The 52,146-nt window shown below is 46.5% G+C and carries 69 protein-coding genes (2 of these 69 only partly in view); 26 read left to right on the top strand and 43 right to left on the bottom strand.

What is annotated here, in order from left to right:
- Window positions 1-604, bottom strand: partial view of a Type 1 glutamine amidotransferase-like domain-containing protein gene (locus ACHWTJ_RS07820; protein WP_394679378.1) — the 5' portion only. It extends 29 nt beyond the left edge of the window; 604 of the gene's 633 nt are visible here — the first part of the coding sequence; the start codon lies at window positions 602-604; its stop codon lies off the left edge, out of view.
- Window positions 605-646: 42 nt separating this feature from the next.
- The gene (locus ACHWTJ_RS07815; protein WP_294741323.1) at window positions 647-1,072 is read right to left on the bottom strand and encodes an Lrp/AsnC family transcriptional regulator; all 426 of its coding nucleotides are present in this window, start codon (window positions 1,070-1,072) and stop codon (window positions 647-649) included.
- Between the two features lie 136 nt (window positions 1,073-1,208).
- Between ACHWTJ_RS07815 and ACHWTJ_RS07810 the strand changes: the two genes are divergently transcribed.
- On the top strand, window positions 1,209-1,367 hold the full coding sequence (locus tag ACHWTJ_RS07810; protein ID WP_081637378.1) for a DUF1272 domain-containing protein: 159 nt from the start codon (window positions 1,209-1,211) through the stop codon (window positions 1,365-1,367).
- A 35-nt stretch (window positions 1,368-1,402) separates the two neighbouring features.
- Here the strand turns inward: ACHWTJ_RS07810 and ACHWTJ_RS07805 are convergent, their stop codons facing one another.
- A complete protein-coding gene (locus ACHWTJ_RS07805) occupies window positions 1,403-1,867 on the bottom strand; it encodes a DUF4188 domain-containing protein (RefSeq protein ID WP_035397173.1) in 465 nt (154 codons plus the stop codon).
- Between the two features lies 1 nt (window position 1,868).
- Complete coding sequence (locus ACHWTJ_RS07800) at window positions 1,869-2,405, bottom strand: PadR family transcriptional regulator (protein ID WP_055968286.1); 537 nt, start codon at window positions 2,403-2,405, stop codon at window positions 1,869-1,871.
- 148 nt (window positions 2,406-2,553) lie between these two features.
- On the opposite strand from ACHWTJ_RS07800, the gene ACHWTJ_RS07795 reads away from it, so the two are divergent.
- Window positions 2,554-2,826: a hypothetical protein gene (locus tag ACHWTJ_RS07795; protein WP_394679377.1), complete on the top strand. Its 273-nt coding sequence runs from the start codon at window positions 2,554-2,556 to the stop codon at window positions 2,824-2,826.
- A 5-nt stretch (window positions 2,827-2,831) separates the two neighbouring features.
- On the opposite strand, the gene ACHWTJ_RS07790 is transcribed toward ACHWTJ_RS07795, so the two are convergent.
- Together ACHWTJ_RS07790 and ACHWTJ_RS07785 are read right to left on the bottom strand one after the other, a co-directional pair.
- Window positions 2,832-3,395, bottom strand: coding sequence for a histidine phosphatase family protein (locus ACHWTJ_RS07790; protein ID WP_394679376.1), 564 nt, complete (start codon window positions 3,393-3,395; stop codon window positions 2,832-2,834).
- Window positions 3,386-4,048, bottom strand: a complete 663-nt coding sequence (locus ACHWTJ_RS07785) for a Type 1 glutamine amidotransferase-like domain-containing protein (protein ID WP_294741315.1) — start codon at window positions 4,046-4,048, stop codon at window positions 3,386-3,388. Before ACHWTJ_RS07785 ends, ACHWTJ_RS07790 begins: the two co-directional genes overlap by 10 nt.
- 90 nt (window positions 4,049-4,138) lie before the next feature.
- Here ACHWTJ_RS07785 and ACHWTJ_RS07780 point away from each other — a divergent pair, with 90 nt between their 5' ends.
- The 5 genes from ACHWTJ_RS07780 to ACHWTJ_RS07760 all read left to right on the top strand — a co-directional run bounded on the left by ACHWTJ_RS07780 (window position 4,139) and on the right by ACHWTJ_RS07760 (window position 7,013).
- Window positions 4,139-4,858 (top strand): alpha/beta fold hydrolase, encoded by a 720-nt coding sequence (locus tag ACHWTJ_RS07780; protein ID WP_394679375.1) that lies wholly within the window; start codon window positions 4,139-4,141, stop codon window positions 4,856-4,858.
- Window positions 4,859-4,939: 81 nt separating this feature from the next.
- Window positions 4,940-5,647 (top strand): hypothetical protein, encoded by a 708-nt coding sequence (locus tag ACHWTJ_RS07775; RefSeq protein ID WP_394679374.1) that lies wholly within the window; start codon window positions 4,940-4,942, stop codon window positions 5,645-5,647.
- Between the two features lie 10 nt (window positions 5,648-5,657).
- A complete protein-coding gene (locus tag ACHWTJ_RS07770) occupies window positions 5,658-6,362 on the top strand; it encodes an AAA family ATPase (RefSeq protein WP_394679373.1) in 705 nt (234 codons plus the stop codon).
- A 104-nt stretch (window positions 6,363-6,466) separates the two neighbouring features.
- A complete protein-coding gene (locus ACHWTJ_RS07765; RefSeq protein ID WP_394679372.1) occupies window positions 6,467-6,814 on the top strand; it encodes a hypothetical protein in 348 nt (115 codons plus the stop codon).
- The gene (locus tag ACHWTJ_RS07760; protein WP_290786729.1) at window positions 6,795-7,013 is read left to right on the top strand and encodes a helix-turn-helix domain-containing protein; all 219 of its coding nucleotides are present in this window, start codon (window positions 6,795-6,797) and stop codon (window positions 7,011-7,013) included. Before ACHWTJ_RS07765 ends, ACHWTJ_RS07760 begins: the two co-directional genes overlap by 20 nt.
- On the opposite strand, the gene ACHWTJ_RS07755 is transcribed toward ACHWTJ_RS07760, so the two are convergent.
- The 3 genes from ACHWTJ_RS07755 to ACHWTJ_RS07745 all read right to left on the bottom strand — a co-directional run bounded on the left by ACHWTJ_RS07755 (window position 6,988) and on the right by ACHWTJ_RS07745 (window position 8,990).
- On the bottom strand, window positions 6,988-7,398 hold the full coding sequence (locus tag ACHWTJ_RS07755) for an SRPBCC family protein (RefSeq protein ID WP_294741301.1): 411 nt from the start codon (window positions 7,396-7,398) through the stop codon (window positions 6,988-6,990). The genes ACHWTJ_RS07760 and ACHWTJ_RS07755 overlap by 26 nt on opposite strands.
- Window positions 7,399-7,484: 86 nt before the next feature.
- On the bottom strand, window positions 7,485-7,652 hold the full coding sequence (locus ACHWTJ_RS07750; protein ID WP_294746025.1) for a hypothetical protein: 168 nt from the start codon (window positions 7,650-7,652) through the stop codon (window positions 7,485-7,487).
- 57 nt (window positions 7,653-7,709) lie between these two features.
- A complete protein-coding gene (locus ACHWTJ_RS07745) occupies window positions 7,710-8,990 on the bottom strand; it encodes a right-handed parallel beta-helix repeat-containing protein (RefSeq protein WP_394679371.1) in 1,281 nt (426 codons plus the stop codon).
- A gap of 110 nt (window positions 8,991-9,100) precedes the next feature.
- Here ACHWTJ_RS07745 and ACHWTJ_RS07740 point away from each other — a divergent pair, with 110 nt between their 5' ends.
- Complete coding sequence (locus ACHWTJ_RS07740) at window positions 9,101-9,673, top strand: hypothetical protein (protein ID WP_294741297.1); 573 nt, start codon at window positions 9,101-9,103, stop codon at window positions 9,671-9,673.
- A 41-nt stretch (window positions 9,674-9,714) separates the two neighbouring features.
- Here ACHWTJ_RS07740 and ACHWTJ_RS07735 read toward each other — a convergent pair whose 3' ends face one another.
- A complete protein-coding gene (locus ACHWTJ_RS07735; RefSeq protein WP_394679370.1) occupies window positions 9,715-10,329 on the bottom strand; it encodes a histidine phosphatase family protein in 615 nt (204 codons plus the stop codon).
- A gap of 144 nt (window positions 10,330-10,473) precedes the next feature.
- Here ACHWTJ_RS07735 and ACHWTJ_RS07730 point away from each other — a divergent pair, with 144 nt between their 5' ends.
- Complete coding sequence (locus tag ACHWTJ_RS07730) at window positions 10,474-11,361, top strand: alpha/beta hydrolase (protein ID WP_294741293.1); 888 nt, start codon at window positions 10,474-10,476, stop codon at window positions 11,359-11,361.
- Window positions 11,362-11,431: 70 nt separating this feature from the next.
- Here the strand turns inward: ACHWTJ_RS07730 and ACHWTJ_RS07725 are convergent, their stop codons facing one another.
- From ACHWTJ_RS07725 to ACHWTJ_RS07715, 3 genes are all read right to left on the bottom strand, one after another.
- Window positions 11,432-12,832, bottom strand: coding sequence for an MFS transporter (locus tag ACHWTJ_RS07725; RefSeq protein ID WP_294741292.1), 1,401 nt, complete (start codon window positions 12,830-12,832; stop codon window positions 11,432-11,434).
- Between the two features lie 304 nt (window positions 12,833-13,136).
- Window positions 13,137-13,664, bottom strand: a complete 528-nt coding sequence (locus ACHWTJ_RS07720) for a nucleotidyltransferase family protein (protein ID WP_294746013.1) — start codon at window positions 13,662-13,664, stop codon at window positions 13,137-13,139.
- Window positions 13,657-14,640 (bottom strand): zinc-binding dehydrogenase, encoded by a 984-nt coding sequence (locus tag ACHWTJ_RS07715; RefSeq protein ID WP_023468442.1) that lies wholly within the window; start codon window positions 14,638-14,640, stop codon window positions 13,657-13,659. Before ACHWTJ_RS07715 ends, ACHWTJ_RS07720 begins: the two co-directional genes overlap by 8 nt.
- Before the next feature lie 167 nt (window positions 14,641-14,807).
- On the opposite strand from ACHWTJ_RS07715, the gene ACHWTJ_RS07710 reads away from it, so the two are divergent.
- Both ACHWTJ_RS07710 and ACHWTJ_RS07705 read left to right on the top strand, forming a co-directional pair.
- Window positions 14,808-15,395, top strand: coding sequence for a hypothetical protein (locus ACHWTJ_RS07710; protein ID WP_294741288.1), 588 nt, complete (start codon window positions 14,808-14,810; stop codon window positions 15,393-15,395).
- 70 nt (window positions 15,396-15,465) lie between these two features.
- The gene (locus ACHWTJ_RS07705) at window positions 15,466-18,699 is read left to right on the top strand and encodes an FtsX-like permease family protein (protein WP_394679369.1); all 3,234 of its coding nucleotides are present in this window, start codon (window positions 15,466-15,468) and stop codon (window positions 18,697-18,699) included.
- A 53-nt stretch (window positions 18,700-18,752) separates the two neighbouring features.
- On the opposite strand, the gene ACHWTJ_RS07700 is transcribed toward ACHWTJ_RS07705, so the two are convergent.
- The 10 genes from ACHWTJ_RS07700 to ACHWTJ_RS07655 all read right to left on the bottom strand — a co-directional run bounded on the left by ACHWTJ_RS07700 (window position 18,753) and on the right by ACHWTJ_RS07655 (window position 28,010).
- Entirely contained in the window at window positions 18,753-19,676 is a 924-nt protein-coding gene (locus ACHWTJ_RS07700; protein ID WP_394679368.1) for a DMT family transporter, read from the bottom strand.
- 105 nt (window positions 19,677-19,781) lie between these two features.
- Entirely contained in the window at window positions 19,782-20,252 is a 471-nt protein-coding gene (locus tag ACHWTJ_RS07695) for a hypothetical protein (protein ID WP_394679367.1), read from the bottom strand.
- A 31-nt stretch (window positions 20,253-20,283) separates the two neighbouring features.
- Complete coding sequence (locus ACHWTJ_RS07690) at window positions 20,284-20,601, bottom strand: hypothetical protein (protein ID WP_394679366.1); 318 nt, start codon at window positions 20,599-20,601, stop codon at window positions 20,284-20,286.
- A gap of 29 nt (window positions 20,602-20,630) precedes the next feature.
- On the bottom strand, window positions 20,631-23,075 hold the full coding sequence (locus tag ACHWTJ_RS07685; RefSeq protein ID WP_394679365.1) for an ABC transporter permease: 2,445 nt from the start codon (window positions 23,073-23,075) through the stop codon (window positions 20,631-20,633).
- On the bottom strand, window positions 23,072-23,821 hold the full coding sequence (locus tag ACHWTJ_RS07680) for an ABC transporter ATP-binding protein (RefSeq protein ID WP_082487087.1): 750 nt from the start codon (window positions 23,819-23,821) through the stop codon (window positions 23,072-23,074). Before ACHWTJ_RS07680 ends, ACHWTJ_RS07685 begins: the two co-directional genes overlap by 4 nt.
- A 96-nt stretch (window positions 23,822-23,917) precedes the next feature.
- Window positions 23,918-24,340, bottom strand: a complete 423-nt coding sequence (locus tag ACHWTJ_RS07675) for a cytidine deaminase (protein ID WP_294745999.1) — start codon at window positions 24,338-24,340, stop codon at window positions 23,918-23,920.
- Between the two features lie 10 nt (window positions 24,341-24,350).
- The gene (locus ACHWTJ_RS07670; RefSeq protein ID WP_035397128.1) at window positions 24,351-25,121 is read right to left on the bottom strand and encodes an ABC transporter permease; all 771 of its coding nucleotides are present in this window, start codon (window positions 25,119-25,121) and stop codon (window positions 24,351-24,353) included.
- Window positions 25,118-25,819: an ATP-binding cassette domain-containing protein gene (locus tag ACHWTJ_RS07665; RefSeq protein ID WP_058713151.1), complete on the bottom strand. Its 702-nt coding sequence runs from the start codon at window positions 25,817-25,819 to the stop codon at window positions 25,118-25,120. Before ACHWTJ_RS07665 ends, ACHWTJ_RS07670 begins: the two co-directional genes overlap by 4 nt.
- A 96-nt stretch (window positions 25,820-25,915) precedes the next feature.
- Window positions 25,916-26,356, bottom strand: coding sequence for an NUDIX domain-containing protein (locus tag ACHWTJ_RS07660; RefSeq protein WP_195864941.1), 441 nt, complete (start codon window positions 26,354-26,356; stop codon window positions 25,916-25,918).
- 58 nt (window positions 26,357-26,414) lie between these two features.
- A complete protein-coding gene (locus ACHWTJ_RS07655; RefSeq protein WP_394679364.1) occupies window positions 26,415-28,010 on the bottom strand; it encodes a M3 family metallopeptidase in 1,596 nt (531 codons plus the stop codon).
- A 159-nt stretch (window positions 28,011-28,169) separates the two neighbouring features.
- On the opposite strand from ACHWTJ_RS07655, the gene ACHWTJ_RS07650 reads away from it, so the two are divergent.
- A complete protein-coding gene (locus ACHWTJ_RS07650; RefSeq protein WP_023468455.1) occupies window positions 28,170-28,376 on the top strand; it encodes a helix-turn-helix transcriptional regulator in 207 nt (68 codons plus the stop codon).
- Window positions 28,373-29,071: a DUF3169 family protein gene (locus tag ACHWTJ_RS07645; protein WP_394679363.1), complete on the top strand. Its 699-nt coding sequence runs from the start codon at window positions 28,373-28,375 to the stop codon at window positions 29,069-29,071. The genes ACHWTJ_RS07650 and ACHWTJ_RS07645 overlap by 4 nt, the downstream gene beginning before the upstream one ends.
- Window positions 29,072-29,115: 44 nt before the next feature.
- On the opposite strand, the gene ACHWTJ_RS07640 is transcribed toward ACHWTJ_RS07645, so the two are convergent.
- A complete protein-coding gene (locus ACHWTJ_RS07640; RefSeq protein ID WP_158581853.1) occupies window positions 29,116-29,265 on the bottom strand; it encodes a hypothetical protein in 150 nt (49 codons plus the stop codon).
- A gap of 100 nt (window positions 29,266-29,365) precedes the next feature.
- Between ACHWTJ_RS07640 and ACHWTJ_RS07635 the strand changes: the two genes are divergently transcribed.
- Window positions 29,366-29,548 carry a hypothetical protein gene (locus tag ACHWTJ_RS07635; RefSeq protein ID WP_035397121.1) on the top strand — a complete coding sequence of 61 codons (183 nt, stop codon included), beginning with the start codon at window positions 29,366-29,368 and terminating at the stop codon, window positions 29,546-29,548.
- 6 nt (window positions 29,549-29,554) lie between these two features.
- Window positions 29,555-30,418 carry an NAD-dependent epimerase/dehydratase family protein gene (locus tag ACHWTJ_RS07630; RefSeq protein WP_394679362.1) on the top strand — a complete coding sequence of 288 codons (864 nt, stop codon included), beginning with the start codon at window positions 29,555-29,557 and terminating at the stop codon, window positions 30,416-30,418.
- A 46-nt stretch (window positions 30,419-30,464) separates the two neighbouring features.
- Here ACHWTJ_RS07630 and ACHWTJ_RS07625 read toward each other — a convergent pair whose 3' ends face one another.
- Window positions 30,465-31,451 (bottom strand): phosphotransferase, encoded by a 987-nt coding sequence (locus ACHWTJ_RS07625; RefSeq protein WP_394679361.1) that lies wholly within the window; start codon window positions 31,449-31,451, stop codon window positions 30,465-30,467.
- Between the two features lie 89 nt (window positions 31,452-31,540).
- Here ACHWTJ_RS07625 and ACHWTJ_RS07620 point away from each other — a divergent pair, with 89 nt between their 5' ends.
- Together ACHWTJ_RS07620 and ACHWTJ_RS07615 are read left to right on the top strand one after the other, a co-directional pair.
- Window positions 31,541-31,942 carry a VOC family protein gene (locus ACHWTJ_RS07620; RefSeq protein WP_035397115.1) on the top strand — a complete coding sequence of 134 codons (402 nt, stop codon included), beginning with the start codon at window positions 31,541-31,543 and terminating at the stop codon, window positions 31,940-31,942.
- A gap of 6 nt (window positions 31,943-31,948) precedes the next feature.
- A complete protein-coding gene (locus tag ACHWTJ_RS07615; protein ID WP_081637374.1) occupies window positions 31,949-32,272 on the top strand; it encodes a YnfA family protein in 324 nt (107 codons plus the stop codon).
- 79 nt (window positions 32,273-32,351) lie between these two features.
- Here the strand turns inward: ACHWTJ_RS07615 and ACHWTJ_RS07610 are convergent, their stop codons facing one another.
- From ACHWTJ_RS07610 to ACHWTJ_RS07590, 5 genes are read right to left on the bottom strand one after another with little or no spacing between them, the layout of a single operon-like run.
- Window positions 32,352-32,705: a hypothetical protein gene (locus ACHWTJ_RS07610; RefSeq protein ID WP_058264928.1), complete on the bottom strand. Its 354-nt coding sequence runs from the start codon at window positions 32,703-32,705 to the stop codon at window positions 32,352-32,354.
- A complete protein-coding gene (locus tag ACHWTJ_RS07605) occupies window positions 32,702-32,917 on the bottom strand; it encodes a helix-turn-helix transcriptional regulator (protein ID WP_023468465.1) in 216 nt (71 codons plus the stop codon). Before ACHWTJ_RS07605 ends, ACHWTJ_RS07610 begins: the two co-directional genes overlap by 4 nt.
- A 56-nt stretch (window positions 32,918-32,973) precedes the next feature.
- On the bottom strand, window positions 32,974-33,429 hold the full coding sequence (locus ACHWTJ_RS07600; RefSeq protein ID WP_394679360.1) for a GNAT family N-acetyltransferase: 456 nt from the start codon (window positions 33,427-33,429) through the stop codon (window positions 32,974-32,976).
- A gap of 16 nt (window positions 33,430-33,445) precedes the next feature.
- Window positions 33,446-33,790 carry a DUF3147 family protein gene (locus ACHWTJ_RS07595; RefSeq protein ID WP_058264927.1) on the bottom strand — a complete coding sequence of 115 codons (345 nt, stop codon included), beginning with the start codon at window positions 33,788-33,790 and terminating at the stop codon, window positions 33,446-33,448.
- A complete protein-coding gene (locus tag ACHWTJ_RS07590) occupies window positions 33,771-34,175 on the bottom strand; it encodes a MarR family winged helix-turn-helix transcriptional regulator (RefSeq protein ID WP_394679359.1) in 405 nt (134 codons plus the stop codon). The genes ACHWTJ_RS07595 and ACHWTJ_RS07590 overlap by 20 nt, the downstream gene beginning before the upstream one ends.
- 75 nt (window positions 34,176-34,250) lie before the next feature.
- Here ACHWTJ_RS07590 and ACHWTJ_RS07585 point away from each other — a divergent pair, with 75 nt between their 5' ends.
- On the top strand, window positions 34,251-34,607 hold the full coding sequence (locus ACHWTJ_RS07585) for a hypothetical protein (RefSeq protein WP_294741249.1): 357 nt from the start codon (window positions 34,251-34,253) through the stop codon (window positions 34,605-34,607).
- A 12-nt stretch (window positions 34,608-34,619) separates the two neighbouring features.
- Window positions 34,620-35,387 (top strand): nucleotidyltransferase domain-containing protein, encoded by a 768-nt coding sequence (locus tag ACHWTJ_RS07580; RefSeq protein ID WP_294741247.1) that lies wholly within the window; start codon window positions 34,620-34,622, stop codon window positions 35,385-35,387.
- Here ACHWTJ_RS07580 and ACHWTJ_RS07575 read toward each other — a convergent pair.
- Complete coding sequence (locus ACHWTJ_RS07575) at window positions 35,376-36,086, bottom strand: class I SAM-dependent methyltransferase (protein ID WP_394679358.1); 711 nt, start codon at window positions 36,084-36,086, stop codon at window positions 35,376-35,378. The two genes, ACHWTJ_RS07580 and ACHWTJ_RS07575, sit on opposite strands and share 12 nt — an antisense overlap.
- A gap of 183 nt (window positions 36,087-36,269) precedes the next feature.
- Between ACHWTJ_RS07575 and ACHWTJ_RS07570 the strand changes: the two genes are divergently transcribed.
- Window positions 36,270-36,905 carry a homing endonuclease associated repeat-containing protein gene (locus ACHWTJ_RS07570; protein WP_394679357.1) on the top strand — a complete coding sequence of 212 codons (636 nt, stop codon included), beginning with the start codon at window positions 36,270-36,272 and terminating at the stop codon, window positions 36,903-36,905.
- 49 nt (window positions 36,906-36,954) lie between these two features.
- Here the strand turns inward: ACHWTJ_RS07570 and ACHWTJ_RS07565 are convergent, their stop codons facing one another.
- From ACHWTJ_RS07565 to ACHWTJ_RS07555, 3 genes are read right to left on the bottom strand one after another with little or no spacing between them, the layout of a single operon-like run.
- Window positions 36,955-37,365, bottom strand: coding sequence for a DUF4362 domain-containing protein (locus ACHWTJ_RS07565; RefSeq protein ID WP_394679356.1), 411 nt, complete (start codon window positions 37,363-37,365; stop codon window positions 36,955-36,957).
- Window positions 37,366-37,383: 18 nt separating this feature from the next.
- Window positions 37,384-37,890 (bottom strand): SRPBCC domain-containing protein, encoded by a 507-nt coding sequence (locus ACHWTJ_RS07560; protein ID WP_394679355.1) that lies wholly within the window; start codon window positions 37,888-37,890, stop codon window positions 37,384-37,386.
- Window positions 37,862-38,227: a metalloregulator ArsR/SmtB family transcription factor gene (locus tag ACHWTJ_RS07555; RefSeq protein WP_051656275.1), complete on the bottom strand. Its 366-nt coding sequence runs from the start codon at window positions 38,225-38,227 to the stop codon at window positions 37,862-37,864. Before ACHWTJ_RS07555 ends, ACHWTJ_RS07560 begins: the two co-directional genes overlap by 29 nt.
- A 136-nt stretch (window positions 38,228-38,363) precedes the next feature.
- Between ACHWTJ_RS07555 and ACHWTJ_RS07550 the strand changes: the two genes are divergently transcribed.
- A complete protein-coding gene (locus ACHWTJ_RS07550) occupies window positions 38,364-39,218 on the top strand; it encodes a LysR family transcriptional regulator (RefSeq protein ID WP_394679354.1) in 855 nt (284 codons plus the stop codon).
- On the opposite strand, the gene ACHWTJ_RS07545 is transcribed toward ACHWTJ_RS07550, so the two are convergent.
- Window positions 39,206-39,835 carry a hypothetical protein gene (locus tag ACHWTJ_RS07545; protein WP_394679353.1) on the bottom strand — a complete coding sequence of 210 codons (630 nt, stop codon included), beginning with the start codon at window positions 39,833-39,835 and terminating at the stop codon, window positions 39,206-39,208. The two genes, ACHWTJ_RS07550 and ACHWTJ_RS07545, sit on opposite strands and share 13 nt — an antisense overlap.
- Window positions 39,836-39,953: 118 nt before the next feature.
- On the opposite strand from ACHWTJ_RS07545, the gene ACHWTJ_RS07540 reads away from it, so the two are divergent.
- Window positions 39,954-40,721 (top strand): SDR family NAD(P)-dependent oxidoreductase, encoded by a 768-nt coding sequence (locus tag ACHWTJ_RS07540; protein ID WP_394679352.1) that lies wholly within the window; start codon window positions 39,954-39,956, stop codon window positions 40,719-40,721.
- Between the two features lie 62 nt (window positions 40,722-40,783).
- Window positions 40,784-41,599: an SDR family NAD(P)-dependent oxidoreductase gene (locus ACHWTJ_RS07535; RefSeq protein WP_394679351.1), complete on the top strand. Its 816-nt coding sequence runs from the start codon at window positions 40,784-40,786 to the stop codon at window positions 41,597-41,599.
- Window positions 41,600-41,636: 37 nt separating this feature from the next.
- On the opposite strand, the gene ACHWTJ_RS07530 is transcribed toward ACHWTJ_RS07535, so the two are convergent.
- Window positions 41,637-42,884, bottom strand: a complete 1,248-nt coding sequence (locus tag ACHWTJ_RS07530) for a polysaccharide deacetylase family protein (RefSeq protein ID WP_394679350.1) — start codon at window positions 42,882-42,884, stop codon at window positions 41,637-41,639.
- Window positions 42,885-43,077: 193 nt separating this feature from the next.
- Here ACHWTJ_RS07530 and ACHWTJ_RS07525 point away from each other — a divergent pair, with 193 nt between their 5' ends.
- Entirely contained in the window at window positions 43,078-44,493 is a 1,416-nt protein-coding gene (locus ACHWTJ_RS07525; protein WP_294741228.1) for an NAD-dependent succinate-semialdehyde dehydrogenase, read from the top strand.
- 157 nt (window positions 44,494-44,650) lie between these two features.
- On the top strand, window positions 44,651-45,094 hold the full coding sequence (locus tag ACHWTJ_RS07520; protein WP_394679349.1) for an NUDIX hydrolase: 444 nt from the start codon (window positions 44,651-44,653) through the stop codon (window positions 45,092-45,094).
- A 90-nt stretch (window positions 45,095-45,184) separates the two neighbouring features.
- Here the strand turns inward: ACHWTJ_RS07520 and ACHWTJ_RS07515 are convergent, their stop codons facing one another.
- Together ACHWTJ_RS07515 and ACHWTJ_RS07510 are read right to left on the bottom strand one after the other, a co-directional pair.
- The gene (locus tag ACHWTJ_RS07515; RefSeq protein ID WP_294745941.1) at window positions 45,185-47,200 is read right to left on the bottom strand and encodes a Na+/H+ antiporter; all 2,016 of its coding nucleotides are present in this window, start codon (window positions 47,198-47,200) and stop codon (window positions 45,185-45,187) included.
- Window positions 47,201-47,256: 56 nt separating this feature from the next.
- Window positions 47,257-48,165, bottom strand: coding sequence for a helix-turn-helix transcriptional regulator (locus ACHWTJ_RS07510; protein WP_394679348.1), 909 nt, complete (start codon window positions 48,163-48,165; stop codon window positions 47,257-47,259).
- 82 nt (window positions 48,166-48,247) lie between these two features.
- On the opposite strand from ACHWTJ_RS07510, the gene ACHWTJ_RS07505 reads away from it, so the two are divergent.
- Window positions 48,248-48,772, top strand: a complete 525-nt coding sequence (locus ACHWTJ_RS07505) for a dihydrofolate reductase family protein (RefSeq protein ID WP_394679347.1) — start codon at window positions 48,248-48,250, stop codon at window positions 48,770-48,772.
- A 50-nt stretch (window positions 48,773-48,822) separates the two neighbouring features.
- Here ACHWTJ_RS07505 and ACHWTJ_RS07500 read toward each other — a convergent pair whose 3' ends face one another.
- The 5 genes from ACHWTJ_RS07500 to ACHWTJ_RS07480 all read right to left on the bottom strand — a co-directional run.
- Window positions 48,823-50,043, bottom strand: coding sequence for a cation:proton antiporter (locus ACHWTJ_RS07500; RefSeq protein WP_394679346.1), 1,221 nt, complete (start codon window positions 50,041-50,043; stop codon window positions 48,823-48,825).
- Window positions 50,044-50,046: 3 nt separating this feature from the next.
- The gene (locus ACHWTJ_RS07495; protein ID WP_294741216.1) at window positions 50,047-50,547 is read right to left on the bottom strand and encodes a cation:proton antiporter regulatory subunit; all 501 of its coding nucleotides are present in this window, start codon (window positions 50,545-50,547) and stop codon (window positions 50,047-50,049) included.
- 25 nt (window positions 50,548-50,572) lie between these two features.
- Window positions 50,573-50,791, bottom strand: coding sequence for an AbrB/MazE/SpoVT family DNA-binding domain-containing protein (locus ACHWTJ_RS07490; protein ID WP_023468485.1), 219 nt, complete (start codon window positions 50,789-50,791; stop codon window positions 50,573-50,575).
- Window positions 50,792-50,946: 155 nt separating this feature from the next.
- Window positions 50,947-52,053, bottom strand: a complete 1,107-nt coding sequence (locus ACHWTJ_RS07485; RefSeq protein WP_294741212.1) for a type I restriction endonuclease — start codon at window positions 52,051-52,053, stop codon at window positions 50,947-50,949.
- An 81-nt stretch (window positions 52,054-52,134) separates the two neighbouring features.
- Window positions 52,135-52,146: the 3' portion of a GNAT family N-acetyltransferase gene (locus tag ACHWTJ_RS07480; RefSeq protein WP_394679345.1), read on the bottom strand. 561 nt of this gene lie beyond the right edge of the window; 12 of the gene's 573 nt are visible here — the last part of the coding sequence; the start codon falls outside the window, past its right edge; its stop codon occupies window positions 52,135-52,137.

The following is a 52,146-nucleotide window of genomic DNA, read 5'->3' as shown; positions in this document are numbered from 1 at the left end:
GTCCTTCTCCTAATCGATAGTAATCGGTCCCAGAAAGAATATACGCCGTATCGTCAGGTAATCCGATCGCGTGATCCATTTGAGGCAGGTGTTCCTGAAAACGGGTTGCCCGTTTTTCCTGGTTCAAGTGCGGACAGAGACAACCGCTCAGCCAGCCTTGGCCCGTATCCAGACAATAGTCCGTTCTGTCTTCACTCGTACGGATCCCGTATTCCATCGCATAAATCGCTCCAGCGCTGACACCGACGTACCATGTTCCGCGCTTGACAACTTGCTTGAGCAATACATCCATGCCTTTTAGAGCAAGCGTCTGAACGAGTAATGGATAATTGCCACCACCGACATAAAGAATGTCGGCACGTTCGATTAATCGTCGTTGCGTCGCCATGGATTGTACGTCGTCAAACAGCATGACGATCGAGACGGTTGCTCCAAGTGCTTCATATGTATCTCGAAATTGTTGTTGGTATAATGATTCATCCCGACTAGCCGTCGGCAGGAAGACGATATGTGGCACGTGTTTTGTCAGTTGAAAGACATGACAATTGATGAATTGATGAGACGAGGCAACCAGTTGACCGCCTCCGATTAGCATGAGATTCATCTTTTTTCTCCTACGGAACGACATTTAAGAAAACAGGTTTTTTCATATCGTATATCCCATAAACGGCACTGGCGTCGACAGTCGAATCCAGGTCGACGGTTTGCCGTAGACCGATGCGTCATCGAGAAAACGTTCTAGTGTTGTAACGGACGCCGTTTGCAACTTGACCATGAAGTTATAGCTACCGGTCAGCCGGTGACACTCGACGACTTCAGGATGTCCTTTACAAAATTCAATCAAGCCTGCGCAGCGTGTCTCTTCGAACATGACGATCGCGAGTAACCCTTGCGCGAGTGCTTCCGGATTTATGACAGCGCGGAATCCTTCGATGATTCCCGCGTCCTCCATTTTTCGGACCCGTTCGATGACGGCAGGTGCCGATAATCCGATCTGACGTCCGAGTTCCGACCATGGAATCCGGGCATCGTCTTGCAGAATCCGGACAATCTGTTGATCAATTTGGTCCATTTTTCATCTTCCCTTCGAATTAAAACCACTTTCTTCAAATTAACATGGAATCAAAGGAAAATATAGCCTTTTTCTATGTTCTCCTACTGTGCTCATCAAAATGCTTTTCTTATACTAGTAACAGGAGGTGATACTTATGGAACCAACCTGTGTCCGGTGCCAAGAAACGATTGAAACGACGGTCTATCAGTGCTCGCACGCTTGTACATTTTGCGAACCGTGTACGAAAACGCTCGATCATATTTGCCAAAACTGCGGGGAGATGCTCGAACCCGTCACACCAGTCGCGACTTAAAAAGACGGATGCCTCGGCACCCGTCTTTTGTCTATTTAGATCGTCTCTTGTGATTGCCGCTCGGCTAAGCGCCCTTTTGCTTGTTCTTGATACGGCTTGATCGCCGACTCCCCGAGTGCCTTCGCTAGACCTCGTGTTGGAAGATTGACATACATCGACTCATAATTGCTAACTTCAAACGTCTCATGGAAGATCCCGACCGCTTCTGATGTCCGTGCCTTCTGATTGAATCGTTTCCACGCCGTCAAATGACGGGAACCATGGGCATATGCCATCAATTCTTCCGTCGAACGCCAATACTGAATCAACGTCACGGAACGCCAACCGACAAGTGACTCATGCGAAATCAGACCGACATCGTTTGCATAACACTCTTGTAGCATCGGTCCCATCGCCTGGACCGTCGGCAACCATTGCCGGACGGAACGCAAGCGATTGATTCGTAAACCGATGATGAACACGACGACGTCTTTGTTCGGAGTTGCAATGATCCGTTTCATGTCAATTTCCTCCTTCAAGGGTCTCAAGGGAAGCGTCACACCAATCGAGTAACGCACGTGTCTTCCGAATGCCATAATCAAGCGTCAATAACCAATAGACGGCATCATTCGAGTCCGGATAAGAACGAATCATCGCATCGATCGCTTGATACGTCTCAAGCCGTTCTTCGAGCAATCGTGCATGCTCTTGAATTTTCTGCAAGGTGACCTCTTTTGAAGCATGTCGAGCGAAGTATAGCTTCAACAATAGGTCATTCCGTTGCACCGGCAATTCGACGGACGGTTCAGCGACCCACCGCGCGAGCTCCGCATGTCCGTTTTCCGTCAGGGCAAATTGTTTCCGTTCCCCATCCGTGACCTCTTCAACGATCAACCCTTCCGCCTCTAACCGTTTCAGCGTTGGATAGACTTGTCCGAAGCTGATTTTCCAAAAGTGATTCAAGCTCGTATCGATCGTATGTTTCATCTCGTAACCAGACGTACATCCGCTTGCAAGAAGTCCGAGAATCGCATAACGGGTCATGTTTTCTTTTGGCATCGGTCCCTCCTATATCTAAAAGATACTATCTTTTAGATATAGTTCCCGTTCATTCAAATGCCAAACAGGAAATTTACTGGATGAAGCAGGAATTTACGTTTTAAGTCCGAATTCTTGTTTACATACTTAATTAAAAAGGAGTTTACATATGACATTCGCTAAAGCCTCGATTTTCCTCAGCCTAATCGGTCTATTTATCGCCTCTATGATTTTCCCACCGCTCAACTGGTCGTTCGGACCGAACTCGATGCTTACGATCCCAATCGGACTTGCTATTTATCTGTTCGGGATTGGATTCGGAATCGTCGCCATCAAACGACGCGAATCGGGAATCCTCAAATATGTCAGTCTCGCCTGTGCCGTTCCGCTTGGTGTGTTATTACTGCTCTTTCTCGGTTTCATCTTCAGCGGGCAGATTTAATCATTTTACAATAGTTGTTCATGAGACGTTTTCCAGCCTGCATCGAATGTCAGCTGATGGATTGCTGGACTCCCCATCGTCTTGAGCCACTCATTTGCCGGTCGTTCAGTGTAGTGTTCGAGCACTAACGCCAACACGAGACCATGCGTCGCGACGACCACTCGGTGGTGCGGGTGGGTTTTACGTAGCTGATCGATGGCTACTAGAGCACGATTACGTGCTATTTGATTCGACTCTCCGCCACTTTGCGCGTAATCGTTATTTTGAAATGATCGCTTCAACAGTTTTTCTAGCCGCTCAGGCGATAAACGTTCGTCTGTTTCCTGAAAACGCCGTTCCTGAAACGCTGCCTCGTAGATTCGCAAACCTCGTTGTTCAGCAAGTGGGCGAACGGAGTCTATCGCCCGTCGCATCGGACTCGAATAAATGGCGTCAATCGGTATCGCTTCAAAGAACGCTACGAGTTCCTGCGCTTGTTCTTGACCTGCATCCGTTAATCCTCGCCCTCGATCACTGCCTGTTTTAATCGATTCGCAATGGCGAATGAAATAGAGCATCGTCATCGCCATTTCATCCACTTTCCTTCAGAAATCACGTCCACATTCGCACCGATGACACGGATCGCTGTCGCGTCGTCGATTGCGTAAGCTGGATTCGTCAATGTCTCAGCCCATGATTCGGCAGCTTGTAAGTGATTGTCTGGTAACTGCGGATGATCGAGGTGCGGGAAAATCGAAAAATCAACGAGACCTAATGTTGCGTCCGATTGCTCCGGCGTCTTTTTCCACCCAACGAAATCCGTTCCGATTCGTGGCGTAAGCACCATGCTACCGGCGCTCATCCCGACATAAACACCGGTCAGTTGCGGTAATAGTCGATCGAAGCCCGATTCGACGAACCAGTGATGTAGAAAGAGTGGATCACCACCATTAACGAGAATGACATCCGCTTGTTCGACCGCTGGTTGCCAAATTGCTGGATCAATTACCGAGACCGCTGATAATTCCAACAGACCGACTGACTTCCATCCTAAATCGACCATCGGTGCCTCATCTTTTCCTTTAATGAAGTTGACAGCGAGGTCCGTTCCTCTGCCTAATGCGTAGGAAGCTGTCGTGATCGCGATGGCATTGCATTCCTCAATTGGTTTTCTGAGCATCTCACGTAACGCGTTGTGAATCGATGGATTTTGTATCCCACCAGACGTTAATAAATAGTCCATCATGTTACCTCCTTTCCTTTGCTTCAGTTTACAATATTTGTTTCTTTCTGGTATCCTTACTTTTATTCCCACCAGAATAGGAGGAATCATATGTCTTTCGATTCAATGACGTTATCTGAAACGACGTTACACTATCGTCTGATTCTCGGAACTTCCGATCAACCAACGTTTATCTTTGAAAATGGATATGGACAAGATCTTTCAACCTGGCAACCAATCATGGATCAAGTTGAAGGACTTGGAACGATCTTGATGTATGACCGTACGAACATCGGTGGTAGTATGCAGCATGATTCCGAGACTAGTCGCCAGAGCGTGAATCGCCTTCGCCGTTTGATCGATACCTTATCTCTCAAACCACCCTTTATTCTTGTGGGTCATTCCTATGGCGGCACGTTAGTTCGACAATTTGCATCGCAATATCCAAGTGAAATAAAAGGTCTATTGCTCATCGATGCAACACCAGAATCCTATATTCAACGCTTCTTACCAGTGATGCCAAACACATTCCAATCCATATACAAAAAACAATTCATGCTCGAATGTACATATGAAGATTTTAAAAAGAGTATTGAAGCGACGAACGTCGATGTCCTCTACCCCTTTCCAGTCGTTGTTCTGTCTGCTGGTAAAAAGGATCATTATTCGCGTGAGGCGCAACTATTGTGGCACGAATTGCAACGACAAACTGCTGCACAGTCGATCCAAGGGTTGTTGCTCGAAGTTCCAAACAGCCGGCACTTCATTCAACAGGATGCCCCCCATATTGTTGTCGATGCGTTACATCATTTGACTTCAGGTAATTCTTAAGCTCTTTCCAAAGGAACTATTTCCCATTTCCGAACGTATACTTAATATAAGCTTGATTCGACACACTGACTGGAGGCACATATGTATTCGATTCCTAGCTACTTCATACTCTACTTAAAAATCATGCTGACGGATAAGATTCCGGTCTTTTGGTCGTTGATTTTCCCGTTGATTCTCGCCTTTGTCTTCGGATCACGACTCGACTTCACCGAGAACAGTTTCCTCTCGTTCCTCGCGCTCTTTTGGGGCTATATCTTGCTCTCGATTTACGTGAACAGTATCGGACTCCAACTTGCCCGGATGCGGGAATATGGTTTGATGAAGACGTATATCATGATTTCCGGTAGTAAGATTGGTTGTATTCTCGCACTCGTACTCGTTCAGCTCGTGTTTGCAGCCGTTAGTTTGACGGTCTTTACGACGATCCTGATGCTCGTATTCGGCTACTTCTCACCTTTGACGTTGTTACTCGCTTATCTCGTCTTGTTGCTCAGCATCCCGCTCGCTTTTGCAAGCATTGCCTTGACGATGCTTCCAGCAAAGATTTCGAGCATGTCGACATTAATCAACATCGTCATGTATCCCCTGTTCTTGTTCGCCAGTAGCCAACCGGATCGCTGGTACAGTTACTTGAATCCTTTTTATGTCATGAAAACACTTGGTCTCGCCGTCTCTGAGCACGTTACGGGAGCATCGTTACTTTTCTTGATCGTCGTACTCGTCGTTTATCTGTTACTTGGTCTATTCTCTGTCAAACGCTTTAATCTCATGTCATTACTGACCCGATAGGAGGATTCAGATGCACGTTCAACACGTACGCTTCAACTATCCGAAATCACCTGATCTGTTACACGATGTCTCCTTTTCACTTGTTCCCGGGAAACTGAACGTCTTGATCGGGATGAACGGTGCCGGGAAAACGACACTGTTTGATTGCATGACCGGTGCCTTACCGATCACGTCCGGAGAACTGGACTTACCCGTTATCTCGGACATTCTCTATTTGACGCAATTCATCTATTACTCGGATGAATTAAAGGGCAAGGATGTCGCCGTCTTCGTCGGTCGGCTCGCTCGTTTGAAAGCATATCGCAAGCAAGAGACCTATACGCGTCATCTAAAACAGCCACGAGAGCTCGATTTATTCGCTCATCTGTGGGAGATGAAAATCGGTAAGATGTCCGCTGGCGAAAAGAAATGGTTGTTTGTGACCCTGTTGACGACAGTACCTCGTTCGCTCTATATCTTTGACGAGCCAACAAGTGGGGTCGACCCGGCAACACGGCTTCATATCATGCGACGCTTCGAGCAGATGACAGCAAACGGTCAAACGTGCCTCTTCTCGACCCATCAATTACATGATCTATTGCATACCGATGCCCATGTCATCTTCCTTCATCAAGGTCGTATTTTGTACGAAGGCGACTTCAAGGATTGGTTGAACCGATTTGAGACGACAGATCCGGACGTCGCGTTCGTCCAAATGCTTGAACTAGCAGGGTAACGTTAACCACCTCTCTTTTGGAGGTGGTTTTTTGTAATATTTGAAATATAGGTTTTCGAAAAACATGCACAGGATATACACATTATAAGAAAGGAGGTCGTCCGATGAACTTCATTTCCGGTCAAGCATTTATCACGATGATGGATTCACTTTTCAACGAAGAGGAATGGAATCGACACGTCTTATACATCACTGCGAATTCAGCAGCGATCCACTTACAAAAACGATCTACCACCATGCTCTCGCATCCTATGGAATATCAGATTTCGTTTTTCGTGCATTTACCAACGCTAGAAAAACGACTGATCGTCAAAACGAATCAACAGGAGACGCGTCAATTTTTCTTTGATTCAATGGCTTCCATCGATTGTATGTGCACTAGTTTAATGCCGAGGACGAATCCAGAGCGATTCAATGAGGAGGAAAACGTTCATGTCCACCAACACTCTTGAACAACGCATAAATGCCGTCCTCGATTGTTTGGCGGCCGCAAAGGACTACCAACGCATCGCCGGACGGCATGATGTGTCGTATCAACAATTGTATAACTGGGTCCGGCGATATGAGAGCGGCGGTATTCCTGCCCTAACGGATCGCCGTGGTCGGAAGTTACGAAGCGAACGATTTACTTCGACTCAGCATACGCCTTGAATCGATCGAGGATCGCCTGCCAACCCGCTTGTTGCATCTCAGGCGGGTTGATTGTTTCGGCATCAAATGATTCGACGACTTCAGTTTTTTCCCCGTTCCGAGAGAAGTCGATTGTCACCTGACGACCATCCTCGAGGACATACGCAATACGTTCGTAAGGAACGATTGTCTCGTATGTACCCGTAAAATCAAATCCCATGCTACCGTCTTTTGCTTCCATTCGATTCGTGAATTGACCACCGACCGTCAAATCATTCGTTGACGCCGTCGTATGCCAATCGTCAGACGCTGCGTTCCAGCGTTTGATGTCTTCTGGTGCGTTCCAGATCTCCCACACGGTCTCGACCGGACGGTCAATCACAGCTTGAATCGTTAGTTTTGTCATCTTTATTCCTCCTTACTAATTGAAGTTCCCTCCCTATTTCGAGGACGATTAAATGAATTCCTTGTTATTATCGATTAATTCAGGTATTATTTTGAACGCTTTGTTTTCCATACCATGAACAATAGAATCGCCGGAACGAGACAGATGATTGCGTCAGTAACGGTCGGTAGGCGTAATGCCGGACTGGTTAAAAAACGAACGCCTTCCTCTATCCAAACTGTTAACATCAAGGCAGTCAATGCTCCGACCGCCACCGTCTCGGAATCCAAATCCAGTTAAGTTAGCGAGTAGTCGCTCCGACACCTTCATTTTCATTCCACCTTTCGAAGGGCTTTCAAGAAGCTTTGTTCCGTTTTATAAGAGGCATCGCGCCACATGAATCGTTTCGTATGATGAAACGTATTTTGTTTGAACTGGTTACCTGAACTCTTTTTAAAATAGTGAGCGACACTCAAGGGACCGTCAAATGTGTTACCGATGATCGTGTTATCGTGAACGTCATACTGGACGAGCAATTGACCACCTTCGAGTCCTTTCGTATCATTCCCGATCAGCTGATTTTTCTCGATCCGGACGCGTTTTGTACCGCCTCGCTTCGTATCATACCCACCGATCGAAATCCCGGTGTAGATGTTTTGCCGTATATCATTCTGGCGGACGATGACATTTTCTGCGTACCGCCCAGCATGTTCACTCGTCACCTCGATCCCAATGTCACTCGCTTTGACGAGATTCTTCTCGATCGTCAGATTTTTTCCACCATCGACGTAGATACCGGCTGCGCTGTATTCCTTCCCGTAAGCAGGATTGCCGTAGCTTGACGTCCGGTATACCTGATTTTCCGACACGATTCCTTCACGGACGTAGTCATCTTTCTTCGACCGGGCGATTCCTTCGTATCCGATCAAATCAATGCCAATGTTGTCGTTATCTCGTAAGACGTTCTTCGTCACGTGGAAACGTTTGACATTACCGTTTAAGACGAGGGCTTCGCTAAAACCGAGACGATTCTGCTCGACTCGGTTACCGGTGATCGTCAGATGACGAATCGCTCCCGTTCCGTAGACGGCGATGCCGTGTGCATTCCCATCTTTCGCGAGTGTCTTGATGTGGCGAACCGTATTATCCTTCAACGTGATGTAGGATCCTGATCCCGTGACCAAAACGCCAATCGGTGTTGCGTCCGTTCGTTTCGACTGAACGGCTTCGATCGTCAATCCTTGGATTGTCACGTATTTTTGATCCTTAATCTGGATGATCGGTAAGGTTGCGTCCCGATCTTTAATGTTTTCCCCATTTAAGACGACTCGTTCTTTTTTATAATTCCGAAAGACGATTGGATGTTGTTTCGTTCCGCTCTGTCTAACGTTTAGTGCCTCGTGATATGTTCCCTTTCGCAAGTAGACAGTCGTACCGGCAGTCGCTTGCTGTGTCGCCTGCCGGATCGTTTTAAACGGATGTTTCAACGTGCCGGTATTTTCATCACTGCCGTTCGGTGCGACATATAACGATTTTGCCGTCGATTCAGCCTCTTCACCCGTCGAGGCGCAGCCAACGAGGAGCACGGTCGCTAATAACCATTTGCCTTTCATGATTTCCTCCTTTATTATGCAAGAAGATTTTTGGTATAATATAGGTTATTTTTCTAATATTTTAAATTTTAAATCCGATTCATTATGCCTTTGGAAAAGAGGAATATGTCATGAAATATATGCTTTTATTCATCCTGCCCTTGTTACTTGCTGCTTGCACAACGGAAGCAACCGTTCTTCCAAAAGAGACCGTTCCTGTCAAGAAGTCTTCCTTTTCAATCACACCCTCTACCGAGAACGATGAGTCGCAACAACGGTGGATATTTTTCTTAACTGGTACACTCGATCGCCCACTCCAGCTCAAAACAATCCAATTTGACGATACAGAACCACCTGAAGTGCTGATCGACAAATCAATTCCTGTCGGTACATACGATCGCACGCCGCTTCAGTTGACGTATGATGTGAACCTGCTCAACGATTCGCATGCCTTCACCTATTCGCTTGATGCGAAGAATGGTATTCCTGGGACGAAAACGGTCTATACCTTACCTCAAAATGTCCAGACTGACAGCGGTCAATTCAATGATCAGAAACAGACGAATGCTTCGTTCTACCCCTTACTCCTCAAACGCTATACGACAGGAGAATCGATCATCGGTCGCTCGATCGACACGGTATCCTCTCCTCACCTAAAAGTCAGAAAACAGGAAGGTGCGATATTAATCTATTTGACGAGATAAGGCTACACGAATCGGAGTATCCCTTGTAGATACTCCGTTTTTCACATTGTTTTCACATGTGACATATCTGCTGCAAGTCGAATTACGGTTTCTGTTTCATCATACTCAACGATCGTTAGACTTGTGCCATGGATGAACGGCGGATCCCATAATGAAGCAACAGGTTTTTGTTGCAAATGCGTCAATAAAACCTTCAGAAAAATACCGTGCGTGACGATCAAGATATTTTCGTCGGCATCATGTACGGATAGACGTTCTAAAAACGAAATGATACGCTGGCGAACCTCTTCAAATGACTCTCCTGTCTCAGGGATATATTCATGGGGTGTCTCCCAAAACGCTGTATGCGAAACCGGATAAGAGGCACGAATCTCCGACACTGTCTGCCCTTCCCAAGCGCCCATATGAATTTCACGCAGTCGTTCGTCGACCGTGACTGGAACTGATCCATTGAGTCCGATCAGTTCTAATGTCTCGATGGCGCGCCCCGATGGACTGACGTACTGATGTGACATCTCAATCTGACGCAGCCGTGCGCCAAGTTCACACGCATTTTGCCTTCCCTTTGCCGTTAGCGGTGAATCTCCCCATCCTTGTGTCCGCTGCTCTAAGTTCCACTCTGTCTCACCATGGCGAGTGATATGTAAGATTGGCATCTTTTGACCCTCCTCGTTTCTTGTATATGGAAAGTGTATCAAATCCAGTCTTTTCGTACCATTAGCTGGATAGAAAATATTGCCAAACAAGAAATCAAGAAGATATTTCGTTATGATGAATAAATAATGAAAAGGAGGAATTTGATGAATCGTCAAGAGATGCTTGAAACAGTGAAACAGATTCGATTGGAAGAAGAGCGCCCACTCCTTAAGCCCTCACATCCACCACATGCGGAGACGACGACGCACTTCGTTCCGACCTCGATCGGCGATCTCCGTTTATTACTCCACTCACCTCTCGTCGACTCCCACCCGTTACCTGGCTTCATCAGCTTACATGGGGGCGGTTTCATCACCGGAACGCCAGAGATGGACCAGCCATGGAACCTGTTTCTCGCTGAGACCGCCAATTGTCATGTTCTTAATGTGGAATATCCTCTAGCCCCGGAGCATCCGTTTCCTGTTCCGGTCTACGTCACCTATGAGGTCGTTCAATGGATTTTCCAACATGCTGATACACTACACCTTGATGCGACGCGCATCGCGATCGGAGGGCATAGTGCCGGTGGGAATCTTGCGACTGCCATATCGTTATGGAACGCCGAGCAGACTCATCCGGTTCCGCTCATCGCTCAAATCCTGGATTATCCTCCGCTCGATCTTGCTACGGATCCGGCGGACAAGCCGTTCTTTGAGGAGGCGATTCCCTCTGAACAGGCACGTCAGTTCAATGCGATGTACATCGCACGACAGGAAGATGCGTACCATCATCTCGCTTCACCACTTTATGCTGCTCAACTCGAAACATTACCGCAGACGCTCGTTTTGACAGCTGAACACGACTCGCTTGCGCAGGAAGCGCGGGAGTACGCGAAACGCCTTCAAGCAGCAGGCGTCTACGTCGAGCATGAGGAATTTGCGGGACAACCGCATGCGTTCACACATCATGGTGACGTAGGCATGGCGCTACAGGCGTGGCAACGGATTGCTGATTTTCTTCGGCATGCCTTTCAATCTGCTGAACGTTCGTAACGTTGGCTCACGAATTCATGAACAGCAACAGTCCCTCACTCCATCGAGTAAGGGACTGTTCGGTTTGCCGTCATTCTTTTTTATTGTCTTCTTTCCACCACAGGGCATCTTCCGGATTTTTTGCGACTTCATGGACTTCCTGTTCCGAAGCAACGGTCGGATGTGATCCTTTAAGCGCCTTCCCTGCCGTGTTCTCAAAGAAAAAGAAGAACGTAATAAAGCCGATGACGCTAACAGCTGTAAGATAGTACGCAGGCGCAAGAGGGTCCTGTGTCGTATGCACGAGCCAGGTTGAGACGAGTGGGGTCGTCCCTCCGAAAATCGACACCGCAATGTTAAAGGTAACGGAAAGCGTTCGGTACCGCACATCGGAATAAAAAATACTCGGCAGCAGGCTTGGCATCGTTCCCTCGAAGATTGACAAGAAGAAACCAAGGATGAAGATTCCGATACCAACGTATAACAACCAGTCTTGCCCGATCAAGAAAAACGACAGAATCGATGTAAAGGACAATCCCGTCAATCCAAATAGTACCAGCCGTCGATTGCCGCGTCGATCGCTCAAACGACCGAACGAGAAAGCGAGCGGGATCATGATGATCATGACACCGGTGATCAACATCGTACTCGTTGCACTCGGTAAACCGATGATTTCATCCAGATACGATGGCATATAGGATAACAACATATAGTTCGTGATGTTATAGAAGGCAACGGCGATGAAGCAAACGATAATATCTTTCCGGTGTTCTTGAACGATTGTCCGAAACGTCGCCTGTTCCTGCTCACTCTCATTGATCTCGTTCTCGAAAATCGGTGACTCATCCAGATGTCGCCGAAGGTAAAGACCAAATAATCCGAGTGGTGCACCTAAGATGAAGGGAATCCGCCATCCCCAAGACGCCATTTGGTCGTCAGACAAAGAAACGAACAAAATGGTCGCTAACACGGAGGCAAGAATATAGCCGGCCAATGTTCCGATTTCAAGACCACTGCCGTAAGCACTCCGGTGTTTATCGGGTGAAGATTCGGCGATATAGACCATCGCTCCAGCATATTCACCACCGGTCGAAAAGCCTTGCAACACCCGTGCCAACAGTAAAAGTATTGGTGCCCAGACACCGATTTGATCGTACGTTGGCAGAAGACCAATCAACAAGGTCGAAAATGCCATCATGACAATCGTCGTCGTCAACACGACTTTTCGTCCCAGACGATCGCCCATTCGTCCAAAGATCACTCCGCCGAGTGGTCTCATCAAAAAGGCGATCGCAAATGTCGCGAACGTAAAGACGAGCTTTAACTCATCATTTTCCACACCACTGAAGAAGTTTTGACTGATAATGACGGCGAGGTAGGAGTATAGACCAAAATCAAACCACTCCATCGCATTACCGATTCCGGTCGCATAGACACTCTTTTTCGTTTGTGCCGGATCAACGACGTTGACCTGTTCTCTTCTGAATCGCATGCCGTTCTCACTTCCTTTTCTATGAATGCGTTACGGTTAACAACTCACCCCACCTTCGCGATCATCGCTTATTTTCATTATTTTCAACATATGATTGCATGGGTAAGATTCCCCCTATCCATGAACGATAAACGCGCCTTGACCTCAACCATATACAATTTCTAACTAGGTCTTATATAAAAAAAGACCCACATTGGCGGGTCAAAAAAGTCGTTCACTCGTTCAATGGCGGACGATCAGTAGATCGAATGTAAGGTTGTCCTTGGCTGTGACACTTTTGGTGCTCATTCGTTTTTTAATCCATTTATTCAACGTGAAAAGTTGGATCGGTCAGCCATCCCTTTTCAATGACACGCTGACGGTAGATTTTATATCGATCATCATCATTTTGAAAAGCGGGCGTCGGTCGAATGATGCGATCAGCGAAATCGTTCGCACCATAAGGAAGATACAATTCGAAGTCTGGTCGTTTCGTCACTCCGATCGACGTGACGGTCTCGGGGAACTGTGAAATCGCATCCTTCGCGGACTTATATGGTGGTAATCCATTGATCAGATGCATGCGCGCTTGATTTTTAACGGACCACGGTACATCCGATAAGCGTCTTAGCTGCCCTTCATGACGCTTTTCCGTTACTTCCGAAAGATCGATAGGATCGAAATAAACGATATCGATATCCGGTCGTTCATATCGATTCTCCTCCCATACGATAGAGCGGACATATCCCGCGCACATCCACCAATCAGGTAATTCTAATGTTGCCACTAGCGTTAACATCTCTTGTAACTCAAGATCGTCTCGTAGTCGTTGATTAATCTCTTCTTCACTCAATCTCATCTCCTCCGATTCGTAGGACGATTTTTCCTTGATACTGTCGAGATTCCATCAACCGATGCGCTTTTTGCACTTCCTCTAATGGGAACTCATGAATCATTGGCATCTTCAATTTATTTTCTTCAAATAACGTCAAGACATAGGACGCAGCAGTTCGAATACGTTCTGGATCCAGTTGACGTGTCGTGCCAAGACTAAATCCACGAATCGTCCGGCAACTCGCATGAACGTCTGTCGTCGAGAGTTCACCCGCTTCTCCACTACTATTACCGAATTGTACGAGTGTTCCGTAATACGCGAGACAGTCAAGACTTTTTCGTGTCACGTAACCGGCGACAGAGTCAAAGATAACATCTGCTCCCTTATCGACCGTCAATTCCTTCACTTTTTCAGAAAAATCATTATATGTAAAGACATTCTGAATACCAAGTGCATGAACATAAGGTATTTTATCAGCATGTCCAACAGTAGCAATCAATCGTGTCATTCCTTTTAATCGCGCCAATTGAATCAACATCGATCCGACACCTCCAGCGGCACTGTGGATGACGATTGTATCCTTCAGTTTCACTTGTGCGATCTGCGTCAACAATATCTCGCTTAAAATCGAAGTCAACATTCCTGCAGCAGCATCACGTAATGAAATCGTTTCAGGTAAACTATAAACTAACCGTTCGTCGGCACGGACTACTTCCTTATATGATCCATCTAATACAAATGCCATGACTCGATCCCCTACTTTGATCGCGGAAGATGGATCCGCATCGACGACGATACCTGACACATCCACTCCGAGAACAAATGGAAAGGTTCCAGTCGCCTTGCCACCACGTCGTTGTTTGATATCTGTGAAATTGACTCCGGTCCATACCGCACGAATTAAGACTTCTCCAGATTGTCGAATCGGCATCACGACATCATCCATCTGTAGCACGTTTACATCACCGTATTGTTTTTGAATGACTGCTCTCATAATTCTTCCCCTTTCACTTCACTAAGGTTATTTTACCTTATTTTATCAATCAGGTAATCGTTTCCTTATTTTTATCCTATTTTTGGTTATTTATCTTGTTTCCATTCCTTGTAAATAGTATATTTTATATAAATATTCTGACTATTCCATCAAAAAGGAGTGTTTTTATGTCAAAAGCTCGTAAAACGATTCCTCTACTGATTACTTCTCTTGCCCTGATTGGTGGTGGAGGCTGGTATTGGTCATCCCATCAGGACAAACCAGTCAATGTCACTTCGCAAACAAAATTAGCTGGTGTGAACGAGACGAAGGAGAATCGTATTTTAAACATTGACGAATTGATGAAACAGGGACTCGTCAAAACCTATCCGGGTGATCCTAAACTAAAAGCGAAGACGTTCCGTGCCGAGTCACTTCTTCCTTCACCACCAAAAGAATTGAACCTGAAAGAGAAACCAGGCTATCGTTATGTCACGATTCCGCTCGTTATGCATGACACGTCCGATAATTTCGGAGCTTACAGCGTCTATAAACCAAACTTATTCGTTCTCAATGATGGCAAAGGACACGAGTACGACGTCGTCGATTACGTCAATCATAATCCGAAGGCGTGGAAGAACAGTCATCAATATTACTCTCCACATCGCGCTCAAATCGATTTAGTCTATCAAGTACCAGAAGAAGCGAAGACGTTCGTCTTATTCGCTGCTTCCGATGCATTCCCGAAAACGCATACGATTAAAATCGAACTGTGATCCATTGCGCTTGCATGAATGTGCAAGCGTTTTTTACATAAGAATACGATGAGAAAGGATGTATGGTATCATGCTACGTTTCATCTGGAATTCGTGGTGGCGCAACAAGGAACGATTCATTTTATTACTCGTTGGCGTCCTCGTCGTCAGTACCGGTTTGAGTTATTTGATCGGGACGACACAAGCAAATAACGGAACAGTCGTCGACGAACTGCAAAAACGTTGGAAGTCTTCCTACGATATTGTCGTACGTCCTCCAAATAGCCGAAGTGTGACGGAAGACCTCAAACTACTCGAACCGAACTATATGAGTAGTCTGGATGGCGGAATCACGATGAAGCAATATAAGACGATCCAAGATATCTCGGACGTCGAAGTCGCAGCTCCGATTGCGATGATTGGAAACCACTCTACAAATGCACCTGTTGGTACGCATCGGTTTGACGATTACGGTGTCTATAAGTTGACGATCACCGATAAACAGAATACCGGTCTGAACGTCGAAAAATACTCTACCGTTAATTATCTCGCTGCCGGGTGGACACCGGATGAAAATGCAACACGTTCCGGCGTCTCACCTGCTGTTCTGGGTGAAGATCCGTTATTAGAATTTGGAAGTGCGACGATGATTGCCGGAATTGATCCCGAAGCAGAAGCTCGCTTGATCGGACTAGATAACGCGACGATTAGTGGAAAACATAGTCGTTACTTTGACAAACAAGACAAAGCAAACGTCGTTGATCCTGAACTCGGAACGGTTGAGATGCCCATTTTGATGAACGAGCGGGAATATGTCGATGCGTCCCGGACGTATACGTATGAGAAATTAGATCTCCCGCTTATCAATGACTCGATTCAAGAAACGATTCAAGATGTGACGAAGCGTGGTGGTGAAAAGTTTTTAAATACGCTACAGACAACTGACGCTCCTGCAAAAACATATTCATTCTCAACGCAGGACGTTCAAAAAACGTTAATCCAACAGATTATGACGGACTCGTTCCCTGAGCTACCGTCAGGAAATTCCGAATGGCTAATCCTAAAGCCGTCACCAATTAGTTACCAGTCCATCTCTAGCCCCTTTGCGTCGCGCTGGCCGTTTAGTTATCAAGTTGAACCGAAAAAAGTCGAACCGGATTCATTACTAGCGAAACGAACGATGTACCGGGAAGCACGCATGTTCGGGAAGACGAGTGACGATTGGCCACGGATTCGATTAAACTACATCGGAGTCTTCAATCCGAAAAAACTGAATTTATCGAAGGATCCATTGACGGAACTACCGATGGAGACGTATTTCCCTGCAAAGGCACAATGGGTCATGGATAAGAACGATCGTCCAGTTAATCCCGTCAAGGATGTCAAACCGACGAATGATCCGTATGACTTCCTGACGAAACCCCCTTCGATGTTGACGACGCTTGATGCCGCCTTCAAGATTCGCGGTGAAAAAGCGATCTCTGTCATTCGCGTCAATGTCAAAGGCGTCGATCAGATGAATGCAGCGAGTGAGCAAAAGCTCCAAGACGTCGCGAAAGAAATTGAGGAGAAGACCGGTCTGATCACGGACATCACACTTGGTTCATCTCCGCAGCTCGCTTTGACTTACTTACCAGGACTCGAAAAACAATCGGCCCTCGGATGGGTCCAACAACCGTGGATCAAACTCGGTTCTTCAATGACGATTTTCCAAGAGGCGAAGGTCGGCATGTCTGGCGTCATCGCTAGTGTCATCGCGGTTGCGCTCGTCTATGTCTTTAGTTCAAATATCATTCTACTCTATGCACGCAAAAAGGAATTCGCGATTCTATTGTCTCTCGGCTGGCGTCCACGTCAACTCTCGAAGTTATTGTTCCTTGAAGCGACGCTACTCGGATCTCTCGTAGCGTTAATCGCTTGGTCGATTCTTGGTACGTTTTGGTTAACGACTGATCATCCGATCGCCTTAGGACGAATTCTGTTAATCGGCCTTGCTGGTCTACTCATTTACTGGGGTGGTACGCTCGTTCCAATGGCATTGATCCGCAGAATCAAACCATATGAGAGTATGCGATCCGGTGAAGTCTCTCGTTCGCGCCGATTCGTTCGCTCACAATCGATTTTTGGTATGAGCATGAATCAACTCTTCACGTATTGGCAACGAACAATCCTTTCGATCATTGCGATCGCCTTGCCGACGAGTCTGTTCATCTTCTTCCTCTTCGTGACATTCCGCTTAAAAGGAGTGCTCTATGCGACGTGGCTCGGTGAATATGTTGCCTTGGAAGTCGGTACGATGCATTATGTCGCGATGGGTGTTGCCTTGTTGATCGCCATCTTGACGACGACAGAAATTCTTTGGCAAAACGTCAATGAACGTCGCAGTCAACTCGCTGTCTTAAAAGCAACAGGGTGGCAAGACGGATTGATTCGACGCCTCGTCTTATTAGAAGGTTTGCTGACAGGGTTATTAGCCGGAATCGTCGGTCTTCTGTTTGCCCTAGTAATGATTTGGCAAGTATACCGTCAATTCCCGACAACGGAACTCGGTTTCTTGTCTGCTACGATTCTAATTCCACTTCTGACAGGGATCATCGGTGCAATTTTGCCAGCACAGCGCGCTGTCCGTATCGTTCCAAACGCAGCGATCAGTAACATAAGCGTCAATTCTAAGGAAACAGAACGTCGTTTCAAGCTAGCACTCTCATCCATTGGAGCTGTGTTAATCATCGGCGTCCTCTCTCTTTTCTTGTTCGCGACGAATGAGGATCCGGTTGAACAAACACCTACAGCGAAAGCTCCAAAAGTCGTTACGACGGGAAGTAAGATTTCGGATGGACTAACAGGTTCAAAACGTCAGCTTGAAGCGACGAAAAAAGAAGCTTCCGGGGTGATTGAAGAGACGATGGCAAAAGGAACGATTAAGACGTTCCCAGGAGATCCGGCTGTTAAAGATACAAGTTTCTGGATTGGAAAATTGTTGAAGCAACCGCCTGCTTCCCTGAAACTAAAACAGAAAAAAGGGTATCAGTACATCACGGTTCCGACGTTTTATCAAGATCTCTACTATCGAGAAGCTGGGGAAGAAAGTTACTATTTCCCGAATCGTTTCCGGATGACAGGAGTCAGTGGTGTCTATGAACCAATTGATTATGAAAACAAAAACGAAAAAACATGGAAACAAGGTATAAAATATGTAGCACCTGGACAATCACATGTGAACCTTGTATATCAAGTACCTGAGGATGAGAAAGAATTCGTCATGTTCGTTTCTGGAGAAAACTTCGCAAAAACAATAACCGTTAAAATTGATTTAAAGAAATGATTAAAAACAGCTCGTTCTCAACGTATGCAACCATACGTTTGAACGAGCTGTTTTTAAATGCGTATCAACACAATACCGCCAAGCATGACAAGTAGACTGACGATCTGTACACCTGTCACGGGTTGTTTTTTTGCACCGAACCAGCCGAAACGGTCAATCAATAGACTGCCGGTCAGAAGACCAATCGTCACGATCACGACAGCGAGTCCTGTACCGACGAGCGGAACAATGAAAGCATTACCGGCAACAAACAATGCACCGATCAACCCACCGATCCAAATCCAGGCAGGTAAGGGTTGCGAGCGATCGATGTGCCACTTCGTTCGGAGGATCAGATTCAGCAACAGTAAGGTGATTGTACCGATGACGAATGAAATCAAGGCGCCTTTGACGGCTGACCCGAGAACACTACCGAGATGACCATTGATCGCTGTCTGGGCAGCACTCATCATACCCGTTAGAATCCCGAGCAGACGCCAGATAAGCAACGATTTTTCTGATGATGCTACCTGTTGCTTGCGCCGTCGTGCAAAATAGTCACCAAGTGCTACCGTCCCGACGACACCGAGTAACACAAATACTGCGCCGATGATCCGTGTCAACGAAAGTATCGTGACGTTCGCTTCAAACAATCCAAAATGATCAATCAACAGTCCCATGATGACCTGACCGAAAATCGGCATGATGACCGTTTGGACACCTCCGAGTCGCGGAAACAGTAAGATGTTTCCGGTCAAATAGATGACGCCAAGCAATCCACCAGCCCAAATCCAGAACGGTTCATCGGCAGTAGCTGTAAGACCTGTGAGATTCCCATCAACGAGCAACACGAGAATCAGTAAAAAGAGTGAGCCGATCGAAAAGGAAATCAGCGAAGCGAGAAACGGCGAACCGACGACGCCCCGCAGCCGTGTATTAACACTCGTTTGAACTGGTACGAGCAGACCGATGATAAATCCAATGATGATAGCAAGCATACGAGGACCTCCTTCTTCATGTGCCCCTTCATCATACGGTAGTCGAACACGCGGAAGCGACAGGAATGCTCAAAAAGGAGCCGGTTCATCGACCGGCTCCACGAATTAGATCTTTTTCCACGACTTCGGATACGTTCGCAATTCCTTCTTCGTTGGATGCTCAGCATCGAGACGTTTTCCGTTTCGTTCAAGAAACATATCGGATACGAGCAAAATAATCGCAAGAACGACATAGACAGCAAAACTGAGGAAGAATGGCAAATCGAATACGATGATCAGCGGGAAGAATAATCCCATTAAGATGACGAACAAAAAATCGGTCACATACTGCCATTGAATGATTTTTTTCATCTGAGGTTCTACCGTTAATGCCATATCACGTTCGACTTCTTGCGAGTGAATCCGCGCAATCCACACTAGTGCTACAAGTAAAAAGAACAATGGCCAGTACACGTCCCGATTGGCGACGACTAATAAGATACTGACTCCGTACAGCAACGAGCTGTACAAACGTGGTTTGACGAGTTGACGCTTTTCTTCTTGAATGAACGCGATGCGTTCTGCTTTTGTTTTCATTTAAATCCCCCAACTGATGTGACGTATCTTTTTAATCTGATCGAACCGTCCGTGATCGACCGATGTACTCGACTTTATTTTGAAGTACACGATACATCCGGTATTCTCCCGTCGGTGCAGACTTCAGCTGAACGGCAATCTGATGACGTCGTGATTTCGATGATTCCGACGCTACGAAGTACGGTTTGACCGATGCGATATCATCACGTCCGAACTGCTTCGTCACGTGTCGAGCGACTTGCACTTCAACAATTTGCTCATAGGTCGCATCCCGTTCACCTGCGATCATCCACCAACCGACACCGCTAATTACTACGAGTAATAGAATCGCCCCGATCGTTTTTCGCATTTCGATCCCCCCGGTTCACTTGCCCTTACTTACTGTTTCAATTCGTGAACGAGGTTTTCCTGCTTTCGTCGGGTGACGAACCAAGCGATGCCTATGACAAGCACTATCAAACCGGCACTGGTTCCGGCAATCGTCGGTACATTGAAGTAAAATGATCCCGCATCATCAATCCGTGTCATGAAGAAGGTCGCACCAAGTCCGCTGATCAGTCCAAAGGTGATGCCACTCCCAATGAATAAGAGCATTTGAATGAGTGTCAGCTGCCGGAGCTTGTTCCGTGTCAACGCAATCGTTCGTAGCAAGGCATACTCGCCTCGTTTTCCACTCACGAAACTGAGTAAGGCGTTCGCAAGTCCGAACCAGACGGATCCACTCATGACGACGAGCGCAATCAAGAAGACGAACCAGCGTTCCGTCGTTTGTTGCTCCGCATCACGAAGCGCGTCAGATAGTCGATTCACTTGCAGTGTCGGATAACTTTCTGTGATCTCTGATAATGTTGTGGTCACTTGAGCTTTCTTTAACTCGTACGGGACGTCGATAAAGACATTCAAGATTTGATCGTTTGGTTGCCGCAACTGCTCGTTCCGCCAATCCACGAGGACATCTGGTGATATCTTCTTTTCGATTCCAACGATTCGGAATTGACCGATCGAAACGCTTCGTTCTTGTTCCCCGTCCCATCGCCCGAGCGGCAACATATCGCCTTTTTGAAGACTGTGTTTTTTAGCGAAGGTCCGTGAGACGATGATTCCTTCTGTGTCATTCGTTTGTTCTCCCGCTAAGACGTCAAGACGACGATAGTCCGTTACTTCGTATTCGATCGAGACATCTTCTTGAGGCAATTGATATTCGAGTGAATTTCGAGACGACAGGAAGGTCGCTTTTGCGCCAGGTAGTTCCGTTTCAATTTGTCGAATCAATTGTAGCGGGTTTCCTTGCGATCCTTCATCTAAACGACTCTTTAAGACGACCTCCGTCGGATATTGACTGATGATGTACTTCCGCTCGTTTTGTTGCACCGTCTCAAGGAACGTCGAGCCGATGACGACGATGATCATCAATACTTGAACGATCAGCATCAACCAGGCATTTTTCCGAAGTTGCGGTAACACGCCCCGGAAGGCGACGAAACTCGTCGGTCCCGCTAACCGACGAACGATCGGTTCCGCTCGATGGAGCACCCCCATTAAGAGGAGTGGCGTCGCAAGATACATCGTCAGTAAAAAGGCGACAGTTGCACCGAGCCAGGCGATCGCCCGTGACCCACCCGTACTAGCAATCACTTCAGCGAATAAAACCAAACTGACAGTCAATCCACTACTAAACAGGACGAGACGTTTTCGTCGGGTCGGTCGTGCTGCCGTTTTTAGATTATCTCGTAAGACGTGGAGTGGTAACACATCTCGTTTTCGGTAAGCCGTACTTGCGAGCAACAGCAGAATCAACAAAGCACTACCGAACGTGACGAGCATCAAGAACGCTCCCTGTTCAATCATGAGGGAGACAATCATTTTACCCTCTATCGGCCATACGAGTTGACCAAGTAATGGGAAGCAAATACTGCCTAGAATCGTAAGCGTCATTCCGGCTAAGACAATCAATCCAGATTGAACGAAGAACAGCTGAAACAGTTGGCGTGTCGTCGCCCCAAGCGTCCGCATGATCGCAAATTGGACAGCATGTTTACGTAAATATAAGTCGAAGTTCGCTATCAAGATGAAGCCGGACACGACAAGGATCAGTACTGACAAGATTCCGATGTAGCCGTTCAGCGCCGGTGAGAGCGCTTGCCCTTCCGAAAGTTCAAGTCGGAGCTTCGGATTCGCTTTGACGAGTGTATCGGCATAGTGGACGAGATCCGTCTCTTTTTTTAGATTGAGCAAGACGGCTTTCGTTTCGATCGAATGGTTCTTCTTCAGATCAGCATACGAAAGCAAGACTTGATCGTGCGAGACTTCCGGTGTTTTTGAATTTGGTAAAATCTCACCGATTCGATACGTCGCTTCTCCGACGCGAAGCGTTTGCCCGACACTACGATCCAGCGACGTCGCGAGTCGAGCTGACACGATCGCTTCTCCCTGTTTCAATTCGTTCGTGAAATGATACCGACTTTTCGTCAGGGCATCCGAATGAACTCCTATCGTCTCCACGTCGGCCATCGCTTGACCAGCGACGCGCGCTGTCGTCTGTAAGATCGACTCTGCGCCCAAGACATCGTGATCCTTTTTAAGTTGCTCAAACACGGTCTGATCCGTCCGCTCGTCTTCAGGTGTATATTTGACCGTCAGATCGACTTGACCATATCTTTGTACACGATCTGTCTCGATAGCGGCTTGATTATGTAGTAAAAAAATGACCATCGTTAAGACAAGACCAATCGAAATCATGACGCTTCCGATTGAGGTCACTAAAATCATCGGACTTTTACGGTACAGTCGGTGGGAAAGACGGAAGAGATGTTGTCGTTTCATACAGCCCCCACGAACTGCTCGTATGTCTCTAAGATCGGCGCCACGTCTCCGGTCGACAGCTGATCGGCAACAATCTGTCCGTCATGGAAATACAGCACCCGCTTCGCATGAGCAGCTACGGTCGCATCATGGGTCACGAGCAGGATGCTCGTCTGTTGTTCGCGATTAAGTTCTTGAAGCAACTGCATGATTTCAGCAGATGTCTTGAAATCGAGGTTCCCCGTCGGCTCATCCGCTAAGATGATTGGTGGTCGACTGATCAAGGCACGTGCGATGGCGACACGTTGTTGTTGCCCACCCGACAGCTCTTGCGGTCGATGATTGTTCCACTTCGTCAGTCCGACTCGTTTGAGCCAAGTGTCTACCTCTTGATTGATCGTTTTATCATCCATCCCCTTCAGCATCAATGGTAAGGCGATGTTCTCCTGAACTGTCAAATCATCGAGCAGATGAAACGATTGAAAGATGAATCCGATGTGCTGTTGTCGGTATAACGTCGCAGCAGGTTCAGTGAAGATGTCGCGTTGCCGTTTTTCCTTTAAGGTCAACGTTCCGCCGGTTGGCGCGTCAAGCGCTCCCAGGATATTCAACAGTGTACTTTTCCCAGAGCCACTCGTGCCCATGATGGCAATGAATCCTCCTTCCTCTAACGTAAAGCTGACTTGCTTCAACGCATGGATCGTCTCCGTTCCACGTATGTAGGTTTTTGATAACCGTTCGACTTCTAATAAAGCTGACACGCATATCCCTCCTTAGTTGTTCCGTCTATATCATAACCATAATAAGGATTTTTTAGAAGTAAATGCAAAAAACTCCTCATCTAAACGATGAGGAGTTACTGGTTATTGTCGGACATATTTCAATGGAATCAAATCTGCAATTCGGACTTTCGTCAATTGATCGTCGATCGTTAAGAGGACAAATGCGTCCGGTGCATAGTCGAAAATCAATTCGCGACACATGCCGCACGGACTGACGACGCGAATCGTTCGGTCCGTCTCATCCGAATAGGGATGTCGGACGGCGACGATCGTCTCAAAATCCGTCAATCCATCCGTGATGGCGGAACCGATCGTGATGGCTTCCGCGCACACCGTCACCCGTCCGATATAGGCTTCGACATGAACACCCGTTTTCGTCGCGCCATCTTTCGTCCGCACCGCAGCTGCGACGTGATGTTTATCGTCAGCGTAACGGTTTCGAATCGTTTCGGTTGCTAGTTCGACCAGTTGCAGGTCGGCTTCTGTAATCGGATAGGTCTGCATAATGTGCTCCTTACGTGTCTTTTTTCTTATAGGTCAAACCGATGAATTGTGCTTTTTCATTGAATAGTCGACGGTAGGATAGAAAACCAACGAGGACCGATGCCATCGCCGCCGTCGTCAAGATCAGGAATAGAATCAATAGTTGATAAAGGACCGCTTCCATTGGATCCGCGCCACCGATGATCAACCCACTCATCATCCCTGGCAGTTGGACGAGCCCCATCGTTTTTTGCGCTTCGATCGTTGGAATCATACTTGTCCGGATTGCGCCTTTTAAGCTCGTATCAATCGCTGTCTTCGCATCTCCACCGAGTGAAAGAATCAGTTCGATGATCTCGTCGCTTCGTTCGACCTCGTCCTTGAACTTATTGAGGAACAATAAGGACAAGATCATACAGTTTCCGATGACCATCCCGCTGATTGGAATGACTTGCTGGGCTTCGAACGGAATGATTCGTAACCCGAGCAAAATGCCCATTGTCAATGCTTCGACCGCAATCAGTGTGAACAAGATGATCCACTGGATCCCGGGAATCCCGTCCCCTTTACGGATGACGTTCAGTGTCGCTGCACCGATCATCAACAGAATCATCAGTAACATGAAAATTGGACTGCCGCTTTCAAAGACGAACGTCAAAATATAACCGATGATCAAGAGTTGGACGATCGATCGAACGGTTGCGATGAGGATGTCCTTCTCTAGACCAAGCCGTAACGTCCGCGCTAAGACGAGGGGGATCAAAATGAAGATGAGCGAAGTCGCCAGTTGGAGATAACTCATACCGATTCCCCCTTCAAGAACGCTTGCGTCTCTGCTTGACCACTTGAAACGAGTTCCTTGAATGCACCAGACTCGATCAATCGTCCTTCCTTTAAAAACCAGACTTCGTCGCTGACCCGCTTGGCTTGCTCTAAGTCATGCGTAATCCAAATGATCGTCGTCTGTAACTTCTGCTGTAAATCAAGAATCAGCTTCTCAATCTCCTGTACCATCCGGTAATCGAGACTTGCCGTAATTTCGTCAAGCAACAGGACGTCCGGTCGATTGACAAGTGTCCGCGCGATTCCAAGTCGGCTTCGTTCACCACCCGACAAATCTTTGACCGGTCGCTCAAGTTCGACGGATAGGTCAACTTGTTGTAGCAAGCGTTCCGCCTCTTCGCGCGGTAACGATTCACCAAAGATCGATTTCGGTAAATTGATATTATCGTAGACGGTACCTGGAATCATCGGCGCACTTTGGAACGCCATTCCGATCCTTTTGCGGACATCGAGCAGATTCATCTGCTCAAGTGGTTCGCCTCGAAAACGAATTTCGCCGCGATCGGGAGAAATCAGTCCATTGATGTGTTTCAATGTCGTCGATTTCCCGGCACCACTCGGTCCGACGAGCGTCGTAATGACGCCTTCGCGGAACTCACCTGTTATTTCGTGTAAGATGTGTTGATAGCTGACTTCGTGAAACGTAAGAATCGACATACCGTGTGTTCACCTGACTTTCTACAAGTTTCGGGTAATGCTCCTGTAGTGTTGTACCCGAAAATCCGTCACGTTAGTACGTCAAGCGACACTTCCTTACGCGTGGATGATTTCTCCAGCAAAATCATACGGTACCGTTCGACCAGCAAAGAGCGATTCTTTTGATGCTTCCGGTAAATTGAGGTGTTTGAACGCTTCTTCACGATCCATCCAGACGAGTCCGGAAATTTCTTCTGGAACATTCGTCTTTAATTGACCGGAAGTGATTTCTCCCGCGAAGAAGAAAAAGAGACAATGTTCCCCCGCTTGCGGGAAGAATGCTTCTGCCAGATGGACGATGTCACTTGGTATGATTGTAAATCCTGTCTCTTCCAGAACTTCACGCGTGATTGCCGTATGTAGCGTTTCGTCGCGCTCGACCGTTCCACCGGGCAATGTATAGTAGTCACCATGATCGCCACGATTCTCGACCATCAATAATTGATCACCGGTTTCATTAAATAATGTCGCATAGACGATGTTTTTACGGATATTCATGTTCGTCCTCCTATCGTTTTGTACATCTGCTATTTCTGATCAAAGCGTGTTGTTTTTATTATGTCTTTTCTAGCTCATTTGTCCAAATTTCAATTTGACCCTGTAGGAACGCCATCAACTCTTTCATTTCCGCATCACTTGGTAAGAAGGATACGCCCGCTCTCGCATAGACGGCTTGGATCGAATGGGTTTGACTAAGCGCTAAAGCTGCGATGAAATCTTTCAGCGTTTGGTCAGGGTCTTTCGTGAAACGGTGATAAACCTGGAGAGCGGCGATTTGAGCAATCGCGTACTCGATGTAATAAAAAGGTGTCTCAAAGAGATGGATGACACTCATCCATGCGTGACCTTTCCAATCGGGTGTTTCCGACCAATCAATGACGTCCGTATCGTATGATTCTCGGAGATCGGCATAATAGGCATGTCGTTCTTTTGGATCATGACCCGGGTGAGCATAGAGCCATGATTGAAAACGATCGACGATGATCGTCTCGGGTAAGAACTCGACAATGGAACGAATCTGTTCCAGTTTCGCCCGGGCAACGTCTTTTTTATCCGAAATCACCTGATGCCATTCGTTCATCGTCAACAACTCGAGCGACATGGCAGCGAACTCCCCTACTTCGAGCGGAATCGGTTGTAGTCCGTCGTACGTTTCTTTCATCGCATCATGATGGACGGCATGGCCGATCTCATGCATAAAGATGACGAGATCATCGAAGGTATGGATGCGATTCATGAATAAGAACGATTGTTGTTCGACGGGTAAATACTCACAAAACCCTCCGCCCGCTTTGTTTGACCGGGCATCGATATCGAGATGATTTATCTGTCGCATGTCTTTTAATACTTCAGCAAAATAGGGGTGAACGCTCTTGAGGATGGCTTGAGTCTGATCTAAGAATGAAGTATCGGAATCGGTCACGTGATGATCAATCTGTGTATAGGCCGATTGCCGGACGTCCCACGGATGGAGCGCATGTTTGCCGAGAAACGTTTGTTGTTCGCGCTGAAATTGCCGTTTGACCGGTAGAAAGTCGGATTGAATGATGGTGGCGTAATGATCGACATCTTGACTCGCATAATCAACGCGTCCGAGTTCTGCAAAAGCTAGTTCCTCGAATCCGATCTTACCACTTGCAGTGGCACGCGCTTGTCGTAACTCAACGAGTCGTGAAAACAACGGTTGAATGACGGATTCTTTCATGCGGAATGCTTCCTCAATCGATAAGAGCGCTTGTTTTCGAGTGGATTCATCCGCGTTAAATAAAGCAGCATGCAGATCGGAAACCGCCTCTCCCGATTTTGTCAGCATCGTCGCCTCAATTCGGAGATAGTCTTGAATAAGACAAGCTTCCTCTTCTGTCACACTTGTTGCTCTGAGTGATTGTTCAAAACGTGCTCTCGTTCGAAGTGTGATGTCATCACGCGAGACGAGATCCATTTTTACGGAACGTCTCAACGTATCGAGCTTATCCGATAGCTGCTGACGCCCTTGTTCGTATTCAGAAGTGGTACCGGGGTCTGTGACGTCCTGGAGATACGCAATTTTTTGTTTGAGCAATGTCTCTTCCATTTTTAGAATCGAAGCAATCTGGTGCGTAACATTCTCATCATGATAAATAACGTTATTTACACGTGACTGAGATTTCATCGACGGATTTCACATCTCCTTTCAACTTATTCCAGTATACAGTTTATGCCAACGATATGATCATTTTACGAATAAATGACTATTATATTGTCTTTTTTGACTATTATCGTTGTCAAAAAGACCGTGATAAGTTACATTATATAGGAGGTGAATCCCTATATGAAATCCAGATTAAAAGAATTACGTGCCCGTCACGGATGGAATCAGTCTGAACTGGCACGGCGTGCGAACATTTCGCGCCAGACGATCAGCTTAATCGAACGCGAAGAATTCATGCCGTCGCTATTGATCGCTGTTAAAATTTCTCGTGTGTTTGATACGCCGTTAGAAGACATTTTTTATTTCGATGAGGAGGAATTAACATGAACAAGGAAGCAGTCAAAGTCATCATCGCAGCGTTACTCGGTTTCATCAGCAGTTATTTCGTCATGTTTGTCCTAAAAAATACCCATTTGTCACAGTTTGAACGATCGCTCTATCTTGATTACATATTCACTAGTCTTTTCGTTATCTTGACGATCTTGACTCTCAGTTACATCGTACGCTATTTACAAATTCGTCAATTGACTAAACGCTCTGTTTCTTCCGACGAAGAGGACGCGATTGACGATCAAGTGAATCGCTACTATGCGGACGGCATGATGATCGTGCAGTTCTCCAATCTCCTCAGTATCGGGCTCGCTTCTTTTAGCATCATTGAAAACCAGTTCGGTCTTCATTTGATACTGAGTGGATTCTTTTTCGTCATCAGTTGTATTGCCTCGATTTATTTTCTCAATCTTATGCACCAGATCTATCCCAACCGCTATTTCCCAAAGTATTCAGAAAAGAACTATGCTGAAAAGCTATTCGCTGCCTCAGATGACGGCGAACGTCACGTCATGTTCGAAGGTCTGATCCGGTCACAGTTCCTGTTACAATTTTTATTGATGGGTATCATTGTCGTATTAGTCGTGTATTCGTATGAGACCGGTCAATCTCAGATCTTTGCAATCAGCTTATTGATTATCGCCTTGATCTGGAGCAACGCAAAATATTTTCTCCATGTACGCAATCGCTAAAAAGGAGCATCCAGTCAATCGACTGGATGCTCCTTTACATGCCTTCAAAAATCACGATGATTTTGTTGTTGATGGACATCATGCTGGTTCAGTGTATATTCCTGATCGTCGAGCGAGCGATGTTTCGATTGACTCCGCGCTGAAATGAACCAAACGACTCCACCAACGGCGAGAAAGATAGCAATGAAGACCATAGACACACTCCTTTAGATTCCTTTTTTACTTTATTCTTCCAACAACCTGGTTTTTCCTTTACGATAAGATCGAAGATATTAATTTATAGGGGGCGTTAGGATGTTCGGCAAAGAACCGACATGTATGCATTGCGGCAAAACGATTGAAGGAAACGAAAAAGTCTACATCCAGATGCGCTATCCGAAACATCGTGGGATGACGGAAATCAAAGCATACCTAAAAAGCGAAGGACGTTTCATTTGTGAGCAGTGTTTCGCAGAAAAGACAGAGTCAAAGGGGTAAGCATCCATGAATCTGAATGAGAGTACGATTTTAATTACAGGAATGACCGGGACGCTTGGCTCTCGTGTTGCGCGACGTTTTCTAGAAGAAGCCCATGAAGTACGCGGTTTGTATCGCTCTAAGGAACAAGCGGATCAACACGCCTTCAAAGGTGTCCACGCAGTCATCGGTGAGCTCGGTGATCGGGATTCGCTTCTTGCAGCACTCCAAGGCATCGATTTGTTGATTCACTGTGCTGCCTATCTCGGAGATGACCCCGATTTAGCACAGGAAGCAAATGTTACAGGTGTACAACATCTCGCGGATGCTGCGACAAAAGCTCGTGTCAAGCGCATCGTTCACATCTCGACGACTTCCGTGTACGGCGAAGTCGTGAGTGGACATTTTACGGAAACGTCACCGCTCCTACCGTCCGAACATGTCTACATCCATACAAAACAGGAATCCGAACGCCTGTTACAGGAATATACACCCGATTCCGATTTAATCATCTTACGTCCAGGATCAATTTGTGCCGAGGAGCAGTCCTATTGGGGGGATCGTCAAGTCGAGCGGATGAAGGAGGCGGATGTGATTACCTGGGTGCATCCGGATGATGTCGTCCCGTGGGTCCATACGGATAATCTAGTCGAAATGATCGTCATCGCCGCAAAAAATGCGCAAAATGGTGACACCTTTAATGCGATCGATGCGAATCTACCTGAGACGGATTTTCGGATGAAGTTGATCACAGCAAGTGACAAGCCGTACCAAATACCGAAGCGTGCAGCGGAATGCGCTACTTTCTCAAACGAACGAATCAAACGACTCGGATATGTTCCGATTCGTACTCCTGAATCAACTATTGAACAGTTGGTCAAATCGTTTTAATAACGAAGAAGCATCGAATCGAGTGATTCGGTGCCTCTTTTTATGCTTATCTTACCGACATCCACTTGATCCAGAGATTCCGGTCGTGCGCTCGTAATTCTTTTATTGTTAAAACGACTTGTTCTGTTCCAAGTACTCGTTCCGCCTCAGGGATTCCACTTTTCCCAAGTGAGCGATTGAGATTAAAATTCAGCCAGTCGAGCTTTCCTTGAACACTGCTATCGATGACGTGCGTCCAGTCGACATCAGGCAAACTTTGGTTTGTCGCGTAACCATCAAGAAATGCGTTAAATCGAACGCGGTCAAACGTATCGTTTTCCTGCTTCGACCAATAACAGGCTGTCTCGAACACGTCGACCGCTCGATGAATCAGACCCGCAGACTCCCAATCAATCAAGACTGGACCCGTTGGTGTCCAGAGGACGTTCTTTGGATCGAGATCTCGATGACTGACGATCCAGTCTACTGGCAGTTGTTTCTGTGCTTCCTGTGCTAGTCTTTCTATTCGTTGCAGCTGTTCCTGCTCTTCCATGAATAGTTGCAGCCACTTTGCTTGCTGCCGTTTTCCTTCTTCTACATGACCGTTCCAATTGATTGAAGTAGTAGAGGTATCCGGCTTTGAAAAGCCAGTTGTCACTATCGTAAGTCCATGCAACCGTCCTAATTGAACTCCGATTTGTCGTGCATGTGCCGATCGAAGCTGGTCGGCTGATAGCGTCTTGCCATCAATCCAATCAAACAAAAGGTAATCCGAGCCGTCAATCGTCTGTACCGCTTGGACTTTGATGCGACGTGCTGGTAATGCTGCTAAGTGAAATGATGCTTGCACGGCGACATCTTCTGACATCTTAAAATAATTTCGTGCTTCAGGGCGTCGCATGATGTCCGGATTCAATCGTTTTAAGACGTAAGATCCAGTCGTCGTCTGTAATCGCCATGTCTCATGCATGAGTCCGCCAGTCAATCGTACAGGTTCGCTAATCATTTGCCCTATTGTAAAACGTTCACAAATCAAATTCATCGTTTGTTGCATCATATTCTCCATTTCGTTCGTTCCAACCGATCCATGAAATGCTACACTAGTTTTGCATGATTTCATTGAACACGAAGGAAGGTTTTAGTATGAAACAAATTCATCACATCTGCATTCAGACGACGGACTATGCTGCGTCTAAACATTTTTATGAACAACTTGGATTCTCACTCGTTCAAGAGTCACCTGGTTTTCACGACCGCGCCTTTAACAGCTGGTTACGTCTCGGTGACTTCTATATCGAATTGCAAACACCCAAATCGGGTCAGCCGTTCACTGATTATACGAAACAAGCAGCGGGTCCCGTCCATTTCGCACTTTACGTTGACGACTTGCAAGAAGAAGTAGCACGCTTGGAACGACTCGGGATGCCTTTCCTACCGAAACACGGCGGAAACATCTACTTCGTCGTCGATGGTCATCTCAGCAAATTAAAAGCACCAGAAGGAACAATCATCGAATTACGGGATACGTTTGCGATCGAGGGCTGAACCGTGATGATGTCCGCTTTAATATTTATTGCAGCCGGTATAAGTGAGATAGGTGGAGGTTATTTGATTTGGCTGTGGCTAAGAGAGGGACGCCCATCGTACTTTGGTCTGATTGGTGGATTAACTCTCGTTTTGTACGGTATCATCGCAACATTTCAGCAGTTTCCGACATTCGGTCGTGTCTATGCAGCGTATGGTGGTGTATTCATCGTCATGTCCGTATTTTGGGGTTGGATCGTAGATCGTAAGTCACCAGATTCGTATGACATGATTGGTGCTTTGATCTGTTTAATCGGTGTCAGTGTCATGCTGTTTGCTCCGCGGCACTAATTTTTAAGGACCAAGAGAGGAATGTAGCTTTTTCCTCTCTTTGTTTTATCCAATCATCGAGGAATCTTTAGCCCCTAATTCACATCTTTCGATTCACATACAGCAACGTAATCGGGAAGAGTAAGATTTGTCCTCCTAATGCCAGCAACAGAGCAAATTGAATGTCTTTTATGATCGACAGATTGACGAGAATCAAGATCAAGAAAAGATATCCGATACTTACGAGATAAGCGATATGTCCACTACGGATTTTAATCTCTCCTTGGCGCTCATCATACGGTTCCGTTGGCGAGAACACCGTTCCTGTGATACGTGACGTGACGCCAGCTAAAACGAGAATGATTCCGAGTGTTTTAGCCGCCGGATCTGTCATCGTTAAGTACAGACCTACTCCAATTAAAATGATATCTAACAACACATTAACTCGCTTCATTCTATTCCCTCCTCGTTCGTTCGATTCGGTGTAAAGATGTCTTCGATTCGCCGTTCAAACAGATCAGCTAGTGAAAACGCGAGGTCGAGTGACGGATTATACCGCTCTTTTTCGATGGAAATGACCGTCTGACGCGACACGTTCAATCGTTTTGCCAGTTCGCCTTGCGACCAACCTCGTTCTTCGCGCATCTCCTTGACCTTATTTTTCATGATTTCACCTCGTAGTCCCACTATATGTAAATAACACACTACCTGTCAAGTTTCCTTTACACCTTCTTCATACGCTCCCACATGATATACCGATCGTCTCTCCCGACCTGAATCAATTCTGCTTTTTCGAGTACTCGGATTGATGCTTGATTTGTCGACTCCGTCTTCGCAAGTACCCCTGTCACTTCCGTTTGTTCAAACGCCCATTCAATCAATGCTTGAACTGCTTCCGTCGCAAACCCTTGATTGAGATACGCTGGTAACAGACCATAACCGATTTCGACCGCTTGTCGTATGTCCGGCTTCCCCTTGAATCCGATATCCCCGATTACTTGACCATCCTTTGTCATGACGAGCCAGCTGCCCCAGTATAGTAGCGAGGGATCTGACGCTATTGACATCAAATGATGCTGAACTTCCGGTCCGTTATCGTAGTGCTGTTGTTGTAAACGTTTCACGTCATTCGCTGTACATGGATGAATCGTCAATCGCTTTGTTTGAAGGGTTATCATTACTTTGTCTCCTTTTTTAGGTTTGCCACCACTGTTGTAGGTAACGTTGGATATACCAACAAACGATAAAAAGACTTGTTGCACCGAGTACACTGTAAAAAATAGGAATACCTAAGCGGATCAATCCATATAAGACGACAAGCAATAAGAACGTCGCTGGTAATCCGAGTAACACACTCTTTAAGAATGTACTCAGTTCTGCCCGTTCACTTCCCTGTTTAACGAGCCAGGCAAAGCTAATCAGACTGACGACGGGCAACGCGGACAACACACCACCCAGTGACGGTGAACGCCGGGCGACTTCCGTGACAAGACCGATGACCAGTGCGCTCGAAAGCACCTTAACGAGAAAAGCAGTCATCTGCCGCCTCCCGCAACAATCGAAACGCCTGTTCAATCGCCTGTTGATCTGTTTTTGACATTGTAGCTAAGACTTGATTCAACCGTTCAGGATCGAGTTCCGTATGACGACGAACGATTGTATCTCCCAAGTCTGTCAAACCAATCGTCACTTGGCGTTGGTCTTCTGGATTTCGTTTTTTTTCGATATAGCCTAATCTCTCCAACTTTTTGACGTGCTCGGACGTCGTATTATGTGAGAGGCGAAATGCCTCGGCAATCTGCTTGATCGTCGGATTCGTCGCAAATTGAATGTGTTGCAAAATGCGCACACTTTGGTGAGACAGGTTTTCCTCGAACCGAGGATGTAGTTGATAATAAATTTTTGCAAAATCAGCTAAAATCATATTACTCCTCCTTATATCGTATAATCCGAATATATCGTAAAACACGATATATTAATAGAGAAAGAGGTGTGTTTCATGAAAAAAACGGTAGCTTCTATCGTAATGGTCATTCTTTGTCTCAGTGGATGTCAGACCGAGACGACGATGACAACGACGGACCTCATCGCGGCGGAAGCCGTCGAACAAGATCAAGACGGCATCCGCTTGAACGATCGCGTGTATCGACTAGATCAGGTCGTAACCGTCTCGATTCTCTCTTTGACTCCTGGACCACGTATCCAAAAAATAGCATCCGAAAAGACGCTCGAGGACGGCATGGCAACTCATCTTAAGAGCGGTACGGTCATCTATCAAGAAAAAGATGATACGATGTTTATATATGTGCAGCGAAACAAGAAGTGGTATCGCTATCAATCCATTCCTGAAGGATGAGGAGGAAGACAGATGCAGTATCCAACGACATTGGGCACGAAAAATGGCTACATCCATAATCCAACTTCTGCTGAAGCGATTCCTGTCCGTTATCGTGCCGTGATTCAGGACGTCGTCGCCTATGTACAAACCTTATCCGCGTTTCATGGCGTGTACTTGTATGGCAGCGTCGCCAAAGGAACGGCGCGTCCCTTTGAATCCGATCTCGATTTTACACTGATTTTGACAGAACCGTTGACGGAAAAAGAACACATGCAGTTAGATGAACGGACGGAACACTGGTTGAAGGACTATCCATTCGTCACCAAAATCGATTATGACATCGGTCTGCTTGGCGACGTCGTACGGGATGACGAAGCACTTCGTTGGGGCGTCTGGTTGAAATCCGTCAACTTGTTTTTGGCAGGCGAAAATCTCCAAAGTCGATTTCCATCCCTTCGCCCGACACGCGCTCTTGGCTTCGCGTTAAACAATGGAGTATGTGAGCAGTTGAAAACTGATTTATTTCTCCTAGAAACCGGTCAGGTCGCTTTGCTTTATTCCGATTCGATCGTGAAACGAATTATTCGGAGTGCCTATCACCTCATCTTAGAGGAAGATCAAAGCTTCATGCATGACCTAGAGACACTCCGCCCGATCTTGCTTCATTATTTTCCTGACGAACCGCGCTTTTTGTCACTGTTCGCCGCTTACGATACACACCAAATCGTTTCGCTAGAGGATGTCCACTACTTTGTAGACTGGTTCGCGTCTCGAATGCCGGACGAATCAATCCTTTAATCGAAACAGACCGGTCCACAGTCCAGCATGACCAAATAATGCCTCCGGATTGTCAACGGGTTTCATTTCCGTTAGTTCGATGACGTCGAATGCATCGAATATGGAGAGTAATCGCTCTTTCGTGTATCCGAGTCCACCTTGGAGACTATTTTCTTGATAGACCTCCCAGTCCGTCAACGTCGCCCCGCCAAGCGGACCGCCCGCAACAAAACACGTCAATCCGAAATATCCTCCTGGGCGCAACATCTCCTTCAGTCGCGTCACATAAGTCACACGTCGATGTGGCGCCATATGATGAAAACAGCCGGAATCGTAAATGAAATCATATGTATTCTGTTCGGTCGTCTCTAGAAAATCTTGCTTTCGAAACGCAACATGTGCCCCAGTCTGTTGCGCTTGTTCCGTTTCCCAGTCTAACGCGGTTGCTGAAAGATCCAGTCCCGTCACCGAGAAACCGTGTGTTGCGAGATAAATCGCATTTCGACCCGGTCCTGTTCCGAGATCTAATGCGTCACCAGGCGAGAGCCAGCCCTCTTCGACGTAGCGAACTAAGTTCTCGTCCGGAATGTTCTTAAAAAACGGGACCGGTTTCGTCCGATCTTCATAGAACTTGTCCCAAAACGGTTCTGGTTCACGTAATCGTGCGTCGAGCATCTTTAAAATATCCTCCATCGTATCAATCGTCTGTGTTTCTGTCATTGATCAGTTCCCCCTCTTTTCCTCTATAGTATTGTATTCGTGTTTCAGCTCTGATTTTCCTGTATTTCTTGGATAAAAATGCGCTATTTTTCTTACCTTACGATATTGTTAGTATGTTCTCGCAATCCCTCATGCTACACTAGCCTGTAATTGAAACAACCATTCAAAAGGGAGATATCTTGCATGCGTCAACATCCGACTTCCACTTCCACCTTAGCAACGGATGAGAAGATCATCCGCTTGATTCAAGGTCTTCATCAAATGCACCATTCACCTATGAAAGCTACCCATTTTCAAAAGTTAGCAGCTCAACTTCCTTACCCTTCGCTTGAAGAGATCAACGCCCGATTCGGTTCGTGGGCACACCTGTTAGAACGAGCTGGAATCGTCAATGCTTCCCATTTATCGACGAAAGAACGCATGACGCTGAACCGTCCCGCTGCGGTCAAGCGAACGAAGCGGTGGTCGATCGAAGAGAGCGTCGCCTTTTATGTCGCACAAAAAGGAACGAACATGACGATTCGCTCCTACACGGAATTGCGGGATCTACACCCCGAGATGCTGAGTGCGAATACGATCATTCGTCGGTTCGGCACCTGGAAAAATGCCTTGGCACACTTCGACCTCACCTCGAACGGCTTCTTCACCGATCAAGACTGCTTAGACGCTCTTCAACAAGCTGCTGCCACACATGGACCGCTTCTGACGAGTCAACAATATGCCAAGTGGGCGCGTGCGCACCAAGCACCCTCACTGACGTTGTTGATTGAACGCTTCTCCAGTTGGCGCGAAGCCTTGCGTCGTCTCGACATCGAATAAAAAAGGATCGTGCCCGCTGATTAATTCGACGGGACACGATCCTTTTTGATTATTGTTTTGGCAATCGTAAGAGCTCATGATCCGCGCCTTCAGCGCATTGGCGTAACGAATAGACCGACTGTTCCTTCTCGCTTGTCTTGACGAGTCTTTTACAGACTTCGTTTTTACGATCATCGTTAGTCGTGCCGAACTGATCACGCGATGAATCGGACGTGTATTGATACGACTTACCATCATATTTGACGTCATACAACACCGGATCACCTTCAGTCGTAAATGCCGTGATGCGAATCTGATCCGATTGCCCTTTCGTTGATTTCTTCAAAAAGGACTCGAATCGGCCGCTGTTCGTAACATCCTTCTGGACGATGATGTCACCGTTATTCTTCGCCTCTTCCATCGTATACTTTCCGCAACCAGCTAAACAAAGCAGACATACTACAAGACAGAGCTTTCGCATCCCTTTACCGACTCCTTCTCACTGTTTTGCTAATAGACGATCGAGGCGATACAGTTGCGATGTAAAGCCTTCCTTCATCCCCATACCAAGTACTTCTTGCACGGCTGCTTCTGTCTCATAGGTCGACTCAAAGACAATCAACGTCGTCTTCCCGTGGTCGAGAAATGTCGTGACATTCTCGCTTCCTGGTAAATGTTCAGAGATTGCCCCTGACGCATCCGAGAAATAATCGGCATGACTATACATGTTTGGAGCATCGATGTTTCTAAAAATCGCTTTTCCCCACGACTCCATGCCGTAAAAGTCACCTTGCGCCGGGTCAACACAGCGCATGCAATAATGCCATACACCACCCGGTTGAAATTCGAAAGTCTTGATCGTTGTCTCCCAGCCTTCCGGTCCCCACCACGCTTCAAGCTGTTCTTTTTCCGTAAATGCGGCAAAGACGCTATCTCGCGGCGCCTCGCACGTCCATTCCATTCGTAGCGTCTTCCCATCAATCGAAGTCTTCAATTCCTTTTTCATTCGTCCCATCTCCCTTCACGTTCGACTGAATCTGCTTCAAATGTGCGTCTAGACGATGCATGCGGGCTTCCATTTGTGCAAGCGAGTTGCTCCATATGACGAGTTCTCGAAACGCTTCTGGACGAAGACTGTACAAGCGACGATTCGCCTGCCGTTCGACAGTGATCAGTTCCGCGTCAAGCAACAGCTTCAAATGCTTTGAGGTTTGCGGTTGGCGTAACTGTAGTTGTTCAGCTAACTCATTGACGGAGCGAGGACCGTTTCGTAACGCTTCGATCAGTTGGAGCCGTGTCGCGTCTCCGAGTGCTGAGAATCGTATTGGTATCCGATCGTTCATATCCGTTCACCTCTTTACTTTATATATTCCCAATTTAGAATATTCCAAACTAAGAATATAAAAAATGCAAAATGATTGTCAGATGCGTTCAAATGGCGTACGTTCTAAACAACCTGTATGAAAAGAGCGTGAACCAATGAAGACCGAATGGATGGAAGCATTCCTCGTCACCGCGGAGACCGGCAGCCTGACGAAAGCAAGCGAAGTATTGCATATGACGCAACCGGCGTTAAGTAAACAAATCAAAAGTCTTGAGAGTGCACTCGAAGTCTCCTTGTTACACCGCTCGGCACATGGTGTCACGTTGACGCCTGCTGGCGAAATCGTCTTTGAAGAGAGTCGTGAACTGCTTGATCGGATTGATCAGATGAAACGACGGATTGGTACAATCGACGAACGGACGACCTTGACGCTCGGATCATGGCCAAGCGTCGCGATGACGTATCTCCCCCGTCACGTCTCACGTCAAGCGACAGCTCCGGATCTCAAATTAAAGACGGCCCATACGACGATCGATTTGATGCAAGGTCTTGAAGAACGGCGATACGATGCCGTCTTACTCGACGATCGACATCATGTTCATCCGTATCATACGACACATTTGTATACGGAGATTTTTTTACTTTACGTGCATCAAGACGATGAACGATTCACGAACTGTACGTCTGTAGCGTTTGATCAAATTCGTAACTCCTCTTTCTTATCGCTTCCGATTGATTGCGATTCGACAAACATCCTAAAAGACGCGTTCATCGAGCGAGGTGCTGTCTATCAATCAGAAAACGAGATGGAATTCGGATCAAGCGTCCTCGGTTTCATCCGTGCAGGACTTGGTATCGCTCTATTGCCAGAGATTTTCCAAGACGGACTATCCCCTGAAATCAAGACGTTACCGGTCGACGGGTTTGATGTCGTCCGCGAATTGTCACTCGTCTCACGAGATGCCTCCCATCATGCGATCCTGCTTGATTTACTTGGTCAGTCGCGCTGAAGGTGCACTTGTAGTTCATGTCTCAGATGTTCGACCTGATCTTGTGAAATTGCTGAGTCCGGTGTCTCACCGTACCGGACGAGATGATAGATCGATGGATCGAGCGTGACATCAATCCGTTGTAACCATTCGCCGACCGTCTCTTCGGAGCGGCGGCGTTTTTGTCGTGTCAGTTGTCGATCGAACGTTTGCAACAGGCGGCGAATCTCTGACTCTGATTCTTCACCGATGAGCGTTTGTCTTATTGAATGATTCGGTGTAAACAGCGGCGGCGGATCCATTAAATCGTCGTCTGCCTTCTCTCGTTTGCGTCGTTTTCGCAAACGCTTCAAGAAGTAACGTACACTGAAAAGGACGATCAGTAGTATGACAAGACTGATGACGCCGTAAAAGGTAGCAACACCTAATGCATCCTTATCTGCAAATCCTCCGCTTCGCATCTCGATCTTTTGTTTAGTCGGTTTTCCTTTCTCTTCTCCTTCTCCATCAGTTATAAATCGTGCTTGATAGGTTGCCGGTTCGTAAAAGAAATAACGGTAAACTTCCGTACCGACCAATTGAATAGCAGCAAGACTCACAAGCGCTATACATAACGTTATAACTAAACCACGCTTCATCCCATCCCTCCTTTTCAATATTTTACCATCTAAACTGTACCACGAAATGATTTTTCTTTCTTTTCAGTCAATTTTTCATTAGAGTAAGTGGTGACTCTTATTTAAAGGACGTGACATCATGTATCTTCCAAGTTTTTCGTTAACTGATCAGACGTTTCTCATCACAGGAGCTGGGCGAGGCATTGGACGCGCGCTCGCCATCGGGATGGCAGAAGCCGGTGCGAACATCATTCTCGTCGCCCGGACGGAACGAGATTTGAAGGAGACGGCACAAGAAATCGAACGACTCGGTCGAACGGCTTACATCTTCCCGTGCGACATCACTGATCGGAAACAAGTCGTCGAGACGGTAGCTCGTGCCTACGAACAAGTACCGCAGATTGATGGGCTCGTCAACAACGCTGGAATGAACATTCGCTCGAAGGCACTCAATGTAACAGAAGACGAGTGGGAAACGATCCAACAGACTAATCTGAAATCCGCCTTCTTTTTCGCTCAAGAAATTGGGAAACGAATGCAGGAAACAGGTGGAAGCATTCTGAACATCGCCTCGGTTGCTGGTCACGTCGCCTTACGGACCGGCGTCGTGTATGCGACGACGAAAGCGGCAATGATTCAGATGACAAAAGTACTGGCGCTTGAATGGGGACCACGCAACATTCGTGTCAATGCGATCGGACCGTGGTATTTTAAGACGCCGTTAACGGAACCATTGCTGAAAGATCCTACATATCTGCAAGAGATCGTTGACGTGACACCGCTCGGTCGGGTCGGTGAATTAGAAGAACTGGTTGGACCAGCTGTCTTCTTATCGTCTGCTGCTGCCCGTTACGTGACTGGGCAAACGCTTTACGTCGATGGTGGGATGACGATTAAAGGATTTTAAGACAGAAGAAAACGGATGCGCATCTGCCCATCCGTTTTCTCGTATCTGAAAGGAGTTTCATCATGCCTACTACATTAACACGTATCTCACTCGTCGCTGGTGCCTCGCGTGGCGCCGGACGTGGCATCGCTTATGCCTTAGGTGACGCTGGAACGATCGTCTACGTCACAGGACGGAGTACGAATGAACAGACAACGGACAACCGTAGCGAGACGATCGAAGAGACAGCTGCTGGTGTCACAGCACGCGGCGGACTTGGTATCCCGATCGTTTGTGACCATACGAATCAAATGGACATCGATCGTCTGATTCAGCAGATTCAGCAGATTCAGCACCAACATGGTCGAATCGATCTCCTCGTCAACTGCGTGTTCGGTGGTTCAGAAAGCCACTTGCCGTCTGGAACCGGACGACGGTTTTGGGAGCGACCACCGGAACATTGGGACGCGATGATGTCTGCCGGACCAAAAGCGTACTTATGGACGATTCGGGCTGCGATGCCATTGCTACAACAAAGTCCAGCTGCGCTCGTCATCAATTTGACATCATTCGCTCCAGATCAGGTGGCCGGAAACCTCTATTATGATTTGGCGATGCAAACGATTAATCGGATGACACACGTCATGGCGCAAGAGCTGACTCAAACGAATATCTCTGTCATCGCGCTCTGCCCCGGTTTCATGCGAACGGAACGAGTCGTTGATGCCGGTTTCGCGAGTGCTGCGACTGAATCGACAAACTATATCGGACGAGCTGTCGCAGCATTGATGGCAGATGACGACGTTAGCCATTATTCCGGACAAGCCGTCTTCGTCGCTGATCTTGCGAAGACGTATCACTTTACGGATCAGGACGGAACGCAGCCACTGCCGTTTTAATTGCTTTACTCGATAGATTAAACTAGTTTTCAATCACTCACTTCCGTTTAGGTCGTGATGAATCAAAGACCTCTTTCGCATCAAAAAATGGATCGAGGACGCTCGTCTGTCCAGCAACGGCTTGACGTAAACGAATCCCATCAACGTTGATTCGAGCTTGGCGGAAGTAGTCGGGTCCAACTTGTTTCCACGCATGTTGACTCGCATCGACATTGAAGAAATAACGGAAACCGCTATCGATGAGCAAACGATATTTCTCACCCGAATACTCATGCCAATCCCCGACATCACTGCCGTATGGATAAATCAATTGTGGCGTTTTTCCGATCAGCGGGGCAACATCCTGTTTGTAGCGTTTAAGATCCGCGCGGATCGTCGCGACTGATTCTTTCCCGACCCAAATATGTCCATACGTATGACTCGCGAACTGCCAGCCGTCCTCTTTTAATGCGACGGCGGTCTGTTTCGCTTGTTTTCGAGCCGTTTCAACCTGTTTATTATGTCCGTATTGGTTGTAGGAGGAACGATACCCGAGCACCCCGTTGTATCCTGTGATACCAAGCAACCCTTTTGCTCCTTTATAGGAAAAGTCAGGATGCGACTGGACGAACGCATCGACGATTGGTACGAGATCATAGGCACCATCCGGTTTTCCGATCATCGTGTTGACGATTTTACCATCCTTGACTTTTAAATTCTTCGCAAATCCATCGCCTTTCATGTATTCGTAATAATTGACGTCATCTTGCGAGAGCACGAGCGGGTGTTTTCCTTTTGGTAAACGGACGGTTGTCTCGACGATCTTTCCGTTCACCTCTTTTGCTAGGTCTGTTGGTCGGACGAGTACGTAATCGTTTTTATACAACGCATCTAACATCCGTTCGAATTCCTGTTGCGTCACCATGTAATCATCGTACCCTGCTTCCTTCCGGTCGCCATCAAATGCTTGTTTTGGATCAGCAATCAATGAATGGAAAAAGAGATGCGGTACAGGTTTTTCCACAGGCAGCAGTTCCTGCTTTTTCTGTTCGTATTCTTCTGTTTTCAGATTTGTCTCTTGTGTGCGCACGGGTTTTAACACTTTGATCGCTCGGTCATAATTATACTGGGCAGCGTAACGATCAGCACGCTGCAGCGTCTTTTCTATGTAAGCTTGTTGTGAAGCTTGTCTTTTTTGCTGTGTCTCGCGTGGTTTATCCGGCTTTTTCTCGACGACTTCGCTTTCTCCACATCCACTTAGTAATAGACTCAACGCCACACTGCTAATGATCCAGTTTCGTTTCATGACTGTCGACCCCTTCATCAATTTTGATATTTTCATTCTCCATTATTTTAACTATTCCCGATTGTTCAGTCGATTAACTATTTTTTTAAGTCATTCCGTTTCGTTATGACGGTCCATCCAAAGCGGAACTTCCGCTCTTTCGTCTTAAGGTGTTTAATGGAGGACGTAATGAAATTCACGGAGGTGCAACAAGATGATTGAAAAGAACTTAATTAATGGTGAATGGTACGACACAACAGAAACGATCCCGGTCTACGACCCTGCAACGAAAACGTTGCTCGGACATGTTCCGGCAAGTTCAGCGGAAGACGCACAACGTTCCGTTGATGCAGCGAGCGAAGCATTCGTGAAGTGGTCAAACGAAACTGCAGACACACGCGCGAATTTAGTCGATGCCTGGTATCGCTTGATTAACGAACACCGCGAGGAACTTGCTCGGATCATGACGACAGAGCAAGGGAAACCATACGTCGAAGCGCTTGGCGAAGTCGATTACGGCAATCAATATGTCCGTTGGTACGCTGAAGAAGCACGCCGGATTTACGGTGAAACGATTCCGGCTTCTGTTCCAGGAAAACGACTCTTCGTCGAAAAAGAACCAGTCGGTGTCGTCGCAGCGATCACTCCATGGAACTTCCCGGCAGCGATGATCACACGCAAACTTGCTCCTGCTCTTGCAGCGGGTTGTACGATTGTCCTTAAACCATCGGAAGAAACACCGTTTACGGCACTTCGCCTCGTTGAATTAGCAGAAGAAGCTGGTATCCCTAAAGGAGTCATCAACGTCCTAACAGGTGATGCAGCAACAATCAGTGGCGTCTGGCAAGCCGATTCCCGTGTCCGGAAGATCACGTTCACAGGTTCAACAGCCGTCGGGAAACTGATCATGCGTCAAGCAGCCGATACGATGAAAAAATTGTCACTTGAACTCGGTGGTCACGCACCCTTCATCGTCACGGAAAATGCGGATCTCGATAAAGCCGTTGAAGGCGCGATGCGCTCGAAATTCCGAAACGGTGGACAAGCGTGTGTTGCAACGAACCGCTTCTATGTGCAAGCATCTGTCCTTGATGCATTTACGGAAAAATTCACAGCAGCCGTCAAACAATTACAAGTCGGAAACGGGATGGACGCTAACTCGACAGTTGGTCCATTAATCAATGCGAAAGCCGTCGCAAAAGTCAAAGCACACATCGATGACGCTGTCGCAAAAGGAGCAACGATTCTAACGGGTGGTACGATTGACGAATCTGTCGGCTACTTCGTCACTCCAACCGTGCTTGCGAATGTCACTGAAGATATGCTCTGCATGCAGGAAGAGACGTTTGGTCCGCTCGCACCGATCTCTGTCTTTGAGACGCTTGATGAAGTCATTGAACGGGCGAACAATACACCTTACGGACTGGCAGCTTACGCGTTCTCTGAACGCATCGATGAAGCATTGATGCTCGGGAAACGACTCGAATACGGGATTGTCGGTCTGAACGATGGCGCACCATCTGCTGCACAAGCTCCATTTGGTGGCTATAAAGAGAGTGGTCTTGGCCGTGAAGGTGGCGTCTACGGCATCGAAGATTATCTCGAAGTCAAATACTTGTCGCTCGGTTAATCGATTAAACATTTCGTTTGGAACAAACGATCTTTCCTCATAGGTCACCCCTCATTTCTTGAGTGAAATGAGGGGTTTTTGTATGACGCATGCTTACATACCATTTTGTAAGGTATGATTAAATTCAAATGATTATACGAAAAGGAGTGTTTAAAGAATGGATGTCATCACCTTCGGGCAGAGACAACAGAACCAACACTACATAACAAGACCTGCTGTTTATGCGGTCATGCGTAACTCTCAAACAGGTAAAATCGCCGTCATTCAAAAAAGGGACGGTAAGTTGTTTCTTCCAGGTGGCGGTATCGAGACCTATGAGACGCATGAAGACTGTCTTAAAAGAGAGGTACTAGAAGAAACGGGGATGGACATCGAAATCGGTGATTTCATCGGACGAGCCAATCAACATTTCTATTCACAAAATGAAACGGCATATTATTTGAACGAAGGGCAGTTCTATCGTTGCGATGCTAAGCAGAAAGTACAAGATCCGATTGAGGATGATCATGCCTTACGATGGATCGACCCGATTGAAGCAATCGAACATCTATTTCACTCACATCAACGCTGGGCAGTCCAAAAGGTGCTACAGTTGATTTAATTCGAGACAAACATAAGGTGCACGATTCTCCTCAGAGAAAACGTGCACCTTTTAAATACTATCTGTTGTGACAAACGAACAGTCTCGTCGTTATTCAACGTATTCGTAGAGAACGACACTCTCGATGTAGTGAATGAAGCGACGTAATTCCTTCTCCTCTTCGTTCGAGAGATCGCCTTCTTTTGACATATTGGCGATTTCAAGACGTTGAACTTCGATGGCTTTCAGACAGAGTTCTTCCTTCTGCTGATCGACGTCCTTCCCGCCAATCGGTGACGACCAGCGCGTATGCTTGAAGCGGAGTCGCTTATAGAACTCTAATACGCTTTGAACGACGTCTGGCGGATACGATGTACGGCAATTCTCGAGACGTTCGATGACCGTCCCCATCACTTTTTCATATAGTTCATGCTCGACTTGGGTCATTTGAATCAACGCATCAGACGACATGTTTGATCGTTTCCGTTTCCACCAGAGTTTACGAATCGGTTGGACGATCTGGAAGCGCGAATCCTTGCCGATGGCCTTACGACGATTTTCAATCGAGCGGAAGACATCCTTCTTCAGCAGATCCGGTACCTTATGTTCAGCGACGAAGCGTTTTGATTCTTCTTTCTCCCACTGAACGGCTTCAAGACGAAGGGCTTTTAATTGATCATTGAACTGGTTTAGTTCTTCCTGACTCTTCTCCTGTGCCCGCAGTAACCGAAGCATGACATGATATTCATTAAGGAGATCAAACGCAACGACTGCATTGTCTTCGTCCGTCACTTGTTTAATCTCTGAGATCGCCCGGCGAATCATTCGTTGTTTTTGACCATTCAAGTCGAGTGCGATCGGTGTTGACGCTTCGCCCCGGTTCAAGACCGGTAAGAGAATCGTCGCAAGAACGAGCGTATAGATGATGACACCCGCTGCTAGGAAGATAATCAACGAACGTTCCGGGAAGGCTTCCCCGGACTCCGTCAGGAATGGTAATGATAACACCCCGACCATCGTGATCGTTCCGCGAACTCCGACCAGTGTCGTAATCAAATCTTGCTTGAATGATGGTCGCCGATGGTCCCGGTCCTCTTTTTTGAAGAACCGATGATCGAACCAGTTGAAGAACATCGTCCAGACGAGACGGATCGCGAGAATGAATGAACCGATCTCGATGACATATAACATGAGACGCCAGTTGTTGATCGCGTCATCTGCGAAAATCTCACGAGTCGCTTCTGGCAACGTCAAACCAAGCAATAAGAAAATGATCCCGTTTAGCGTATACGCAATCATCGTCCAGATGTTATCCGTCAACGTCTGCTCTTGCGCAAAGAACGTTTCTGTTCGTTCTTTGATCAAGGCATGCAAGATACCACCTGTGACGACGGCGATGACGCCTGACGCGTGAAACCCTTCTTCGGCGATGAAGAAGATGATGAACGGTGTTAAAATTTGCAGCAAGGCATAAAAGACGACGTCTTCTATACCGGCGCGACGCAAACGAACCTTGAGAAAGTTCATGGCCAGTGAAATCGTCAATCCGATCAATGCTCCAACGATGAACATGTAAAAGAATTCTGTCGTTGCACTTTGAAGCGAGAAATACCCTGTGACGACAGCAGCGACCGCATAACTAAACGCAACGAGTCCCGATGCGTCATTGATCAACGATTCTCCGCGAACGAGCGTCAGAATCTGTTCTGGGATCTGGACACGTTTCGCGATCCCGTTGACGGCAATCGGATCCGTCGGCGATAAAATCGCAGCTAAAGCAAAGGCAGCAGCGACTGGAATGACTGGAATCAACCAGTTGATGAAGTATCCTCCGACGATCGTCGTCAACAAGACGAGGATGATTGCGTTCCCAAAGATTGCTGTCCGCATCCGCCATAAATCTTCTCGTGGGAAGTGGGAACTATCGTTATAAAGTAACGGTGCGATGAATAAGAGCAGGAACCACTCGGATTCGACCTCGATCGTCAAACCACTCATCAGGAGAGCGGCGACAGTTCCAGCAATGATTTGAATCAAAGCCGTTGGGATGAAACGGATGTAATGTCCGATGACTTGCGTCAATAAGATGAGCGCAAGCATTAATAAAATCAATGATAGTGTTTCCATGGAAGACCCCTTCCTCTATTGTTTCTTTCTACCTATATCGTAACATAGTTTTTCATTCAATCCTGTCCGAGCGCCTTATCGGATCGTTGCACAGCAATCATTTCTGCTGCTTGACGAATCAACTGCTCTCTAAGTTCGAGTGGTTCAAGGACTCGCACCTCTGGACCAAGTCGCAGCAATTGGCGTCCGAGATACGGCAGTTCGGTTTCCGGAACCAACCATGTTCGTTCAGGTTGCGTGGGCAAAATCCCCTCTAGCAATCGTTCGCCTAATGCTGATACTTCCAGTTTCACCGTCGTCATCGCGACACGTGTCATGTCTTGTTCCAAATCTGAAAAGGTTAACTCGGTTGCTGGCAACTCATGAAGCGTTACGTCTTTGATCCGATCAACACGGAACTGGCGATACCCTCGATTCGTCTGTCCATAGAAGTACCAGCGATTCTGTTCGAACGATAAACCAATCGGATCTACGACGATCATGCGTCGTCCTTTTGTCGTCTCATAGAGAATATTCCCCATCCGTCCGCTCTCTAACAAGTCGAGTAACGCAGGATTTTGCGGCGACGGTGGTGTATCGACCGCTTGAAAGCGAAAGCGGTCTTTCCATTTTACAATCTGTTGCTCCGTCAATTTTGGTAATTCGTTCGCGTAGCGTTCAGCGACTTCTTGACGAATCGTTCCGAATGGAAAATCAGGAATCTGACTAATCCATTCCAGAAGGATGAATAAGACAATCGTCTCTTCATCCGTCAAAACGAGTGGCGGCATGTTCCGATGTGGCAACATCCGGTAACCCCCTGCTACGCCAGGTTCGCTATAGATTGGATAACCATTTGCTTCAAGTACCGTCATGTCTCGTTGAATCGTCCGGATCGACACCTGACATTCTTCTGCGAGTATCCGTGCAGAGAAGTGTTCGCCCCGGTTTAACAAGCGTACTAAACGCCATTGTCTCGTATTCATATAATTCCTCCTCAAATGACGACATTTTTTGTCGCCATTATACGCTAAGATGAAGACACACGACGCAAAAGGAGGAATTATGATGTCACAACCTACGACCGTTCTTTATATCGCTTGTAGTCTTGACGGGAAAATCGCTCGGCTAGACGGTTCACTTGACTGGTTATTTGCCGTTGCTGGAGACGAGGATAATGGTTACCAAGCGTTCTATGATCAAGTCGGTGCCGTCATCATGGGACGAAAAACATATGATGAAGTCCTGCAACTCAGCGAGACGTACCCTTACGCAGATATTCCGAGTTATATCTATAGCCGGACGCAACGAACGTCTGAGACAGTCACCTATACGGATGAGCCGCTCGATCAACTGCTCGACCGAATCACGCCAACGATTGAAGGTAACGTTTGGCTGATCGGTGGTGGCGAGTTGATTCAAGAAGCGTTGCGCTTAAAACGCATCCGCTCGATTGAACTGGCAATCGCCCCTGTCATCCTCGGAACAGGCATCCCGCTGTTTCCGGAAGGGACGAATGAAACGAATCTTCGTTTAATAGCGAGTCGCCATTCGGGACAATTCCTGATGGCGACGTATGAAGTCTTGACTTAAACAACAACAACCGGTTCGGGAAAGCGAACCGGTTGTTCGTTTACGTGATATCAGGCGTTTTTCTTCGTCTTTTTCTCTTTCGGTTCTGTCCACTTAAAGATTTTATTCATGACGTTGTAAATCCGTTTCGATTCCTTCGTCATCAACGGTCCGAGAATGGCGAGAATCAAGACGTACAAGGCTGAGAATGGTGACAAGATATCCATCAATCCACCAGCGATTCCGAGATTCGCGACAATGATCGAGAACTCCCCGCGCGAGACGATCGTCAAGCCGATGTTCGAGGATGCTTTGTGTGACAAGCCTGCTTTACGCCCTGCAATCATACCAGCCACGTAGTTCCCGATGATCGTGATGACGACGGCACCGAGTGCGAGCCAGACGGCGTCAAGCAACATCGTCGGATCGATGCTCAATCCGAAACTGAAGAAGAAGATCGCACCGAAGAAATCACGGAATGGTACGACGAGATGTTCGATCCGCTCACCTTGATCGGTTTCTGAGAAGACGAGACCGAGTAACAACGCCCCGATCGCTTCTGCAACATGAATCGTTTCCGAGAATCCGGCGATGAAGAACAAGGCAGCAAAGACGACGATGATGAAGACTTCATCCGAGGCGATCTTCAGCATCTTATTCAAAAGCGGTGTTGCCTTCCGAGCGACGATGAAGAACAGCAACATATAGCCGAGGGCGATCAAAATCGAGGTAAGAGACGCGAGTAACGTCGTCCCACCACCGAGAAGCAGTCCCGATAAGACAGACAAGTAGACGGCGAGGAAGATGTCCTCGAACATGATGATTCCAAGAATCAATTCCGTCTCCGTGTTACCAGTCCGGCGGAGATCAACGAGGACTTTCGCTACGATCGCACTCGAGGAGATCGTGATGATCCCGGCGATGACGAGTACTTCATAGAGTGGGAATCCGGCGATGAATCCGTATAAGAGACCTCCGGTAAAGTTAATCGATAAATAAATCATTCCGCTCGTGACGATCGATTTTCCAGACCGGATCAACTTACCGATCGAAAATTCGAGTCCGAGATAGAACAAGAGGAATAGGACGCCAATTCGCCCGAGGAAACTGATGAACTCAGCACTTTCAATGAACTTGAAGTCTAGTATCCCGATTGTCGGAGCGTGCGGTCCAACAATCATCCCGAGAATAATCAGAAACGGGATAATCGAGAAATTGAGTCTGTTCGCGAGCACTGCCGCGATCGCCACTAAGATAAGCGCGGTACCGACTTCAAATATGAGATGATCCATATATTATCCGCCTCCTTCAATTGAGAATAATTCTTTCGTGATGTGACGGACGTTTTGACGCTCTCCAGATAAGACGATCGTATCACCGGCTTCAAGGCGCGTTTCTGGTCCAGGATTTAACGATTTCGAACGGTCATGTTTAAGCACTGCAATGATCGAGATGTCATATTGGTTACGGACATCGAGTTCCCCGATCGTTCGATTGTTGACCTTTGAATCCTGACCGACTTTGAACCATTCAATGACGAGATCATCAAACGCGAGTTCAATTTTTTCAAGATCCTTTGGCTTATAAGACAACCCTCCGAGAATTCCTGCCATCTGACGAGCTTCTGCATCATTGAACGTCACGCTCGAGATGCTCTCATCAAAATCGTCGTCATCATAATGATGCATTTCGCGTCGTCCGTCGTCATGGACGATGACGACCACCTTATCTCCTCGTGTCGTGATGCCTTCGAACTTCCGTCCGATTCCTGGTAAATCTACTTCGCGCATATCCATCTGTTATTTCCTCCTTATTTGTTTTTTACAAATGATGATTCGCTTTGTGGATGAGCGTCTTGAACGTCTCATCGCTCAATATATCTTGAAGGTCATGCAGCTGTTTCAAATCCGCTTTCGCCATGATGACAAACCCGTCCTCCTCAATGAATGCCACGCGATCTCCTTCCTCCACTTGCAAGGCTTGCCGAATTTTTTTAGGGATGGTGATCTGTCCTTTTGACGTTAACTTTGATAGCTCCATCACGAACTTCCTTCTTTCTGTGTTTTTCTTGTATTCCTTACTTCCTTACTTTTCTTATATCCAGTTTAACATGTTTCTAAACTTATTCCGAGTATTTTGCTTTGAATTAAAAAATTCTCTGCATTCAAAAATGGATGCAGAGAATTTTTTAATTTTTATTCACTTTTTATTTTTGGTTTAATTAAATCTTCGACGATTTTTATTAATCGATCCTTAAAATCCTCAATTTCGTAAACGTGATTTATTTTATTTCGAATATTCGGTTCATCTCTAAGAGTAATGTACTTATTATTTACAGAATTTAAATGAAGACGACAAATCCATTTTCTATTACTATCATCTATTAGAATATTAAAATAACTGGCATTATCACGATAAAAAATTCTATTTTTATCAATTGCAGATCCCAATAAAACTTTTACTGTGGCATATCCTTCAATTTCTTCTTGAGTAGTTTCAATTGATTTAGGAATAGGAATGTCATTTTGAGTTTCAGTTGTTTCTTGATTCTCTACATTTCTTTCCATTGAATCTATTGTTGATTCTTGTTCGCCTGAGATCACATTTTTAAGTTTTTCATTCAAACTTTCATTTATAAACTGGTTGAAGGACTTTTGAACAATAGGTCTAAATTTATCAATTACTGCTTGAGTTTTAATTCCTTGATATGAATCTTGTATTAACATTTTAATAAAATCATCACTTGGAGTTTCTGAAATAGTTTTTAACTGATCTTTTATAGCATTTAAGTATTTAAGTTCTTCAGCAGTAGAAAGAATTGTATCAACATTAAATTCTTGCTTCTTAAACTTTTGAAGTTCTTTTATATCACTATCCTTTATTGCGGATAGTGTGATTTCAAAAAACGGGACAGAATCCATAACATTTGGTGTTTCTAAATCTGTGTAAAACCTATAAACATCTCCGTTAGTTAGTATCGCAAATTTTGCGTTTGTAGTACCAAAATATCTAAATAATTGAGAGTCATGTTTTGTTAAGCGTTCTTTTATGGACTTTGCCTCAATTAAGATTGTGGGTATTCCTTGATTCATGATTGCATAATCTACTTTTTCTCCTTTTTTAATTCCAACATCTGCAATATATTCTGGAGTGAACTCTGCAGGATTAAATACATCATATCCAAGCATTTGAAAAAAAGGCATAATTAGAGCAGTCTTAGTAGCTTCTTCAGTAGAGATTGAATCTTTCATTTGATTTATTCTTTGTGAAATATTTCGAATTTCTAATGCGAAGTTTTCCATTTGTTCCACTCCTTATAAATATTAGTTGGATTAATTATACACTATTATAAATAGTTATCCTTTTAAAAAATAAAATAACCATTATTTCCTCTC

This window comes from uncultured Exiguobacterium sp., assembly GCF_964277885.1.
Classification (GTDB): Bacteria; Bacillota; Bacilli; order Exiguobacteriales; family Exiguobacteriaceae; genus Exiguobacterium_A.
This window is presented reverse-complemented; position numbering and strand designations above follow the sequence as displayed.

Excerpts from the sequence above, each read along its gene's own strand:
- ACHWTJ_RS07815 (WP_294741323.1), bottom strand. The coding sequence starts at position 1,072 with ATGGACCAAATTGATCAACAGATTGTCCGGATTCTGCAAGACGATGCC.
- ACHWTJ_RS07810 (WP_081637378.1), top strand. The coding sequence starts at position 1,209 with ATGGAACCAACCTGTGTCCGGTGCCAAGAAACGATTGAAACGACGGTC.
- ACHWTJ_RS07805 (WP_035397173.1), bottom strand. The coding sequence starts at position 1,867 with ATGAAACGGATCATTGCAACTCCGAACAAAGACGTCGTCGTGTTCATC.
- ACHWTJ_RS07800 (WP_055968286.1), bottom strand. The coding sequence starts at position 2,405 with ATGCCAAAAGAAAACATGACCCGTTATGCGATTCTCGGACTTCTTGCA.
- ACHWTJ_RS07795 (WP_394679377.1), top strand. The coding sequence starts at position 2,554 with ATGACATTCGCTAAAGCCTCGATTTTCCTCAGCCTAATCGGTCTATTT.
- ACHWTJ_RS07790 (WP_394679376.1), bottom strand. The coding sequence starts at position 3,395 with ATGGCGATGACGATGCTCTATTTCATTCGCCATTGCGAATCGATTAAA.
- ACHWTJ_RS07785 (WP_294741315.1), bottom strand. The coding sequence starts at position 4,048 with ATGGACTATTTATTAACGTCTGGTGGGATACAAAATCCATCGATTCAC.
- ACHWTJ_RS07780 (WP_394679375.1), top strand. The coding sequence starts at position 4,139 with ATGTCTTTCGATTCAATGACGTTATCTGAAACGACGTTACACTATCGT.
- ACHWTJ_RS07775 (WP_394679374.1), top strand. The coding sequence starts at position 4,940 with ATGTATTCGATTCCTAGCTACTTCATACTCTACTTAAAAATCATGCTG.
- ACHWTJ_RS07770 (WP_394679373.1), top strand. The coding sequence starts at position 5,658 with ATGCACGTTCAACACGTACGCTTCAACTATCCGAAATCACCTGATCTG.
- ACHWTJ_RS07765 (WP_394679372.1), top strand. The coding sequence starts at position 6,467 with ATGAACTTCATTTCCGGTCAAGCATTTATCACGATGATGGATTCACTT.
- ACHWTJ_RS07760 (WP_290786729.1), top strand. The coding sequence starts at position 6,795 with ATGTCCACCAACACTCTTGAACAACGCATAAATGCCGTCCTCGATTGT.
- ACHWTJ_RS07755 (WP_294741301.1), bottom strand. The coding sequence starts at position 7,398 with ATGACAAAACTAACGATTCAAGCTGTGATTGACCGTCCGGTCGAGACC.
- ACHWTJ_RS07745 (WP_394679371.1), bottom strand. The coding sequence starts at position 8,990 with ATGAAAGGCAAATGGTTATTAGCGACCGTGCTCCTCGTTGGCTGCGCC.
- ACHWTJ_RS07740 (WP_294741297.1), top strand. The coding sequence starts at position 9,101 with ATGAAATATATGCTTTTATTCATCCTGCCCTTGTTACTTGCTGCTTGC.
- ACHWTJ_RS07735 (WP_394679370.1), bottom strand. The coding sequence starts at position 10,329 with ATGCCAATCTTACATATCACTCGCCATGGTGAGACAGAGTGGAACTTA.
- ACHWTJ_RS07730 (WP_294741293.1), top strand. The coding sequence starts at position 10,474 with ATGAATCGTCAAGAGATGCTTGAAACAGTGAAACAGATTCGATTGGAA.
- ACHWTJ_RS07725 (WP_294741292.1), bottom strand. The coding sequence starts at position 12,832 with ATGCGATTCAGAAGAGAACAGGTCAACGTCGTTGATCCGGCACAAACG.
- ACHWTJ_RS07715 (WP_023468442.1), bottom strand. The coding sequence starts at position 14,640 with ATGAGAGCAGTCATTCAAAAACAATACGGTGATGTAAACGTGCTACAG.
- ACHWTJ_RS07710 (WP_294741288.1), top strand. The coding sequence starts at position 14,808 with ATGTCAAAAGCTCGTAAAACGATTCCTCTACTGATTACTTCTCTTGCC.
- ACHWTJ_RS07705 (WP_394679369.1), top strand. The coding sequence starts at position 15,466 with ATGCTACGTTTCATCTGGAATTCGTGGTGGCGCAACAAGGAACGATTC.
- ACHWTJ_RS07700 (WP_394679368.1), bottom strand. The coding sequence starts at position 19,676 with ATGCTTGCTATCATCATTGGATTTATCATCGGTCTGCTCGTACCAGTT.
- ACHWTJ_RS07695 (WP_394679367.1), bottom strand. The coding sequence starts at position 20,252 with ATGAAAACAAAAGCAGAACGCATCGCGTTCATTCAAGAAGAAAAGCGT.
- ACHWTJ_RS07690 (WP_394679366.1), bottom strand. The coding sequence starts at position 20,601 with ATGCGAAAAACGATCGGGGCGATTCTATTACTCGTAGTAATTAGCGGT.
- ACHWTJ_RS07685 (WP_394679365.1), bottom strand. The coding sequence starts at position 23,075 with ATGAAACGACAACATCTCTTCCGTCTTTCCCACCGACTGTACCGTAAA.
- ACHWTJ_RS07675 (WP_294745999.1), bottom strand. The coding sequence starts at position 24,340 with ATGCAGACCTATCCGATTACAGAAGCCGACCTGCAACTGGTCGAACTA.
- ACHWTJ_RS07670 (WP_035397128.1), bottom strand. The coding sequence starts at position 25,121 with ATGAGTTATCTCCAACTGGCGACTTCGCTCATCTTCATTTTGATCCCC.
- ACHWTJ_RS07665 (WP_058713151.1), bottom strand. The coding sequence starts at position 25,819 with ATGTCGATTCTTACGTTTCACGAAGTCAGCTATCAACACATCTTACAC.
- ACHWTJ_RS07660 (WP_195864941.1), bottom strand. The coding sequence starts at position 26,356 with ATGAATATCCGTAAAAACATCGTCTATGCGACATTATTTAATGAAACC.
- ACHWTJ_RS07655 (WP_394679364.1), bottom strand. The coding sequence starts at position 28,010 with ATGAAATCTCAGTCACGTGTAAATAACGTTATTTATCATGATGAGAAT.
- ACHWTJ_RS07650 (WP_023468455.1), top strand. The coding sequence starts at position 28,170 with ATGAAATCCAGATTAAAAGAATTACGTGCCCGTCACGGATGGAATCAG.
- ACHWTJ_RS07645 (WP_394679363.1), top strand. The coding sequence starts at position 28,373 with ATGAACAAGGAAGCAGTCAAAGTCATCATCGCAGCGTTACTCGGTTTC.
- ACHWTJ_RS07640 (WP_158581853.1), bottom strand. The coding sequence starts at position 29,265 with ATGGTCTTCATTGCTATCTTTCTCGCCGTTGGTGGAGTCGTTTGGTTC.
- ACHWTJ_RS07635 (WP_035397121.1), top strand. The coding sequence starts at position 29,366 with ATGTTCGGCAAAGAACCGACATGTATGCATTGCGGCAAAACGATTGAA.
- ACHWTJ_RS07630 (WP_394679362.1), top strand. The coding sequence starts at position 29,555 with ATGAATCTGAATGAGAGTACGATTTTAATTACAGGAATGACCGGGACG.
- ACHWTJ_RS07625 (WP_394679361.1), bottom strand. The coding sequence starts at position 31,451 with ATGCAACAAACGATGAATTTGATTTGTGAACGTTTTACAATAGGGCAA.
- ACHWTJ_RS07620 (WP_035397115.1), top strand. The coding sequence starts at position 31,541 with ATGAAACAAATTCATCACATCTGCATTCAGACGACGGACTATGCTGCG.
- ACHWTJ_RS07615 (WP_081637374.1), top strand. The coding sequence starts at position 31,949 with ATGATGTCCGCTTTAATATTTATTGCAGCCGGTATAAGTGAGATAGGT.
- ACHWTJ_RS07610 (WP_058264928.1), bottom strand. The coding sequence starts at position 32,705 with ATGAAGCGAGTTAATGTGTTGTTAGATATCATTTTAATTGGAGTAGGT.
- ACHWTJ_RS07605 (WP_023468465.1), bottom strand. The coding sequence starts at position 32,917 with ATGAAAAATAAGGTCAAGGAGATGCGCGAAGAACGAGGTTGGTCGCAA.
- ACHWTJ_RS07600 (WP_394679360.1), bottom strand. The coding sequence starts at position 33,429 with ATGATAACCCTTCAAACAAAGCGATTGACGATTCATCCATGTACAGCG.
- ACHWTJ_RS07595 (WP_058264927.1), bottom strand. The coding sequence starts at position 33,790 with ATGACTGCTTTTCTCGTTAAGGTGCTTTCGAGCGCACTGGTCATCGGT.
- ACHWTJ_RS07590 (WP_394679359.1), bottom strand. The coding sequence starts at position 34,175 with ATGATTTTAGCTGATTTTGCAAAAATTTATTATCAACTACATCCTCGG.
- ACHWTJ_RS07585 (WP_294741249.1), top strand. The coding sequence starts at position 34,251 with ATGAAAAAAACGGTAGCTTCTATCGTAATGGTCATTCTTTGTCTCAGT.
- ACHWTJ_RS07580 (WP_294741247.1), top strand. The coding sequence starts at position 34,620 with ATGCAGTATCCAACGACATTGGGCACGAAAAATGGCTACATCCATAAT.
- ACHWTJ_RS07575 (WP_394679358.1), bottom strand. The coding sequence starts at position 36,086 with ATGACAGAAACACAGACGATTGATACGATGGAGGATATTTTAAAGATG.
- ACHWTJ_RS07570 (WP_394679357.1), top strand. The coding sequence starts at position 36,270 with ATGCGTCAACATCCGACTTCCACTTCCACCTTAGCAACGGATGAGAAG.
- ACHWTJ_RS07565 (WP_394679356.1), bottom strand. The coding sequence starts at position 37,365 with ATGCGAAAGCTCTGTCTTGTAGTATGTCTGCTTTGTTTAGCTGGTTGC.
- ACHWTJ_RS07560 (WP_394679355.1), bottom strand. The coding sequence starts at position 37,890 with ATGAAAAAGGAATTGAAGACTTCGATTGATGGGAAGACGCTACGAATG.
- ACHWTJ_RS07555 (WP_051656275.1), bottom strand. The coding sequence starts at position 38,227 with ATGAACGATCGGATACCAATACGATTCTCAGCACTCGGAGACGCGACA.
- ACHWTJ_RS07550 (WP_394679354.1), top strand. The coding sequence starts at position 38,364 with ATGAAGACCGAATGGATGGAAGCATTCCTCGTCACCGCGGAGACCGGC.
- ACHWTJ_RS07545 (WP_394679353.1), bottom strand. The coding sequence starts at position 39,835 with ATGAAGCGTGGTTTAGTTATAACGTTATGTATAGCGCTTGTGAGTCTT.
- ACHWTJ_RS07540 (WP_394679352.1), top strand. The coding sequence starts at position 39,954 with ATGTATCTTCCAAGTTTTTCGTTAACTGATCAGACGTTTCTCATCACA.
- ACHWTJ_RS07535 (WP_394679351.1), top strand. The coding sequence starts at position 40,784 with ATGCCTACTACATTAACACGTATCTCACTCGTCGCTGGTGCCTCGCGT.
- ACHWTJ_RS07530 (WP_394679350.1), bottom strand. The coding sequence starts at position 42,884 with ATGAAACGAAACTGGATCATTAGCAGTGTGGCGTTGAGTCTATTACTA.
- ACHWTJ_RS07525 (WP_294741228.1), top strand. The coding sequence starts at position 43,078 with ATGATTGAAAAGAACTTAATTAATGGTGAATGGTACGACACAACAGAA.
- ACHWTJ_RS07520 (WP_394679349.1), top strand. The coding sequence starts at position 44,651 with ATGGATGTCATCACCTTCGGGCAGAGACAACAGAACCAACACTACATA.
- ACHWTJ_RS07515 (WP_294745941.1), bottom strand. The coding sequence starts at position 47,200 with ATGGAAACACTATCATTGATTTTATTAATGCTTGCGCTCATCTTATTG.
- ACHWTJ_RS07510 (WP_394679348.1), bottom strand. The coding sequence starts at position 48,165 with ATGAATACGAGACAATGGCGTTTAGTACGCTTGTTAAACCGGGGCGAA.
- ACHWTJ_RS07505 (WP_394679347.1), top strand. The coding sequence starts at position 48,248 with ATGTCACAACCTACGACCGTTCTTTATATCGCTTGTAGTCTTGACGGG.
- ACHWTJ_RS07500 (WP_394679346.1), bottom strand. The coding sequence starts at position 50,043 with ATGGATCATCTCATATTTGAAGTCGGTACCGCGCTTATCTTAGTGGCG.
- ACHWTJ_RS07495 (WP_294741216.1), bottom strand. The coding sequence starts at position 50,547 with ATGGATATGCGCGAAGTAGATTTACCAGGAATCGGACGGAAGTTCGAA.
- ACHWTJ_RS07490 (WP_023468485.1), bottom strand. The coding sequence starts at position 50,791 with ATGGAGCTATCAAAGTTAACGTCAAAAGGACAGATCACCATCCCTAAA.
- ACHWTJ_RS07485 (WP_294741212.1), bottom strand. The coding sequence starts at position 52,053 with ATGGAAAACTTCGCATTAGAAATTCGAAATATTTCACAAAGAATAAAT.